Here is a 57671-nt window from a genome sequence, read left to right as displayed (position 1 = left end):
TTATGAGGATCCCATATCAAAATGGTCCTTGAATCTTTTGACTTATTTCGGTCCGGAGCGGAACCATGAGTTTCGCAGATTCAAAAAAGCGATGCTCATTCATGCCAAAGTCAAATACTATAGCGCTCCTTATATTTCAACTAGCTCAAGCTATTCTAGATCCATTTCGCTTCCCCGTTTTGGTCCGTATATAGTTGTCAATTCTCTTTGCGGATTGGAATTGATCGAATTGTACGAAGCGGTTGAATTGGAATCTCTTTCCCCGGCCCCGGATCGGGAATTGGAACCGTTTAACGAAAGTTTTGTGCCTGCGATTCCGTTGACAAGGGTGCCGGAATCGTTTCGAGCTTCGATAACGGAACTTATCGATGACTATGAGAAATTGAACGTTGAAATCAATCAGGAAGCAGCCAGACCTTTCGAACGGAAGTGAAAAAACTACCCCTCCGTTTTTACTATTTTTGTGTTGACTTAGCATTTATTCACTACTAAGTTGTTTAGTATGAAAGACCTGACAGACAAGCAACAGGCTGTTCTCACATTCATTACTGCCATCATCAAAGAGCGCGGCTTTCCGCCGACGATTCGGGAAATCGGAGACGAGTTCGGAATTACTGCAAAGGGCGCCTATGATCACCTCAAGGCGATCGAAAAAAAAGGTTATCTCAAAACCGCGAAAAACCAATCCAGAGCGATCGAACTCATTCGTCAGAGTCCTATGGAATCTCTTCCCGTTCAGGCTACGAGTATTCCCGTGATTGGACGGGTGGCGGCCGGTCTTCCGATCTTTGCGGAAGAAAATATCGAATCCTACATTCCCGTCCCGGACGAAATGGTGGGGTCCAATGTTCCGACTTACGCGCTCCGGGTTCAGGGAGATTCTATGATCGATGCTGGGATCAACGACGGGGATATCGCGATCATAGAAAAAAGAGACATTGCTCGAAACGGAGAAATTATCGTCGCCCTGATCGAAGACGAAGCCACTCTAAAAGTATATTATAAAGAGCAGGATCAGATTCGTCTTGAAGCGAGAAACTCGAAATACAAACCGATCCGCACCAAGAAGGCCGTGGTGATGGGAAAGCTTGTCGGACTCTATAGAATTTACTGATTGACAGAGGAAGAAACTCGACTGAAACTTCGGACAGAGTGTTTCAAAGAAATTTCTTCCTCTCCGTCCTCCTTTTCCTCGCCCTCCAATGCAGTTCTCCAAAGACAACAATCACCGATGGTGATGTAAAACGGGTTCTGGAAAGAGTCAGCATCGCCAGAATCAACGCGAATCTCAAAGCGACAGCGGGAAAATCGGCTCCGACCGATCTGACTTTTTTTCTCGAAGCCTGTTCAGTCTATCGACTTGATCCCGATAAAGTATTGGAGCGCTTAAAAGAAAAAAGCCCCGCGCTTCACGAGGCCTTAAAAAAAGAATATGAAAAATAAAGAAAGAATGATCTGGATCGGAGTTGTCTCCTTTCTCAGCTTCGCACTCATTCTCCCAACGGGAACCGTAAAAGGGATTTCTAAAAATGGAGAATCCTATCTTCAGATTTTCCACGAAGTTTTATCAACCATTCAAACCGATTATGTAGAATCCGTAGACGAAGAAAAACTCTACGTAGGAGCCATCCGAGGATTGATTTCCTCTCTCGGAGATCCGCACTCGCGTTTTATGGATAGGGAGGATTTTTCCCAACTCCAAGAAGAAACGAGAGGAAGTTTTGGCGGACTCGGGATGGAAGTCTCTTTTGCGGACGGGGCGATCGTGGTCATTTCTCCGATTGAAGACACACCGGCGATGAAAGCCGGAATTCTACCTCAGGATCGAATCGTAGAAATCGACGGAAAAAAAACCAACGACCTTTCTCTTTCCGATTCCATCAAATTGATGCGGGGGAAAGTCGGGACTTCCGTAAATATCAAATTAGAAAGAAAGAATCAGAAAGAACCTCTCAATCTCACTTTAGTCAGAGAGATGATCAAAATTCGTTACGTAAGATCTTCTTATTTGGAAAAGGAAAAACTCGGATATATCAAACTCAATCAGTTTATGGGAAAGGACAGCACACTTTCCGAATTTAAAAAAGAACTGAATTCTCTCAAAGAAAAGGGAGCCGAAGGATTGATCGTGGATCTCAGGATGAATCCCGGCGGACTTCTGGATCTCGCGATCTCATTGTCCGATCTATTTTTAAAACCGGATATGGATATCGTTTCCGTAAGGGGAAGGGGTGGAGAACTCGTCCGGGTTTTCCGTTCCACGGTTGCGAACGATAAGTTTACGAATCTTCCGCTTGTGGTTCTTATCAACGAAGGATCGGCGAGCGCCTCCGAAATTTTTGCCGGAGCGATGCAGGATCACGGAAGAGGAAAAATTCTCGGGACCGTTTCCTTCGGAAAGGGTTCCGTCCAAAACATCTATCCACTTTCGCATAACACGGGTATTGCGCTTACGATTCAAAAGTATTATACCCCCAGCGGGAAATCGATTCATGGAAAGGGAATCCAACCGGACGTAGTCGTAAAATCGGTGGAACCAACCGAGGACGATCGATTTTATATTCGTAAGATGGCCGAGAAAAAAATGCTCGAAACCTTTCTTGTAAAAAACCCGAATTATTCCGAAGCGAACTTTCTTCTTTTTGAAAAGTTTCTCGCAGAGAAAGGAATCAAACTTTCCACGGAGGTCGCAAAATTCTTATACAAAACCAGAAGCACTCAAGAAGGAAAGAACGGGATTCTGGATTTGGAATTGGATCCTCAAATGAGAAAGGCGATCGAAATTCTTACGGCTCCCAAAGAGGGAGAAAAAAAAGCCTGAACCGATGATCGGAATTTCCTTACCCGAAAATTAAAAGAGATAGGGGAAACGATCTCGATCGGAATCCTTGTCGGAGTTCCGACAAAGGCGGACTTTGTGCTTGTAAAAATTATGATTTTATGATAGAGAAAAGTCTCCCGAGTTTTCCCGCCACCGCACCCCTCCACCCAAGATCAGGGTGGGGGGCGCGACTTTCACTGAGGTTTGTCGTTGTTACGACAGTTCTTCTAAGATTCAATTCTTTCCTGGGTAGGGGGCTCCAATGATCGGAATGGGGATTGAAACCAGTTGCGACGAGACCTCGATCGGGATCGTCCGCGACGGGAAAGAATTGCTCAGCCTCCGGATTTTTAGCCAGATCGATCTGCACAAACCCTACGGAGGAATCGTCCCGGAGATTGCGTCCCGCGCTCACCTGGAAAAAATCAATCTTCTCTTGGAAGAGGCGATGGAGGAAGCTAAGATCACCTTCGAAGATCTTTCCTATGTCGCAGTGACTTCTTCTCCGGGTTTGACCGGATCTCTCATGGTCGGAGCTCAGATGGCCCGTTGTATTCAGATGGTCTATGGAACTCCGATCTTACCGGTCTGCCATCTTCAGTCTCACTTTGCCGTTCTCCATTTAGAGGGAGTTCCTGCAGAATTCCCGGTCCTCGGTCTTCTCCTGTCCGGTGGAAATTCCGCAATTTACAATCTGAAAGAATTTGGAAGAATGGAACTCGTGGGAGATACGATGGACGACGCCCTCGGAGAAGCCTTTGACAAGGTGGCCGGGCTTTTGGATCTTCCCTATCCCGGCGGTCCCTACATAGAAGCAAAGGCCTCGGAATACAAACCGGAGCCCGATGAAAAACCGGTTCTTCCCCCTCTTTTACGAAATCTTCCCCAGGATCAGATATCTTTTTCTTTCAGCGGACTCAAGACCGCCGTGATGGTCCTCCTCGAAAAACAAAAGGACATTTCCAAAGAACAGATCTGTTGGAACTTTCAGAATTCCGCCTTTGACCTTGTGGAGAGAAACCTCAAACGAGCCGTTTTAAAAACGGGAATTCGAAGGGTTTTTGCCGGAGGGGGGGTGCTCGCCAATTCCACTCTCCAGAAACGATTGCAGTCTTGGGCGGAAAAGAATTCTGTGGAACTTTTTAGCCCGAAGAAAAAAATTTATTGTACGGACAACGGGGCAATGGTAGCTACACTAGGGTACTATTTGTTCCGGAAAGGTTACAAAAGAGATATCGATTTTACAGTAAGCCCCTCTAGACAGGAGATCTTTTCATGAAACTCAAACTTGGTTGGGTTCCCAATACAATTACTCTTGGAAATCTCACGATGGGATTCAGTGCGATGCTCGTAGCATCCGAAGCCGGATCAAGAGGTGGAAGCGAGTTACAGGCGTATACACTTGCAGGATTCTTTATATTGCTCGCAGCGCTTTTTGACGGATTGGACGGAATGGTCGCACGCGCCTTGAACGCAACCTCGGAATTAGGAGCGGATCTGGACAGTCTCGCCGATCTCACCGCATTCGGGATAGCTCCGGGATATCTTATGTATCAGATGGTTCTTTCCGAATACAAGATCGACGTCTTTGGAAAAGAAGATCTTTTCCCGATCGGGATGCTTATCGCGGCGATCTTTCCCATTTGTGCGGCGTATCGACTCGCGAGATTCAACGTGGCTCACGATCCGAAATCCTTTACCGGACTTCCTTCACCGGTGGCCGGCGTTACAGTCGGATTTTTTCCCATCTTTCTAAACGTAAATTCCGCTCCTCATTGGCTTACGATCATCGGATTTGTTTTGATCGCGATCCTGATGGTATCCAACATACGTTATTCGAAACCGCAAGCAGCGATCCGTTCCAAGCTGAATCCGACGAGAGTGTTTTTGTTGATCGGAGGAGTTACACTTCTTCTTGTATCGATAGGACTCAACCGTTGGCCTTGGCTTATCTACGGACTGATTTTCTTTTACATTTTTTCGGGGATCATGACCTTTCTCATCCATCTCATTCAAGAATTTAGAGTGAAACTCGATTAGAAGGATCGATAACCTCCGCTTCGATTTTCAATATTAGAATTCGGCGATTCACAAAAGGTTTTCTTTCTGCAAAGAAGGAAAACCTACGTTTTTCCGAAAAGGATTTCACCGAAAAAAGTCTGCAACGGATTTAAAGTCCGAAAAAAATGATCAGAGACATTCTTCCTTTTTGAGCATCACCTTATCCATAAGTCGAAAGCCATTTAGAATCCACACGATTCCACTGTGAATTTTTGTCGGAGTTCCTACCAAGAACTCTGAGAGAGAATTCTACTTTCAAAAAGTATAATTTTGTGATAGAGCAAAGTGACCGCGAGTTTTCCCAAAAGCCCGCCCCTCTACCCAAAAAACTCAATGCGTCGCTCTCTAAGGATCGCTTGAACTCAATGCGTCGCTCTCTAAGGATCGCGCCGCAGGGCGGGACGCGTGCCCTTTTCACGGAGGTTTGTCGTTGTTACGACAGACTTTTCTAAAGGTTCAAACAATTTGCGGGTAAGGTTATCCGTTTTGAGCGGTTTATTCTTAAAAAATTGTAAACATCACATACGATATCCGGTAAACTCGTCGTGGGAAAACGAAGGAGTTCCCACAAATTCGTCGTTTTCGCGGTTTATGAATTTTTTTCTCCAGACTGATTCCGTCAAAGAACCATCCCAAAATCTAAAAATGTGGGAACTCTCACATCCTATTCTGGACGATAAAACTGCGGTCAGAGAAGCCGCAAAAATTCGATACGCCGTAATTTATGGAAATTCAAAGAGATAGATTAGAATTTTACAAAATGGAATTCTTTCATTTTTCGAGGTATTGGGATAGGAGTTCCTACTTTTTTTGTGAAACTCAGTACCTTGTTTCTGTCGGCTCGACAGATTTTCCGGCAAGTTCTAAAAAGGAAATTGCACCTGAAGATTGATCCAGATCCCGTCGTTTTTGATATCCTTTTTTCGCGAATGACTGACCGTAAAAGCGACGTAAGGCGAAAGAAGCCTCAGACGAAACGAAGAATTTCGATCCGTAAAGATCAGACTGGTTTCGTCTCTCGCGGTCCTCGCCTCGAAAAGAGAATCCATCCGATTATCTTCCTTCTGAAATAAAAATGCCCCTTCCAAGTTCCAGGATTCGTCCAGACGAAAAGACCATTTTCCTTCGGAGATCGAATCTCCGTTGGTTCTCCATTCTTGACCGGCCTCGATCGAAAAGTTCTTTTTCTGAAAGGAGTAGTAAAGACCTCTTCCCAAAGTTTCCGAAGGGCCTTGAGAATAATTTCGAAGAGAAAAAAGAATTCCTCCTGCATCCCCGAAATAAAGCGGAGCCTTTCCGCTTACGTTCTGCCAACGTTGAGAATCCGTAGAAGCCGGCTGCTCCGCGGAATTCAAGGAGGTAAAGGGAGAATTTTCTTCGGAAGAAAGATTTTTTTTCCAGGCGCGGATCCATTCCAAGGAAAAGTAAGAATGAGAAGTGATTCCAAAACGCGCCAGAGACGCCTTCCCGTCCAGTTCCGTACGATCGGGGTCGATCGCAAAAAGATCCCGGCCTTTACCGCGATAACCCGTAATTCTAAATTCCGCATCGAGACGTTCCGAAAAAACCGAAGAATAAAAAGTTCCGTCCCATTCTTTTTTGATTCCGAAAGTTTGAATCCGAGAAACGATCTTAGGACCGGGAAGACGAAAGTTCTTCGATTTAAAATCGAAGGACGCGTAGTGAGTTCCCAATTCCGGAGCATAAGCAAATTCGAATATTCTTCCGGGGGAAATAAAAAAATAACCACCCCGTTTCCGAGCCTCTATTTCGGAATAAAAAGAACCGAAGGCCCAGTCCGCAAATTTCAAATGGAAGAATCCGGAACGGTGGATCGGCTGTTCAATTTCGGGAAGGGCCGTGTAAAAGTCGTTGTCTCTCAAAAAATAAAAATTCTCCAGAGGACGAAAACGATGGCCAAAACTCGCTCTCACAAACTTGTTCTCCCATTTACCGGAAAAAAACGGACGTCCGTTCCTGGTTTCCAAAAAACCGAACCAACAAAAAGGAAATTCCTTGCTCGGGTTTTTGAGTTTAAGCGGACAATTGGAGGTTTTGAAAAACCAATTCTCCTTCTCGTTTCGAAGATAACGGGAATTGTAAGTTTCGAAAGTAGCCCCGATCCTGGATTCTTCCGAAAAAAGAGGGGAAAAAAAGAGGGAACAAAAAACGATCGTCGCTAGGAAAATTTTCAAATAAAGTAGAATTGAAGAATATTCAAAAAGAATAATAATCTCAAGAAATGAGACCCGGCGAGTCCGAAAGGAAAACATCAAAATTTTTCCTTTTTCAAACTCGGATTCTTTTTTCTCAAAAGGACGAGGATTTTGATTTTTTCCTTTTCCGAAAGAGAATCGATCCATTCAAAAAATTCTTCTCTCGAACCGGAACTTTTTCCGGAAATCCGCAAGGAAGAATCGAGTGAAAATCCCGCCGACAAAAGTTCCTGAACCGAAAAGGAAAACCGAACAAACGGAGCATATTTTTTCCGAGGAAGAAACTTTTTCGGAGAAAGATCGGGCTTTTTTGAAACCGCGGTCGAGCCTGGAATATTCTGAAACTCAAATATTCCAGAAAAAGAATGTTCATTCTCTTCTTCCCGGATTCCGGAAACGGAAGCCTGAAAAGAATCCCAGGAAAAACCGATTCCTAAAAAGAACCGGTCTTCAACGATCGTTCCGCTCCAAGTCCGGGAAGCCCCTAAAAAAAGTCCGAGTTCCTTTTTCAAAGGGGAATGGAGTAAAATCGAAACGTTCTCGAAATTTCCTCCGCGTTTTCCGAAAATCTGAATTCCTTGTTTTTCGGAAATTTCCAAACGTGTCCCGAAAACAAAAAGATCGATCTCTCCTCTTTCCCAACCCGCAAACCAAGAAAGAGAAAATCGATTCTCATGAGGGAGATAAGAATATTCCAATCCGGAAAACGTCCTATGAAACGAGCGATTTTCCCGTTCCGGAATTCTTTCGTTTTGATAGAGGAGATTTCCCTTCCAGAGATGTCTCGGATTCTCCTTAAGAATGGGAACTGAAAGTTTGAGTCCGTAAGAAGGAAGGTTTTCTTTTTTTGCTTCCGCAAGAATTCCCAACGCAAAGGAAGAATCGGGTCTTGCGGAAAAGAAAAACGGGTTCAGAGACTCGGGAGAATGTTCCGTCGATTTTGTCTCCGATCGGTTTGCGAAGGACAAAAACAAAAAAAGGATAAAAATTAGGAACCGATCAGGACTCTTTCCCTTTCCCAGGGATATGTTTTGCATTTTCTCCACATCGAAAACGGTTCTCGGGTCCGATTCTTCGGGGCGAAAATTTGAAAAAAAAGGAAAGTTCCTCTAAAAAAAAATCCAAATGCAACCGTTTTGTCCGGGGGGAAAGTTAAGATAAAGAACAGAAACGGAGGAAAACCGCAGGTTTTATTACTCAAGATCGCTCTGGATTCTAAAATCGAAGGATTTTAAAAAATTGAGCGTTTTTAGTTGACATTTACTAATGTTTTGAGTAGTATATACATATCCGTTAAGTGGAATTATTTGTGGTTTTATCGGTTTATGTCGTCTAATTTAATAAGAATGGAGAGAAGACTATGATCATTCGATCTCTGCAAGAATCAGCTAATTATCAGAGAAAACGCGGTGGTCTCGCAGGAGCTGGCCCTAATTGGAGGGAAAGAACTCGTGCGGGAGAGTCCAATCTGAAATCCTTCGCGGATTATCTGGAAGAAGCATTTGAAGGGGAAGTAGTTCAACAGGGAACCTGGTTTGCAGATTCTCTGTCTGAGCTGAGTAAAAACAACCTGAAGCGGATTTGAAGTCTGGCGGAAAACTCTCGGAAAGGTTGAGCCCTTTCCCGGATCCCAGAGCGCGCATAGCGTATGAAGCCGAGTCCCTTCAAGATTGGGAACTTCTGGCGGTACTTCTGGGAAGGGGAAATCGGGCTCAACCGATCGACGAACTCAGTCGGAACATTCTGCATCACAGCAGAGGTTTGGGCGGACTTCTCCAAAAGAAGGTTTCGGATCTCGTTCAAATTCCTGGAATCGGTCATGCAAAGGCCACCACCTTACTCGCGGCTGTTGAATTTGCAAGGCGTCTCAAATGGGAAGCTCTCAAGGGGAAACGTTATTCTCCCGAGCATCTCATCAATTATCTTTCCACCAGTTTGATTCCGAAAAACAGAGAATGTTTTGTTCTCATTACACTTTCTCCGGAAGGGGCGGTTTTACGAGCCGAGATCGTGGCCGTCGGAAGTTTGGAAGAAGTGGGAGTGCAGAGCCGGGATCTTTTGAAGATCATTTTAAACGACGCGGCCTCTTCCGTGATCATCGCTCACAATCATCCCGAGTCGAGCTCCAAACCGAGTAAAGACGATCTCTGGATCTATAAGAATTTCAAAAAACTTCTGGAATCGCTCGGATTGGAACTTGTAGATCAATGGATTTTTGGAATTGACGGGATCTATTCCTGTAAGGAAGGTAAGGTTCTTCAGGCTCAAACGAAGTGTTGAAAAATTTACCGATTCTTTGGATTTTAGTAAGGAGAGATTACGCCTTACAATTTGCCGGAAGCGCTCTCGGAATCTCCTGGATGCTTGTCCAGAACCTCAGCATCATTCTCATCTACACGATCGTATTTTTATTCTTACATCTCAAAGGGAATCCCGAATCCGCCGTTGACTTTATAGGCTACGCGTTTAGCGGTCTTCTTTTCTGGGTTCCTCTTCAGGAATATATGATCCGTGGAACTTCCATTCTTACCGAAAATCGGCAGTTGATCAAAAGATCCCCTCTGGGTCCGGAGATTTTTCTCTGGATTCCATTCGTTCAGATGCTCGTTCATTTTTTGGTGACTGCGGTACCGGTGCTGATCGTTCTGATTGTATTCGGAAAATTGAATGTATTTTTATTCCCTCTTTCGATTTTTGTGATGTTTACGGTAGGTTATCTTTTGTCTTTTGTGCAGGGTTATTTGGCGAGGGCCAATGTGATCCTTCGGGACATCACTCCTTTGATCCGGCTGATTTCCCAATTCTTCTTTTGGTCTTTGCCGATTCTCTATTTGTCTTCCGGTTTTTTACATTCGATCAACGTTTGGAATCCGCTCAACTTTCCTCTGGAAATTTTTCGTTTCGTTTTGTTAAACGACTTCGTTCCAGTTTTTCACTGGAAGGAATTTCTTCCGTATTTGATTCTATTTCCTTCGATCGGAATTCTCTGCCGTTCTAAATTTCATTCCGTGATCTTGGACCATCTTTGAGCCTAAAAGTAGAAAATCTCCATAAGGTCTATAACGGTTTTAGCGGACCTTCCAAAAGAATTCTCAACGTTCTTACCCTCGGTTTTTTTGGGAACGACATACGTTACAACGCGCTCAAGGATATCAGCTTTCGGGTGGAGCCGGGCGAAATCGTAGGTCTGATCGGAAGGAACGGAGCCGGAAAATCCACGCTTTTGAAGGTTCTGACCGGTGTTTCGTCTTACGCATCCGGAAAAATCACAAAAAACGGTTCTTTGCGTTCCATCCTCGAATTGGGAGTCGGATTTAACCCCGAACTTTCGGGAAAAGAAAACCTCTACTACAACGGCCTTGTCTGGGGGCTAAGTCCGAAAGAAATCACTTCTTCGATGGACGAAATTTTCGAGTTCTCGGGTTTAAAAGAATTTCAGAATATTCCAATTAAACAATATTCTTCCGGAATGGTGATGCGTCTCGGTTTTGCTTTGGCGACTTTTTCAAGACCCGATATTCTCATCGTGGACGAGGCGCTCGCGGTCGGAGACGCGAGTTTTCAGCAGAAATGTCTGCACCGTTTTCGTTCCTTTCAAGAACGTGGAACGATGACCTTGATCGTAAGCCACGATCTGGAACTTCTGAAGTCGGTTTGTTCCAGAGTTTTGATTTTGGAAAAAGGCAAACTCGTTTTTGACGGGGATCCCGTCGAAGGTTTTCGGGAATATATGCAGATCATTGCGGATTCCGGATTCGGAGAAGAATCCATTCTTCCCTTACAAAAGGATTCTCCCTTGGAAAATCTTTCTCTGAGTTTGAAATATAAGGGTCAGACAAATCCGAAAATTCTTCCCGTAGGGGCCGAGATCGAAATCGAAGTCGGAGTAAAATTTACAAAAGACATTCCGGATTTGACCGTTGGTTTTCATATCGACGACGCGAGAGGAATCCGGGCCTTCGGGACCAATACGTTTCATCTCGGAAATTCTTTAAAAAATATTCTCGCGGGAGAATCGGTTACGGCGAACTTCCGACTTCCTCTGAACTTTTCCGCGGGAAAATATTCTCTCGGTCTCGCCTTGCACGAAGGCGACAACCACGTAGGAAACAGTTATCTATGGAAGGACGGGATTCTTTCTTTCGAATTGGAACGTTTGGATCTTCCTAAATTCGAAGGCGCGGCTTGGTTGCCGGTGAAGAGCAGTCTCAAAAAAGAAGTTTGATCTCGATTTATTTTTCTTTCTAAGTCCGGAAAGTCCGGAATCCTGGTTCTCAATATGAAAGTTTGTGTGATTGGAAGCGGTTATGTCGGCCTCGTTGCGGGCGCTTGTTTTGCGGAATACGGAAATCAGGTGATCTGCGTCGATAAAGACGAAACAAAGATCTCAAATCTCAAAAAAGGAATCATTCCTATCTATGAACCCGGTCTTTCCGAGTTGGTTTTGAACAACGCCAAGGAAAAGAGACTGGAGTTTACCACTTCTTTAAAAGAGGGAGTGGAAAAAACCGATCTCATTTTTATTGCCGTCGGAACTCCCACGCTTCCCGACGGTTCTTCCGACCTTTCGGCGGTTTTTGCTGTCGCGAGAGAAATCGGAAAATCGATCAACGGTTACAAGGTGATCGTTGACAAGTCCACGGTTCCGGTCGGAACTGCGGCGCAGGTCAAGGCGATCATTGCAAACGAGACAAAAGAAGAATTCGACGTCGTTTCCAATCCTGAATTCTTAAAAGAAGGCGCGGCGATCGACGACTTTATGCGTCCTGAAAGAGTCGTGATCGGTTCCGACACGCAGAGAGCGGGGGACTTGGTCGCGCAACTCTACGCTCCCTTTGTATTAAACGGAAATCCGATTTTAAGAATGGGAGTTGTTTCCGCGGAACTTACGAAATACGCGTGTAACGCGTTTCTCGCGACAAAGATCTCTTTTTCAAACGAGATTGCCAACCTCTGCGAAGTCGTAGGAGCCAACTATGAAGACGTTCGCAAAGGAATGGGAACCGACTCGAGAATCGGAAGACAATTTCTCTACGCGGGAATCGGTTACGGAGGTTCTTGTTTTCCAAAGGACGTTCGGGCGCTGATCAAAACTTCCGAAGACGAAGGCGCTCCTCTACAGATCATCCGCAAAGTGGAAGAAGTCAACGAAGCCCAAAAACTAAGACTCTATGAGAAAATCGTAAAGTTCTATGGAGAATCGAATCTTTCGGGTAAAACCTTCGCGGTCTGGGGTCTTTCTTTCAAACCAGGAACTGACGACATGAGAGAAGCTCCTTCGATTCCTCTTCTTTTACAACTCCATGATAAAAACGTTAAGTTACAGGTTTACGATCCCGTTTCCAAGGAAACTTCTTCGGTTTACTTTCAGGGAAAAGTAGAATATTCCGCCGACGCTTATTCCGCACTCAAAGACGCGGACGCGCTTCTTCTTCTCACCGAATGGAGAGAATTTCGAGAACCCGACTTCGGAAAGATCAAAACATTATTAAAATCGAATGTGATCTTTGACGGTAGAAATCAATATTCTCCCGAGCTGATGAAAAAAGAAGGCTTTCAGTATTTTTCCATCGGTAAACCGAACGTCTGATTTTCGAGTTTTCTTCTCATTGTCGTCGTAGTTCCGACACTGGCTCTGTTGTCAAAGGCCGTTGCGTTTATACGAAGTTCGTCTAAGCGCAAGGGGAACGTGCTTTCAGGTTCTGTTTCCATTTTGGAAACGATTGTCTGGAATTGCTCTCATTGTCATCGGAGTTCCGACACTGGCTCTGTTGTGAAAGGTCGTTGCGTTTATACGAAGTTCGCCTAAGCGCAAGTAGAAATGTTCTTTGAAGTTCGTTTCTATTTTAGATAAGATTGTCTGGATCGGTCTCATTGTCGTCGTAGTTCCGACACTGGCTCTGTTGTGAAAGGTCGTTGCGTTTATACGAAGTTCGCCTAAGCGCAAGGGGAACGTGCTTTCAGGTTCTGTTTCCATTTTAGAAACGATTGTCTGGAATTGCTCTCATTGTCGTCGGAGTTCCGACACTGGCTCTGTTGTCAAAGGCCGTGGGTTTATACGAAGTTCGCCTAAGCGCAAGGGGAACGTCTTTCAGGTTCTGTTTCCATTTTAGAAACGATTGTCTGGAATCGCTCTCATTGTCGTCGGAGTTCCGACACGGCAACGTTGTCAAAGGTCGTGGGTTTATACGAAGTTCGCCTAAGCGCAAGTAGAAATGTTCCTTGAAGTCCGTTCGTTTTAGGATTTTTACTTTGGAAAAATGCAAACTCGTTTTTTGTCGAGAGTCATTTTTTGGCGGAATGCTCGGAGAACCGACCTTCGAACCTTCGAAAGAAAAACCGACTTCACTTTGAACTGCGATCCTCCACAAACGGATTTATAATCCTTACCCATACAAGTGCCTGAATCTTTAAAGGAATTTGTCGTAACAACGAAAATTTCCATTAAACGAAAACCCCTCGCTGCGATGCGATCCTTAAGGAGCGGTGTATTTGAGTGCAAGCGACCCATCGGGAGCGATGCGTTGAGTTTTTTGGGCGCTGGAAGGTCCGGGTTTGCTCTATCAGAAAATTAATTTTTTGCAAGTAAAAAGTCTCAAATGTAGGAACTCCTATTCGAAGTTTTACTTTTCTGAGATTTTTTTTGAAAAAAGACAGTTCGTGTTGGAGGTAACTTTTTGGGCCTGTCCTAAAACCTGCCCGGCGCCAACGGAAACGAGACGCTGAGTTCACAAAAACGTAGGAACTCCAATCGAAATTGAACTACGGTCCTTTTGTTGGAAAGCTCATAAGCCGTGAAAGGACCGAAATCTGTAGAAACTCCAGCCTTCTGTTGAAGGCTTCCTTAGAGTGTTGCAAGCGGTTTTACGTTTGCAAGCCAAATTTAGGATGATCAATATTAGAAATTATGAATTCAATTTTCCATTCTTACGTTATAATTTATTTCGTATGTCGGAAGATTTTTATAAAGAATGGACGCTCGATTGTAATCGTTTTGAAGGGCGGATTTTTAACTTCAACGTATGGGCTAATCTTGCTCGAACGAACCTTAACGAAAAAGAAACGAAACGTTCGACTCGAACATATCGATTTGATCAAAGGCGACCGAATTTCCAAAAGAAAGACCGTTAGCATAAGTCAGCGTGGCCGTAGCGGTTCCACCTGAACTCAGATTCTGATTACCCGGACCGATCATGGGAGAGTTCTTAAAAAAATGGACCTTTCCTTTTCCGATTTGAGCGGCCCCCGTCGCGATGGGATCCGGTGCGGAGAGGAGGATATCGGACAAACCGTCTCCGTTTATATCCTGGAGGATCGCGAAAAATCCGAAATCCAAACCGGCGGATTCTCCGCCAAACACTACATTTGCGGAACCTCCGGAACCTAAGTCTACACCCGCGATGCCGGTCGTACCGTCGCTTTGAAATAGATAGGCGTTCCCAAAATTGGCGGAGCTTCGAGTGGCGCTTACGAGCAGATCTGCAAAACCGTCTCCATTGGCGTCTCCGGCCGACATCGAAGCGCCGAAACTACAGTTGTTTCCCGCGCTGCACGTTGAAAGCGCCGGCCCGAACAAAGTCGTATTCGGAGTATTCGAATACGGATTTGTGGAACCACAGTTAGAATGATAAACGAATACGAGTCCTCTGTTCGTCGCATAGCCTGAAGCCGTCACCGCGAGATCAGCACAAGAATCTCCGTTAAAGTCCGCGAGTTGAATTATGGATCCTGAGTAATTACATCCGCCGCCCGGTGGACATTGTGCGTTAGGCGAAATCAAATATTGAGGCGTAAGAGGAAGAGTTCCCGCGTTTGAAATATAAATATAAATTCTACCTTGGTTTGTATTAAAAACGGGGGCGCCTATAACGAGATCCATATATCCGTCCCCGTTGATATCTCCCACGCTGGACGTCGAACCGAAGTTATCGGCCGCACCTAAGTATTTGATGTCGGCTAACGCACCGGCGCCTAAGTTTTTAGAAAGAATTCCGGAAGATCCCCGGCTGTAAAAAATATATCCTAAACCGTTTGCCCAGGGAGAGGTGAGAATTGCGTCGTCATAACCGTCGTTGTTTACATCTCCACCTAACACCATGGAGCCGAGTCTTTCGCCTCCATTCTGTCCTTGGATGAGAGTGTCGTACGAACCGCCGGATTGTAGATCTCGACTTAGAATCCCGTCTTGACCGGAGCTGTGGAAAATAAATGCGGCTCCGATCGTCCCGAAGGCGGGAGAGGCCTGTGCGCCGATGAGCATATCCGCATAACCGTCTCCGTTAAAATCACCTGCACTGATTCGATCTCCGAAATACGTGCCTCCCGCAACTCCGTCTGTAAGAATCGAGTCCGGTGTGGTAGAGGGCATTCCCGTATCTCCATGACCTAAGAAAATAAGACCGTAGCCGACGACCGCATTGCTCGGAGAGACCGAAAGAATCACGTCCGAATAACCGTCTCCGTTTGTATCTCGATTGTTTCCTTTGATCACATTTACGATTTTTTCTCCGAAAATGTTTCCGAAAGCATCGACAGCCTTTACTGAAATTTTGTGCTTTGTTCCTAATTTCCAAAACGTTCCCGTTACAGCCGGCGCCGGAAGTTGATATCTCCAATTGGAAAGCCCATCAACTGGAACCACGGCTCCGGGAGCGTCGTCTAAGGAAACGTAAACCGCCGGAGTTTGAGCCTTACCCACTAAAAATCCGGACTGAAGAATAGAATAATTTACTAAATTAGAAACTGTGACTGCGTTTTCGGCGTATAAGAATCCGGCAAAAATGCCGGCTAAGATCAAGCCGAAGGAGTTCTCTTTTGGACAAAGCGTATTGTTTATATTTCCAACACATTCTACCGGAGGTTTGAAAAAGGCGTTCGACCAGCAATTCAATATGAACAAATTCAAAAGAATTGGAAGTATAAAAAGAACAAACAGTCTGCGGGTGTGTGACTTGAAAGGTTTATAAAGATCCATTTCGTTTATTCCTAAGTTACAAGTGCTATCCGTTTTGAAAACCGAGGAAAGAAAAAAAGAAGAACTCTTATAAAAAAGTAATAAACATCGAAGATAGGAATTCTATTTAGAAAGCAAGTTCGTATTAAAAAAACAAAGATCGTTCAATTTTTAAGCAGAATGAGATCGCCAAACAGGTTACAGACGCTTTGGATTGAAATTTTATTCCCAACCGGCAAAGGCGGATTCCGGATTTGGCCCCGAATAATTCCAGTGCCCCATCTTTCTTCCCTTTCTTGCTTCGGTTTTCCCATAAAGATGAAGATGGAAATGAGGATTCCCTAACGTTGTTGTCCAGAGTTTTGATCCGGGTTTATAATCTTCACCTAGGATGTTCTTCATCGTTATAGGCCTTACCGGAATTTCTTTCGGGGCAGGAAGGTTGCAGAGGGTTCTCAGTTGAAGGGAAAATTGCGAGAGAGAACCGCTATCCTGACTAAAATGTCCGGAGTTATGTGGTCTTGGAGCGAATTCGTTACAGAGGATTTCTTCATCTTTGATAAAAAATTCGATTCCGAATACTCCGATGTAATCTATCTCCTCGGCCAATTTTTTTGCATAATCAACGAGATTCTTTTCCACACTCGGAGAAAAATTACCGGGATGAAATGTAAGATCCAAAATATGATCTTTATGAATGTTTAAAGAAGGACGGAAATAGGAAATTGCCCCGTCTTGAAATCTTGCGAAGATCACGGACGCTTCCGAAGTGAAAGGAAAAAATTCCTCTACGATATGATTGAGCTCCTTTAGATTGGAAAGGGCGGAAATCAATTCCTCTTTCGACTTACACTTAACCTGTCCTTTTCCGTCATAACCCATCGTATTCGTTTTTAGAATACAAGGATATTGGACTTTGGAAGGGGTTTCTTCCCGATCCTGGTTCGTAAAAACCGGATAAAAATTCACCGTCGGAATCGCCGCTTTTCGAAAGGAGGATTTTTCCTTCCATCGGTTTTGCGCAATCCGAACACAGTTTGGGGAAGGGTGAACTAACAGATCGGAAGCGTTTTGGAATTCCTCAATGGTAGAAAGTGCAATTTCTGGAATATTCTCAAATTCGAATGTAAGAGCGTCTATGGATTTTAAAAAAGATAAGAGGGCTTCTTTGTTTTCATACTCGAAAACGAATTCTTTGGCGCCGACTCCGCTTGCGGGAGAGTGTAATTCCGGAGAATAGACAGAAACTTCGTATCCGCTCGGAATCGCCTCAAGTGCGAACATTCTCGCGAGTTGTCCGGATCCCATCACTCCGAGTTTGGCGCCTGGAAGAAGTATTTTCTTTTGTGTCACAGAAGATCCTTATTCTTAGAAAGCGCGTCTTCCCGAATTTGCTCCCGATATTTAGAAAGTTTTTCGGAAAGTTTGAAATCCTGAAGCGAAAGAATTCTGACGGCAAGTAGCCCCGCGTTTTTTGCCCCAGCAGCGCCGATGGCCAAAGTTCCTACAGGAACTCCTCCAGGCATCTGAACGATGGAAAGGAGACTGTCTAAACCGTTCAACGCCTTAGTCTGAATCGGAACCCCCAAAACGGGAAGTGTAGTCATTGAAGCAACCATACCCGGAAGATGGGCAGCTCCTCCGGCGCCTGCGATGATAACGGAAAAGCCCGCGTCCTTTGCCGATTTAGAAAATTCTAACATAAGTTCAGGAGATCTGTGCGCGGAAATAATTTCTTTATGAACGGAAACGCCGAAATCTTTTAGAATGAGTTCGGCTTCTTTCATCGTTTCCCAATCGGAATGACTTCCCATAATGATTGCAACTTTTGCGCTCAAGTTTGTTTCTCCTGCGTAAGATAATTTGTTTCGATCGGCGGTTTGCAAGTACTAAACGGAAAGACCTTCGACGAAACGTTCCAGTTGAATTCCTCTCGACGCTTTTGCTAAAACGACCGACGACTCGGGAACTTTTTCGACAAACGTATTTAAGAGTTCTCTAAGACCGTCCGCAGTTCCGGGAAAATGATAAGAGAATTTGGACGAGTCAGTAAGTTTTTTAAATTCTTCTTGGATCCATTTGGAATCCTGTCCGAAAGTAAAGAGACCTTTTAAGTTTTTAAAATCGGCGCAGCGTTTTCCCAATTTTTTATGAAAGGTGAAGGAATGTTTTCCCAGTTCTTTCATGTCGCCTAAAACCGCGAAAAAATCTTTTCCATCGGCAAGTTGATCCGCGACTTCGAGAGAGGATATCATGGATTCATAATTTGCGTTGTAAGTATCGTTGATGATGGAATACTTTCCAGTTTGCAGATCGAGACGTTTGTTGCCGGATCGAAAGCCGGAAATACCTTCTAAGATCCATTCTTCCGGAGTTCCAATCGTCTCGAGGCAGGCGACTGAGAGGGCGAGATTCCCTAAGAGTTTTTCGCCGGGAAGATTCCAGTCTATTTTTCTACCTTTGTATTCGAGAGCGAATCCCTGGGGTTTTCTTTCAAGAATTTTGAAAGTTTCCTCAGGTTTTGTTAAGATTAGCTTTCCGCCGTATTTTCGAAGTTTCTTTTTTAGAATTTTAGAATACTCTCCCGAGTTTGGGAAAAAAAGTTTTCCACCTTTCGAAAATCCTTCTACTACTTCCGCCTTTGCTTTGGCTATGTTCTTTTGGCTTCCTAAGAATTCGATATGCGCGGTTCCAATCGTGGTAATAATTCCAAAGTCGGGTTTTGCGATCATTGAAAGTCGAGAGATTTCGCCTTTATGATTCATTCCCATTTCACAGACTACAACTCGAGTTTGATCGCTGATTCGAAAAAGAGTAAAAGGAAGCCCGATCTCATTGTTATAATTCTTTTCCGTTACGACTAACGCGGTATCACCTAAGTTCCGTAGACAAGTTCCGAGGAGTTCTTTCGTAGTAGTTTTACCGCTCGATCCCGTGACCGCGATGAGAATCGGACGAAAGCGTGAACGATGAAATGCTGCCAGACTTCCAAGCGCGAGTAACGTATCCCGCACCGGAATCGCTTTTTGTTCTTCTTCTTTGGAAAGACTTTTTCGAAGGGGATGATCCGTTTCGATTAAAAAATAGGAAGCGCCTCTATAAAGTGCGTCTCGAATGAATTGGTGTCCGTCTCGATTGCCTCGTAGCGGTACAAAAATGGAACCTGGTTCGGCTTCGTTGGACGCAGTCGTAATATTGGTAATTTGAGAATCCTTTTTGAACCAAGTGTTGCTCGTTGATCCTAAAACTCTGCGGATCGTTTCCGGATCATAAAAGAAGTCTGCCTTCATGAGTCCAGGATGTAGGAGGAGAATGATTTGAAAATTCTATTTTTTTTTTCAAAAGAAAGCTCCATTTTCTTTCTAACTCTTTCCTAACGTTTCTCCGTAAAGGGTCGTTTTTTTTTGCGGCTTGGATCCGGTTCCAAGGTCTTTGAGTCGGGGTTACCCTTAGGAAAGGATTCCCGAGAGGCACGTCAAAGCTTCCCTGAAAGTGACAAGTTTTTTTCAAAGTTTGTTTTGTCGGAACTCCGACAAAACAAACCGTTAGGAGTTTTCCGGGAGAAGTTTAGGAGCTTTCTATTAAAGAAGGTCGCAATTTGTTCGATTACCTCCATTCTAAGAATCGAAACGATTTCGTTTTGCGCCTTTGCTTGGAGAGTCCTATTTGCCGGAATTCCGACCGAAGTCAAGTCGTCAAAAGTTTTGCGATTATGCGAAGTTCGCCTAAACGCGAAAGAAATAAAAGGAAGGTCATTCTTTTTTACCGTTTCAGCTACGATATGCTATCAACGGCAGCCCGGAGTTCCGACCGAAGTCATGTCGTCAAAAGTTTTGCGTTTATACGAAGTTCGCCTAAGCGCGTAAAGGAGAAGGCGATTCTATTTACTGCCTTAGCTACGACGTATCGTTAACGGCAGGCCGGAGTTCCGACCGAAGTCTTGTCGTCAAAAGTTTCGCGTTTATGCGAAGTTCGCCTAAACGCGAGAAAATTTATCACACAACTTCGTATCCAAGACAGAAAGCAATTTTTGATTTAACAAAGCATTTCTTACTTCTCGACTGAATTCTAAAATTGGAGTTTCGTGTTTATACGAAGTTCCCCTAAGATAACCCGTCCAAAAATATAAAATGGTTCTTTCCAAATCGAATCCTCAGGCTTTACGACTCGATTTTTTTTCCTCTTCTTTTTCGATCGAATGATTGAGTGAAACTCGTAGTTCTTCAAAACGGGAGTGTAAATTTTTTGCATCTCCGTAATCGATAAAATAAGGATATCGTTTGTGGACGATTAGATTCTTGCGAGCGTGTTTGATGGGACACCAATACTGCTCGGTTCGAGCGCCGATTTCAGTGACGTAGGCAAACAACCCGTTCGCATAACTGCAGTAATCGCAATTGATTTTTTCCAGAAGATTCAGATAGTTTAAACGATGTCTATCAAGCGTGATATAATCGGATCTTTTTACGGCCGGAATCCCGTATAATCGAAAACAGATCATTTGATAGATTGTCATAGATACATCAAGAAAAATTAATGGAATGACGATCATATAAATGATCGGTGCAGAAACGACGTTTTGAGGGCGGCTTGTTCGGATCCAAGAAAGGATGCCCATTCTCATACGTCTGTGTGCTTCCCTTATTTTCTTTTCAAAAAGCACTTTCCCTCCTTTTAGTTCATAAAGCGCATGCCGTTCCTGTTCTCTCAATTCGTCTTTTAGTTCTTCTTCGAGCGCAGAAATCCGGTCTAAGATATTCTTTACTTTTGTGTTCATTAAAAAACCTTCCTCAATTTTTAATGAAGGTCAAACATTATCGATCCCTTTTCAATTTTTAGATCCGGTCGTCTGACTGCGAAGGCGACCGTCTATGTAACTCAAACGATGGGAGGATCAATAGTGATAGTACATAAGAGTTTCGTCCTTCCAAGAAATGAATGTAGAAAAAGTGTAAGATCATACATTCATAGTAATCTAAATAAAGGAAATGACCATATTGTCGCATGGTAGGCTTTGATTTTACTTTGGCTAGGTTTTACACGGATAGCAAGGTTCGAAAAAATCCTTATCGATCAAGAATTTATTTCCATTTCCGGAGGTTTATTTCTTTCTTCCGGAAAACGATTTCATACGGATGGTTGGCTTAGAGTCCCTATCTTTGCCGATTTTCGATTTCGATCGGTGTTCCTACTTTTGATACAAATCGTTCTTTTCGATGTACTGACGCAGATTTTCGGGAACTTTCGCAGTCTCCATCGAAGATCTAAGCTCTCGGCGTAATTCCGTAGAGCTAACGGGAAGAAGGGGATTGTTTAAGAAAGTGAATTTTTCCGAAAACTCTTGCAAGTTTGGATTTACTGGAATTTTTTCGGAGACTCTCCGAAAGACGCAGACATTCTTAATATTCTCAAGAATTTTTTTCCAATCTTTCCATTTATGAAAGTTATCGTAGTTATCCTCGCCGATTAAAAGAGCGAATTCTCGTTCCGGATAAACGCGCTTAAGTTCTTCGACGGTAAAAACCGTATAACTGGGACCAAGCCGTCTTAATTCCAAATCCAAAATCGAGATGTGTTCCTTGAAATCGGATACAAATAGATTCAGCATTTCTAATATATCTTCGGGCGGGGTCGCTTTTTCTGCTTTGAGAGGATTTTGACGGTTCGGAATGATGAAGACGTCTCTACAATTCGGGACTTCCTTAAAGAAGGACTTTAAAATTTCTGAATGTCCTTCGTGAGGAGGATCAAAACTTCCTCCGAAAATTCCGGTGAGGATCTTATTTTCCTCGGACATTTTATCCTCGAATTTGTCCGTTTCCGGTGACGTAAGTGGTCGTGGTAGTCAAGTGGACCAAACCCATCGGGCCCCTTACGTGTAGTTTTCCGGTGGAGATTCCGACTTCCGCACCAAGACCGAATTCTCCTCCGTCATGAAAACGTGTGGAACAGTTGATAAAAAGAGCTGCGGAATCCAAAGAGTTGGTGAATTGTTTCGCCGTGCTCAAGTCTTCGGTAACGATCGCCTCCGTATGACCGGAAGATGTTCTTTCAATGAAAGCTAACGCCTCCTCCAAAGAGGAAACCGTTTTTACCGAAAGTCTTAGGTCTAGAAATTCTTCCAGATAATCCTCTTCCTTTACGGGTTTTCCATTCGGATACAAAGAAAGAGAAGACGGATCGAGTAAAAGTTCCACTCCTTCTTTTGCAAGAGTTTCTAAAAGTTCTTTGCGGAACGGATATCCGGTATGAAGAATCAAATTCTCCGTCGCATTACAAACTCCCGGTCTCTGCACCTTCGAATTGATTACGATCGGAATGACTTTTTCAGGATCCGCGTCTTGATCGATATAAAGATTACATACGCCCTTGTCGTGTTTTACGACCGGAATCTTAGAATGTTCTGAAACAAACTTGATCAGTCCTTCTCCGCCTCTTGGAACCACGATATCGATCGTCGAAGTTTGTTGAAAGAAGGGAAGCATGAATGTACGATCGGTCTTATCCACAAACGTAACGGCGCCGACGTCGATTCCTTCTTTTTGTAAAACCTCGTGAAAAATTTTTACCAAAGCCGCATTCGAGTGAAACGCTTCACTTCCTCCGCGAAGAATACACGCGTTTCCCGATTTAAAAGAAAGAGCTCCGACGTCGATCGTAACGTTCGGGCGGGATTCGTAGATAACCATCACAACTCCCAAGGGAACTCTTCTTGTGACGAGTTCGAGGCCGTTTGGAAGAGTCAAACCTCTCGTAACTTCGCCGACCGGATCCGGAAGAGCCGCGATTTCGCGAAGGGCGGACGCCATTCCGGAAATTCGTTTTTCGTTGAGAAGAAGACGATCCATAAGAGAAGAAGAAAGATTTTTTTCCTTCCCGTCTTTTAGATCGAGTTCGTTTGCGGATAGAATCGCAGTATTCCGTTTTTCTAATGTATTTGCTAGATCGAGAAGGACTTTGTTCTTGAGCGAAGACGGAATGGATTTTAGAGTTCGAGAAGCCTTTTTGGCGCGAGCGCAGAGATCTTCCGCATATTCCATTTCTTTCATAGATGATTCCCTCCGTTTCCATTTCCGTTCCGATTTTTACGAATGATTTCTTTTACGTCCTCTTCCGAAAATACACGATTTCCGGAAGGAGCGACTAACGTTCCAATTGAGTTTTGTTCCAGAAATTCCCGAATGACGTGCATTTTTTTACCGTTCAAAATTGCGGTCGGAACTCCGGCTTCCGAAAGTAAACCGGCGGATTTGAGTTTTGTAAACATTCCCCCGGTTCCGGGGCCGCTCGGCCCGCCTGCAAGATCCAAGTCTTCTTTTTCGATTTTTTCTAAGAATGGAACGACTTTCTCCTCTTTTAAAAAGCCGTCCACTCCCGTAAGAATGATCAGGAGATCCGCGCCCACGATCAAACTTACCAACGCGGAAAGCATATCGTTGTCCCCGAACCTCACCTCTTCGGTCGCAACCGAATCGTTTTCGTTCACTACGGGAAGAATTCCCCATTCTAAAAGTTGAGTGAACGTGTTTTTGAGATTCTTGTATCCTTCTTTAGACTCCAAATCCAAGACTCCGAAAAGAATCTGCGCGATGCTTAGATTCACCTTGGAAAAAAAACTGTCATAAAGATTTACGAGTCGGTTTTGACCCATCGCCGCCAGGGCCTGTTTTTCGGAGAGGGAATCCCCGGACAAAATAGAAGAGGGGAGTTCGCTTAACAAAAGTCTTCCTCTCGCGATCGCTCCGGACGAAACAAGGATCACTTTTTTACCGAGATTCCTGAGGTGGCGGATATCGCTTACCAATGGAAAAAGAAAGTCGTTCACTTCCGACTCGGGACCGGAAAGTCTCGCAGATCCCACTTTGATTACGATCATTTCCGAAGAGCGGATTTTTTCAGAGAGAGAAGAACGTTCCATGTTCGAAGATCCTATTCCGTTTCATCCAAGACGCTTTCCTGAGGAAGCGAAGTATCATTTTCAAGAGAAGAATTCGTTTTTGATTCTTTCGGATTTAAGACCTTATCGATCTCATCCTTGAAGAATGTTTCATCCATCGTTTCGAGAAGTTCTTCCAAGTTTGTTTCTTGGTCTGCGGAGATCGCGACGACCTTTCCCAGATGAGAGACCTTCGAGATCAGATCCTTTGTAAACTCCGGATCGTCCCAGATGTCGATTTTATTGAGGACGATAAGATAAGGGCGTTTGAGAAGTTCGGAATTGTAAGTCGAAAGTTCGTTTCGAAGCATCTTCAAATCCTCTTCGATATCCAAGGAAGAAGAATCAAAAAGATAAAGAATTCCTTTTACACGTTCGATGTGACGAAGAAAAGAAAGGCCGAGTCCGATTCCCATACTCGCGCCTTCGATGATTCCAGGGATGTCCGCGATCGTAAAACGAAAGATATCTCCTCTTCGCTTAACAACGCCCAAGTTAGGTGAAAGAGTCGTAAACGCATAACCCGCGATCTTCGGATGTGCATCGGTGATCTTCGAGATCAAGGTCGATTTGCCCGCGTTCGGAAGACCGACGATTCCCACATCGGCCAGAAGTTTGAGGGAAAGTCGAAGAAACTTATATTCTCCGTCTTCACCAGGTTGTGCAAAACGAGGAGTTTGATTGGTGGAGGATTTAAAATGAGTATTACCTTTGCCGCCGCGTCCGCCCCGAACTACGACGTATTCTTGCGTATCGGAAACAAAATCGAAGAGGAGGTCGCCCGTTTCTTCGTCGTAGATTTGTGTTCCGAGAGGAACAAAAAGAATCAGGTCTTCGCCCTTTTTTCCGGAACAGTTGTCTCCAACTCCGGGAAAGCCGGCTTCCGCTTTGAACTTTCTTTTGGAAAGATATTTGTCCAGGGTGTACATGGAAAGATTCGGACGAATGATGACGTTTCCGCCGATTCCACCGTCGCCTCCGTCCGGACCGCCGAACTCAACATACTTTTCTCTTCGAAAATGTACAGAACCGGGCCCGCCGTGTCCGGCGTAAACTTCAATGGCGACTTCGTCTACAAAGGATTCCATGTTATTTGAATATTCTAAAATTCTTAAATGAGTCTAAAAAACAAAAAACCGCAGAGTCCGGACCCAGAAACGGGCAGGAGACTGCGGTTCATCCGGTTTGAGTTTGAATATGAGGGGTTATTCCGGGTAAACGGAAACCTGCATTTTCAACTTGGAAACCATCTCGAACTTTACTTTTCCGTGAACGAGAGCAAAGAGGGTATGATCTTTACCAAGTCCTACGTTATTGCCAGGACGGAACTTTGTTCCTCTTTGGCGAACGAGAATATTTCCGGCGAGAACGGATTCTCCGCCAAAACGTTTTACTCCGAGTCTCTGGGAATTCGAATCCCGGCCGTTCTTTGAGGATCCACCACCTTTTTTATGTGCCATCTTCTGGTACTCCTATCAGTTCCATTTCTTTCGGGTATTGATTCTTCAGATTTTTAAGTCCGGAGAGAACCAATTCAAAACTATTATGAATTAAAACAATATCTTTGGGGAGAACTTCGAACCGAAGATATCCATCACGGATCTCAGCGGGTTTTGCGTTTTCCGTCCGGAGAAGGTGCAGATAAAGAGTCTGAACCAAGACCGAGACGGCAGAGCAGAGAAGATTCTCACCCTTTTTTCCTAAGGAAGCTGGGGAATGTCCCTCACTTTCTAAGGAAGAATACAACTCTTCTTTGCGAGTGATCCGAATCCGGATCAAACCGCAGAGAGAGAAACTACCTTTACTTTTTGAAGCTGTTGTCTGTGACCCCAAGCTTTTTGATAGTTCTTACGTCTTTTGTAAACGTAGGCGTGAATTTTTTCACCCTTTACGTCTTCCAAAACTTTCAGGGAAACACGAGCCGTTTTGAGCTCGGGCTGTCCGATATGAACTTTATTGCTGGATTCTGCGAAGAGAAGAACTTTCGCGTCAAAGGATTCGCCCGCGTTTTTACCGGTTTTTTCGGTCAGGAATTCCTGATCTTGGGTTACTTTGAATTGTCTGTTTCCAACTGAAATAATAGCGTACATATCGATCCGGCCTGTTTTAAGTCGTTTTCAACCAATCTGGTCGACGTTGCCCTCCGGTCAAGGGGAAAACTGAAAAACGCTTGTACGCCAAGAGCGTGGTTCCGACTTCGGTCAAAAAGACGGGGAAAATCGACGAAAAACGGTCCGCGTTTTAAGGGCAATTTTAGGAGAATTTCTGTTTTTGAAAGGAGGATTTTCCGTGAGCTTGGGAGAAGTAGGAACTCACACTTTTCTTGCATACCAGGCTTTTTTAGGAATTCTCCTTTGGTCGGAACTCCGCACAAACTCCGGTTTCAAGGGAGAAGTGTAGAATCTCGAACCCTTATCCTTTGCTTTTCACCCAAAAAGTAGGAACTCACACACTCAAAAGGATCTTTGGAAGAACTTTTGATCCGCTTTTTCTAGTTTTTCCAAACTTCGATCCATGGATCCGTGAAAATCCTAAAAGTAGGAACTCCTCATTGGATATCCAGTTGTGCAGACTACTCTTTCAATCAGGGCTTAAGAGTTATATCCACTTGTCAAAGATCTGAGTTTTTCGGAATCGACTCAAGAAAAGTAGGAACTCCCTCTTTCCAAACAAAGCTCGTGAAGACGAAGTTTTTTATACATAGAAAATAATCTTTTCATTCTATAGAACTGAATTCAAAAAAGTTAAAATAAAAAGGAAAAGAAAAAAAGCTTTTGAGGATACGCTTTTCGAAGAACAAAAAATCGCCACACGAAAGATGATCTAATAACTGTAAAGTCAAGTGACAGCATTAGATATTTCGAATTATATAATATATGTTAACTTATAAATTAGCTTTCTCTGAAATTTCCGATTGAGAACAAAATTGGATCGATTCTGAACATTCTCAAGAACCAAAAGAAAAAGATCCGCAGAGTTCGCAGCGATCGACAAACAAATGTTATTCGCATTTTCTTATAAAAGAGGAAGCAAAAACCAAAAAGGATGCAAAAAAGAACCCCTTAAACCGTTATGGATCTTGAGAGATCCAACACACTTTTTGTTCTTAAGAGAAGGAGGTTGGATCGAATTCAAAAAAAATAGGAGATACTAAATGGTATCAGGAATTACACTCATCGTGCTCAGCATCCTTGCTGTGCCATCTTTGCTTCTGGCAAAAAAACCGGATGCGAAAGAATTGCTCGCTAAGATTTCACCTTATCAAGGATGGATCGGTCTGGTTTTTTGTTTCTGGGGAATTTATGGAATCGTTTTTCAAGGACTTCTCGGACTCGGATGGCTTCCAACTTGGCCGATCTATTGGGTAACCGCTCTTGCAGGAAACATCGTACAGGCAGTTCTTGGGTTCATTCTTGGATTCGGAACGATCTCTACTTATGTTCTCTCTAAGAACGAAGAAGCCAAAAAGAAAGGAGCTGAACTCCTTGCAAAATTGGCTCCCATCCAAGGTAAGTTGGGAATTTTTGGAATTGCAGTAGGAATTTGGACCATCGTAGCGTCTTTTCTTTTCTACGGAGTTTAATTCCATTTTTCCGGGTGACACACGTTCACCCGGAACCTTTCTCTCCTGATTAAAGATTGCCTTCTTTTGAAAAAACGACGTTGATAGTCGTTTTAGAATGCAAATCCACACAACGACTCAAACGATCTCAGAACTCAAAAAAAGCCGATTTCCGGAGATTCTCCACTTTCCAAAACACTTTCTGGGAGATCGATCTCAGGTTGAAATTCAAAACTCTTATACGATTCAAAAAGAATTTTCAGTAAAAGGAGTTTCCACCCTGGAGAATCGACCTTCTACGATCCGCGTAAAACCGGCGTCCGGGTCTTTTTCCAAGTTCTCCTATTCTCAAAAAACTCTCGAACTCAAACCTGAATTTTGCATCAAAGGAAATCATAATATTCAATTGGGGGATGTCAAGATCGTCGAACATCCGATCGCACTTCAGTCGGCCTTCGGTCTTTATCTTGATTTTGAACTTGAGAACTCGAGTTTTCCAACGTTCGATTTTTGCGATCAAGTTTATTTGGATGGAATTGAAAACAATCTTCAAAAAATCGGAGAAGTTCCGTCGATTACGGTCGCAAAACCTTTTGTCATGAGTTGGGACAAGGGATATTGTATCTTAGAATCGGACTCGGGTGAACAAAAATTGATTCTCGATCATCAGGTGAGTTATCCGGGATCGACCGTAGGTAATTCCAGGATCGTTACCGAGATGACTCCTGAAATTTTTTCTTATATCGCATCGGCGAGAACTACCGCGTTTAGACCCGGAGAAGAAGCCAATAAATTTTATCAGATCGGTTTGGCCGGCGGTCTGAAGGACTACCCGTTTACGTTAGAAAACGTGATTTTGTTAAACGAAGAGAAAATTTTCAATCCGAGAGATAAGTTCGTTCACCAGGGGAAAAATTACGAATTTATCGCGCACGAACTGATCGACATCCTTGCTTGGATTCGATTTGTTGAAGAAGAATACAAAGGAAGATTTGTCGGAAAGATGACTACCTTTCTTTTTGATCATCATAAACAGATCGATATCGCTCAGTTCGTCTGCAATCGAAAAGAATTCTCGGAAATCGGAATCATAACCTTATAAATTACATTCCGATTTTTGAATTTAGAATCCGATCATCATTCCTCCGTCCACACGAAGTGTCGCCCCGGTGATCCAATCCGCTTCTTCCGAAGCAAAAAAATGAATCGCAGAGGAGATGGATTCTTCCGGATTTCTTCCTATTTTGAGAGGAATCGTTTTTAAGATGCCTTGTTTTACTTCTTCCGGGAGGTTCGGTGCGAAATCGTTGGCGATAAAACCGGACGCGATGCAGTTTACCGTAACGTTTCTCGACGCGAGTTCTCTTGCCGAAGATTTTGTCAAAGCCATGAGTCCGGCTTTCGCCGAGGAATAATTCGACTGACCTCCGTTTCCATAAAAACCGGAAACGGAACCGATGTTGATGATTCGTCCCCATTCTTTTTTGATCATATACTTTGCGGCTGCCTGTGTTCCTAAAAAAGCCCCTTTTAGGTTTACGTCAAAAACCTGATCCCATTTTTCTTCGCTCATTCTCAAAAGTAGATCGTCTTTGATGATTCCGGCGTTGTTCACCCAGATATCCAGACTTCCGGTTTCCTGAAACGCAAAGTCCGCGAGTTCTTTGATCTGGCTTTTTTCTTTTACATCGCAGACTTTACCTAAAACCTTTCCGAGTTTTAAGGACTTCATTTCATCGATCGTTTTTTCAAGAAGAATCGAATCGACGTCGGAAACGACGACGGTTCCATTCTTTGATAGAAAATTCTTTGCTGCTACTTTTCCGATTCCTCTCGCGGAACCGGTGATCACGATTGTTTTTCCTGAGAACATAAACTCCTCCGTTTATTTATTTCGATATCGAAATAAATGTTTTAAAAAAATCAGTCTTACGTTTCAAAATTAGAATACATCCTTTCCAGAAGACCAACAAAGGTTTCCTTTTCTTCGGGAAGAAATCCCTTGTATAATTTTTGAGTCGTTTTCTGCGAAGCTCGAATCACCGCTTCTCTTGTAGTTTTTCCCTTTGCGGTCAATACGGCGGTAAACACTCGTTCGTCTTCGTTGGATTGAATTCTTTTGATATATTTCAATTCTTCCATCTTATCCAAAAGCGCCGTGATCGTAGAATTGGTTCGATCCAAGACCTTGGCGAGTTCGCTCATCGTCATTTCTCCCGAAATTCCGAGCGCGTATAAAACTCCTCCGTGGGCCGGAACAAGGTCTTTGATCCCTTCCTTTTCGAATTCTTTGGTTAAGAATTTTTGGATTCGATCCCGAGTTCTCGATAGCAGATGAATCGCAAATTCGTGTTTCATTTATTTCGATATCGAAATAAATGAGATTTTTTGTCAAGTCGAAAAATTCTGATTTAAAAATTACCATCGGCTCAAAATTTTTATTCTCGTAATCGGATTGGGATCGTTTTTCGGATCGATAGTCGTGTTTTGTTCCGCTTCGATCGGAGTTCCTTCCTGGTCGATACAAAGGTCGATCTTATTATCGTTATCCTCTATTTGAAACGGAAAAACGATTCGAGTTTTCTTTTCGTTTAACAATGTGATTTTAAAACGGCTAATTCCCGGTCTCCGAGTTCTTTTCCGTCCAAGGCCCTTACGCATCCGCACAAACGATTCTTACATCCGAAACGGTTTTGGATTTGGGACAATCGGCCCCGCGTCCAGATTCGTTGTATGGATAATCCGAATCTATTTTGAAGTGTTCCGCATAACTTAGGAGCGGGCCTTCCGCCAACGAAGTTACGTTCACCTTCTGGCCTGTCCGTCCCGGCTTTTTAACTCGTCTACAATTCTGATTTTGACCGGCTCGTTCTCGGGGGAATTTCCGAATTCTCCGATTAAAAGAATCGTTCTGAGTTCGAATTCTTCCAATGAGGGACGGAAGGTTGCAATGGAACCGAAATCAGATCTCCTTTTTTTGTTACGATTTGGAAATCGGAAACATCCAGGGTTGTTGGATCGATCTCATGAGAGAATACGACGGGCATTCCGTCTTTTCCAGGAGCGTCTTTTCATAAATAAATCGATCGTAACGGCAAGGTATTGTCCAATCCGAAAAACCCGGATATTATGTTCGCTTTTTTAGAGTGATTAATCGGCGGATTTTTTTTTGAGAGTTTAATGCCGGGCGCCGAAATGCAACTTCCGAAAACCAATGCTAAAAGTAAAATTCGCCTAACGCGATCAAGCATATTGAATTTCTCTCATTGTAGTGTGGATTGTTCTTTTTTTTATAATCCGAGCGTAGAAGAGAGAATCCCCGCTAAATAAGGCCAACGTCTTTCGTGGTCAACAAAATGAATCCTTGCGAATACCGTCTTGACAACCTCCATTCTAAGATTTTTGATTCCATTAAAGATGAAGTGATATGAGTTCTATAAAATCCAAAAAGAAATCCACAATTCCAACGAACAAATGGTGGCAAAAGACCACGATTTATCAGATCTATCCCCGTTCCTTTGCGGATACGAATGAAGATGGGATCGGCGATATCGCCGGAATCATTTCTAAATTAGATTATCTAAAGGATATGGGTTTTGAAACCCTCTGGATTTCGCCGCTTTACAAAAGTCCTCAGAGAGATCACGGATACGACGTTAGCGACTATTACTCGATTTCTCCCGAGTATGGAACTCTCAAAGACGCCGAAAGGTTGATCAAAGAAGTTCATAAAAGAGGAATGAAGATCGTCTTTGATATGGTGATGAATCATACCTCGGACGAACACGAATGGTTCAAAGAATCGCGTTCCAGCAAGGACAATCCGAAACGGGATTGGTATATTTGGAAGGACGGAAAAAGTAAGGGTAAACCGCCTAACAACTGGAGTTCCTTTGTCACTCCGAACGCCTGGCAATATGATAAAAAAACCGATCAGTGGTATTGCGCGAGTTTTTTGGATTTCCAACCGGATCTAAACTACTACAATCCCGAAGTCAAAAAGGCGATGTTCGACGTTCTTCGTTTTTGGCTTAAAAAGGGGGTCGACGGTTTTCGTTTGGATATCTTTCACGCAATCTATAAAGACAGACATTTCCGGGACAATCCGTTTCGTTTTAAATATCTTGTCACCGAAAACGATCACGACGGTTATTTTCAGAGAAGACTTTATACAGTAAATCATCCGAATAACTTCGAGTTTGCCAAAGAACTCAGAGCGGTTCTGGAAGAATTTGAAGGAGATCGTTTTTCGGTCGGCGAAGTCGCGGGCGACGATCACACCATCAAACGTTACTTAGGTGAAAAAAGGGACGGCCTCAATCTGATCTTTCTTTTTGAAACCCTGATGTTAAAATTCAAAACGAGTTTTTTCAAAGGGATCGTCAAAAAGATGGAAGAGATCTATCCTGCTCCTTATACTCCCACTTACGTTTTTGGGAATCACGATCAAAGACGTTATATGCGTAAGATCAACAACAACCTGGAAAAAGGAAAACTGGTCGCGTTGTTTCAGTTCACAGCCAGGGGAGTTCCCGTCACTTATTACGGCGAAGAGATCGGAATGACGAATGAAACGATCAGACTTACGGAAGCTCAGGATCCGCTCGCGAGAATCTATCGCTGGTTAGGCGATACACTTTCCGAGTTTTTGGGTTTGGCCGATATCATTATCCGAGATAGGGCCAGATCTCCGATGCAATGGGACGATTCCCCGAACGCGGGTTTTACGACTAAAAAAGCAAAACCTTGGATTCGTGTTCACGGAAATTATAAGGTTCGAAACGTAAGCTCCGAATCCGAAGACAAGGATTCTCTTTTGAGCGTGTATCGAAAAGTCATTCATCTCCGAAACGAGAGTAAGGCTTTACGGGAAGGCAGCCTGACTTTGATAGAGGAAGGTGTTCCCAAGGACATGCTAGTTTATATCCGGGAAGCCGATAAAGAACGGAAGATGGTGATTTTCAACTTCGGAAAAAAAGAACGTCTTTTTAACAATACTACCGATTGCAGAAAGTATCGTTTTTCGACTCACGTATACGATCACAATGAATTTGATCTTTTTAAGGTTCCGCCTTGTTCCGGATTGATCTTGGAGAACGACCATTCTCCAAAGGTCGATCAGAAGCCGAAAGCTAAGAATAAAAAATGATCCTTTAACGAAGACGTCCGTTGTTCCAACGGGCCCGCTTTCTTTCAAATGACAATAACTGAGGGGAAGTGGCTTCGCACATTCGATTTCATTTTCGACTTTGGAATAGTAAGCTGAAAGTAAATTCTATCCAAGATCGACGGTTCGTCCTCGTGTTTTGGATCGCCTGTGTAATACGATGAGTTTGCCGGTAATATTTTTCGCGTTTCCGTATTAGGAATTTATAATCTCCGTTGAAAACCCGCCGAATCTTCGATCTTCGCGTCGCCTCGATAGCGACGATCCTTCCGAAATAAAACCGATCGCCGCAATATTCCGCGCGTCCAGGTTGGCAATATCTTTCGTACAATCGTATTTTCGAAATTTTTCAGGAGATCGAAAGAGTTAAGAATTAAAAATAAGACGGGTTAGAATGAAGAAAATTATTTCCACTCTTAGTAAACGGTTGAATGAAAATGAATTCCTGATTATTTCGTCATTTCCCATTTTGAAAATATAAAAGTAGGATCAAAGACGAGGTCGAAATGTTAAAACGAAAAGAATCATTTTTTCTGAGAGTCTGTTTCGCGTTTTGGATTTTAACTTTCAACTTCTGCGGGCCTTCCGGAAATTCCAAAATTCCTCCTCGCGCCGACAAAGGAGTTTTGGATCTGAGGGATTGGGACTTTAATTCGGACGGTATCGTCAAACTGGACGGAGAATGGTCCTTTGTATGGAAACAACTCTCTCTTTCTAAACCGAATACGATCGTTTCCGATACAAAAACTTATTTTGTATCGGTGCCCGACAATTGGAATTCTTACAAAGAGATCGAAGAGATCGATTCAACGGCCGCTTACGGATACGGAACTTTTACTCTCAAGGTTTTGTTAAACGACAATCAAAATCCTCTCGGACTCCGTTTTCAGGACGTCGGTACTGCTGCGGCGATTTGGGTGGACGGAAAAAAATTAATCCGAAGCGGGGTTGTGGGAACCGATGAAAACACTTCCAGGCCGCAATATCTTCCCCGTTATATCGATTTTCAATCCTCCGGAAACGAAGTCCTTATCCAAGTGGAAGTTTCGAACTTTCATCACTTCAAAGGCGGGATTTGGGAAACGATTCGTATCGGCAGTAAAAAGAACATTCAGGATGATAAGGAGAATCGTTCCGCAACCGAGATGTTTCTTTTTGGAAGTATCGCGATTATGGCGCTCTATCACTTCGGTCTTTTTTCTCTTCGTAGAAAAGACAATTCGAGTTTATTCTTCGGTTTATTTTGTTTTGTCATCGTAGTTCGTCTTTTGACGACCGGAGAAAGATTTTTTCTTCAGAAATTTCCGGGAATACCTTGGGAATTGGGAAGTAAACTGGAATATCTTTCCTTTTATTTAGCGTGGCCGATCTTTCATAAATACATGGACAGCATTTTTCCGGGAGATATGCCTCCGCTTGTTGCAAAGATCGCAACCGCGATCGTAGGTTTCTTTTCGCTTATCATTTTGTTCTTTCCCACCAAAATTTTCGCCCTGACCTTGATTCCTTACCAAGGAGTTCTTCTTCTCTACATACCTTTCTTTTTCTTTTGGTTGGGGAGATTTATCTATAGAAAACGAGACGGGGCGATCATCGCGGGAATCGGAGTTTTGGCGTTGATCGCGTCCGCGATCAACGATATTCTACAAAGTCAAACTATCGTCAGTAACGGATATTATCTTCCGATCGGACTCTTTTCATTTATTTTTGCTCAGTCTTATATGCTTTCTTTGAAGTTTTCCGCGGCATTCGTCTCGATTGAAAACTTATCGGCAGATCTTACGAGAACTAACCAATCCTACAGTCGTTTTGTCCCTTTGGAATTTTTGAAATTTCTCGGGAAAAAGAATATTACGGAAATTGAATTGGGTGATCAGACACAAAAGGAAATGACGATTCTTTTTTCGGATATCCGATCCTTCACTCAGTTGTCCGAGAAGATGACACCTAAAGATAATTTCGATTTCCTAAATTCTTATATGGGAAGAATGGGGCCTATCATTCGAAAACACGGCGGTTTTGTGGATAAGTATCTGGGAGACGGAATTATGGCCTTGTTTCCCGATTCGCCGGACGACGCGCTCGAAGCTGCGAAAGAAATGCAATCGGAATTGGAAGAACACAACCAGAGCCGTTTGGAAAGAAATTATGATCCGATTCGGATTGGAATCGGAATTCACACGGGGGTTTTGATGCTGGGAACGATCGGAGAGAAAGAGAGGATGGATGGGACCGTAATCTCAGACGCGGTCAATCTCGCTTCTCGAATAGAAGGTCTTACCAAGGAATACGGAGTGGATATTCTTTTATCGGATGAAAGTTATCATAAGATTCGAAATCGAAAAAAATACACGTTTCAAGAATTGGGAAAAGTTTCAGTAAAAGGAAAGGAGAACTTGATCGGGGTTTACGAAGTCAAATAGGATTTCAGAATATTCTCCGCGGAAGCGGTGATCGCCTCCTTTAGTTCCTTAGGTTCTAATACGATCGCAGAATTTCCGAGACCTAGAATATGCTGTAAGGCCCATTCCTTCGTTTCAAAGTTCACTTTTGCCTCGATCCAATTGTCGTCTATTGTAGGATATTCTAATATACAATTGTAAGTAAACGATTTGAGCCGATCCAGAACTTCGGATTTGATTTTGATGGAAACCGAATAAGTTGGAATTTTTGAAAAAAAGGCCTGTGTGCTTTCCTGCCAATATTTTTCCAGATCGAACTTTTTCGGTCTTTCAAAGGGTTCTCCGAGTTGGGCTTCGAGAATCCTTGAAATTCGAAAGGTCCTAAATTCTTTTCCATATTTTGCGATGAGATACCAGACCTTTCCTTTTGCGACAAGACCTAAAGGAAGTACGATTCTTTTTTTGGAGACTTCGTCCGATTTGTAACGAAGAATCACTTTTCGATTCTGCCAGACCGCTTCCTGCAACAAAGGGAGAAACGGAAATTCTTCCTTCCAATTTCCCCATCCCGCTCCGTCGATATGAATTCTTTGGCGAATCATCTCGGCTTCTTCTTGATAGGCCGGAGGAAGAGAGGCCATAAATTTCATAAAGGCGGAATCGAATTCTTTTTTTCTTCCAAGATCGGAGGCGATACGCGTCGAGCTCGTAAGAATCATCGAAAAAATTTCCTCTTTTTTCATTCCGGTGAGATTGGTCCGATAACCTTCCGATAATTCCCAACCGCCTTTGGATCCTCGTTCCGCAAAAACGGGAACACCCGAAGCGCCCAGAGCCTCCATGTCTCTGTGAATGGTTCTTTCCGAAACTTCGAGTTTGCGCGCCAAGTCCTTGGAGGAAATTCTTCCCTTGGCTTGGAGTTGAAGTAGAATGGAGAGCAATCGATCCGCACGCATACTCCGATTCTAATACATTATACATGACATATTCTGTCATGTATTTCTTTTTATAATGACCTGAGATCGAAAAAAAAATCGGATTTTAACAAATCGATTCGGAGATATATGACAGGAATTGTCATCATCCTTGGGTTAAGATGGAACTATGAAAGATAGAATTTTAGAAGGTAAGATTGCCTTGGTCGCGGGAGGAACAAGAGGGGCCGGACGCGGCATAGCGATTGCGTTAGGCGAGGCAGGAGCGTGCGTTTATGTCACCGGAAGGAGTACGAGAGAATCTCCCTCGGAAATGAATCGGAAGGAAACCATCGAAGAAACTGCGGAGATTATCAACGCCAACGGAGGGAAGGGAATCGCGGTTAAAACCGACCATACGAAGGCGGACGAGGTTCGGGAGCTCGCTCTTCGAATCGATAAAGAACAAGGAAGGTTGGATATCCTAGTCAACGACATTTGGGGAGGAGATCCATATATTCGCTGGGATGTAAAATTTTGGGAACACTCTTTGGAAAACGGAATCAAGGTTCAAAGAACCTGTTTGGAGTCTCATCTGAACACTAACTATTTTGCAGCGCCTCTGATGATCCGAAACCGGTCAGGTCTTATTTTGGAGATCACCGATGGAATCGATTATCGTTATCGTGGAAATCTATATTATACTTTGGTAAAGTCTTCGATCATCAATCTTTCTCGTTGTCTTTCGGAAGAATTAAAATCCTTCGGGATAACCGCCTTATCCTTAACTCCGGGTTTTTTAAGATCGGAGGCGATGTTGGATCATTTTGGGGTTCGTGAAGAGAATTGGAAGGATGCAACAAAAAAAGAGCCTCACTTTATCGTTTCCGAAACGCCCGCTTATATCGGTCGTGCCGTCGTTTCTCTTGCGGGAGATAAGAATATTTTTGCAAAAACCGGAATCTCCACGAGCACGTGGAAGTTATCGGAAGAATACGACTTTACCGATTTGGACGGGAGCCGTCCGCACTGGGGGAATTACTTTAAGGAAAAATTCGGAGAAGAATTATGAAAACTGAATGTTCTCGCTTTGACTCAGAAATGGAACCCGAAGAGTTACGGGTTTCGACCGGAACTTTGAGTATGGTCTCAAGACTTCTTTTTCCGGGTTCGCTTTTGACCTCGTATCAGGCCCATCGTTCGGAGTTATCGGCTCGTTCCGAAAAACGATCCGATTACAAGGTTTTGAAAAAAACAGAATAGAATAAAGATTGAATGTAAACACTGCGGAAATAAAGTCTTAAATTCCGAAATTCGATTTTACGTCCATCAAATGGATGATAGGAGAAAAAAATGAAACAGTATTTGGTTAGAATTTTGAGCTACGGCTTTTTGGTCTGGTTGATTCCTTTCGCGGTTGCGATTCCGTTCTATACGAGGGACGGAAAGTTGCAGACTGATATTTTTTTATTTAAGACCGTTATGATTCTTGTCGGCAGTCTTACGGGGAGTTTGTTGCTTGCTTCACTCGCAATCAGAATTTCGGGAAAAACTTTGTCTACACTTTTGGTTACAGCTTTAATCTGGCTGATTATCAATTGGGGTTTGGACTTTTTAATTTTGCTTCCGATGTCTAAGATGAGCGTTCCCGACTATTTTATCCAGATCGGATTCGGTTATCTTACTATGTCGATCATCGCGTTTTCGATCGGAAGAGCCGTGGATCAAAGATCCGCTTGATTGAATCCGGATCGGCATCGATTTACTTTGAAGAAGTTCTCTTTTTGTAAAACGTGTTGCTGACGACGAGTGCGGTGGGAAAAAAAATCTGGATTCTAACATGCGGTTCTTGGAAAGGGATTTTAAAAAATCCCTTTTTTACATTGAAGAGATCCTTTAGGACGATTCCGTTTTTCCCGATCAATTGAACGTGCATCGCATTTTCCCCGAATTCAAAATATACTCTGTCTTTATCGTCGACTCCCAGGTCGACGAGCCGCGGATCCTTTAAAACTCGATCGTATTTTTTTACACATACGTAGTTTCCCGATTTGAGGGAATCGAGCACGTTTCGGATTTCTAAATTTTCCGTATTCAAGAGCACATAACGTGTCAAAGATTGGCCTTCCGGTTGATATAAAAGCGAAACGGCGTCTCTCATCGTAAAATACGAATTCGCTTTTGCGTTTTCGTATTCGTCCTTGGGGAGATAATGAAGATCGTCCGATGCCATACAAAACGGATATTTTTTTTCGCTTAATATTTTATCCCAAAGTTCGAGATGATCTCCAAAAGGACTGAAAATTTCGAGTGCATCGTAACGATTGAGGTCTTTTAGCATCTCGTCCGAAAAACTAAAGTTGAGCTTCGGATGATTGATCGTAACAAAAGAACCCTCGTCGGAAAAACGATCTATGATCCACTGAATATTTGAAATCGAAGCGTAGAAAGGAAAAGGGTCGGATTCAGCCTTTTTAGGTCCGAGCACCAGAAGATGTCTTTTTCTAAGATTTGTTCCCCATTCGAATCCCGGAAGAAGGGCGATCTTCGGGTTTTTTGGAAGCGTGATTCTTTCGTAATCGGAGAAGCTAAGAATTTTATATCCGTGTTTAACATAGGCGTTTTGAATTTCTTCCACGCTATTTCTTCCCGGGGTATACCACACTTCGTTCGTGTGATTGTGAAAGGAGGCTTTTAACCATTTGAGCGGTAACTTGTTTTTATAAGGGTCTTCAAAAGTCCGCCCGCCCGGACGTACGATCGAATTCCGTTTTTTTGAATCGGATCTGAATGAGAAAGAAGTGTATACGTTGAAACAGACGGCCAAACACACTAAAAGCAAAGATATATAGAGAATTTTTCCCGATACTTTTTTCATCGATTGGCATTCGACGGGTACTTCCGATTTTTGATAGGCCATTTTTTATTCTTATGTTTCCTTTTGGTTACGGAAAATTAGGCAATTGTAATTTACAGTTTAGGAAAATGAATTGTTGGCTTCTGTCCATTCTTTCTTTTTGAGTTTGAACGCTTTCCACGTTCGAATCGAAATTATTACAAACGAAGTAAGAATATGCCAATTCAAAACAAAGTTGCAATTTTGTTACCAGCGTATAACGAAGAGATTACCATTCGAGATACAATTCTTTCCTTTTACAAGGAACTTCCCCATGCAGAGATTATAGTGATCGACAATAATTCGAAGGATAACACCAAAATCATCGCAGAAGAAACATTCAAAAAACATAAAATTCAAGGAAGGATTCTTTTCGAGTCCAGACAGGGAAAGGCGAATGCGATTCGTAAGGGATTCTCTCAGGTGTATGCCGATTCTTACGTGATGGTGGACGCGGATATGACGTATCCTGCGGAGGAAATTCACAAGTTGTTAAAAGCTCGGGAAGACGGCGACTTTGATATGATCGTCGGCGATCGTTTGAGCGACGGAATTTACGAACTGGAAAACAAAAGAAGATTTCATTCGTTCGGCAATTATCTTGTCATTCGACTGATCAATTTTCTTTTCGCGGTGCATCTCAAAGATGCGATGAGCGGTTATCGGGTTTTTTCGGACCGTTTTGTCCGCCACTATCCGATTTTATCGAAAGGATTCGAGTTGGAAATAGAAATGACCTTGCACGCGCTCGATAAACGACTTTCCATTTCCGAAGTCCCGGTTCGATATGTGGACCGTCCCGCTGGGAGCGTTTCCAAGTTGAATACGATTCGCGACGGTTATTCCGTTGTGAAGAACATTCTCTGGATTTTTAAAGATTACAAGCCGATGCACTTTTTCGGATTTTTATCCCTTGTTTCTTTTACCGCTTCGATTGTTTTCGGTCTTCCGTCCATCCTCGACTATATAAAATTTAGATACGTTTATCACGTACCATTGGCGATTCTTGCTACGGGTTTGATGATCGTGTCGCTGATCAATCTTTCGATCGGTTTGATTCTGCATACGGTTTCAAAGATCCAAAGATTCAATTTCGAACTACAAATTCTAAAATGGAAAGGATCGAATCAAAGATAGATAACTTTGAGCAGGACTAGGTTCCCTTCACTCGCCACCACTTCAACTTTGATTTTCGGATAGAGATAACTCAATTCCAATACGCTGTTTCTATTTGTCAGAAGAAACGTTTTTTGAGTTCTTGAATTCGTTAATAAGAATTCGTCGTCTCGGAACTTATAACTCCCGATGACGAAAATCGGCTTATCGCGGTAGAAGAACGGATAAAAGGAAAGATATTTGTAAAATACAAGATCTCCTTCCTGTTTCCAGGCGACGTCCGCTAATCGAAGAATTCTTCCTTGAAGAATGTCTATCACTTTCGGAGCGATGAGCATCGACAGTGAAACTCCGAGACCGAGCATCGCGAACCAAAGAGGAATTATAAAAGAACCGAACTTTGACTTAAATGTGGTATGATTGAGTCTATAAACGCTTCCGATAAAACCCAGGGCGAAGATAAAACCCGGTAAAAAAGATAGGACGCCGATCTCGAAAGAATATCCGCCTCCGAAAGTTTGAATGAAATCGTAACTCTTTACCGCGAAGTTTAGAATCCAAGGAAGCGAAACTAACAAGACAAAGAATACAAAACCGAACAAATAGAAAAGAATTCTCGCAGAGTTTATAAAAACCTTTCCCGAAACCGGAACAGGTTCTTGCGGCTCGGCATTTTCGATAAAAGGAGTTAAGGTTTTTGGATCCGATGTAAATCCATTTTGATTGAAGATCAGATAAGCCGCGAAAAAGGAAAGTGGAAAGTAAATCGAAGATGAGTAATGCGGAAGTTTCGTTTGAACGATCGAAAAAATAACGAGTACAAAAATCGTCCAGGCGAGGAAGTTGTAAAAAAGACCTTTGAGTTTATTACTTTCGATTAGAGCGCGGTTTGCCTTAAGAGAATACCCGATCAGCAGAGGCGTCCATGGGAAGAAGCCGACTAACGCAACTATAAAATGATAAAACCAAGGACCAGTATGGGATTCCAAGGATTTGGTTAGAAGTTTTTTTTGAAATTCTAAAAATCCGCCGATAAATTCGTCTCCGTGCAATATATAATCGGTAATATAATAGATGCCGATCGTAAGAATGCAGATAAATCCTGCGGTCGCAGTTTCCAAGATCGATATCGAAAATTTTCTTTGGAAAATTCTCATTGCGACAAAGGAAAGTATCGGAATCCCGATTCCCAACGGTCCTTTTGTAAGCGTCGCAATTCCCATAGAAAGCGCGGCTAACGTAAGATACAAGAACCGGTTTCGGCTTCTTAGTTCCGCTTCGACGTCGTAGAGATAAATGGAGACGATCGAAATGAAAATAAAGGTGTTAAAAAGATGATCGATATAAGCCGTTCTGGATAAGAGTAAAGGTAACAAGGAAGAGGAATAAATCATCGCCCAAACGAGTCCGAATTTTTCGGAAACAATTTTTTTACCGAAAAAATAGATCGCCGAGAAGGAAAGGATTCCGCTCAAGACGGAAGGCAGGCGTGTCGCGAATTCACCGACTCCAAAAATGACGTAGAAAAACGAGGTCAGCCAGAAATAGAGGGGCGGTTTTTCCGAAAACGACTGTTGATTGACTTTGATTCTAAAATAGTCTCCAGATAAAAACATATTTTTGGACGCAGATCCGTAGATGTTTTCGTCCCAATCGATTAGCGGGAACGATCCGAGACCGAATATTAAAAAAATAGAATATATGAATAAATAAAACCAAAATTTTCCGTTTTGTAATCGCATCTGAGTCTTTTAATCCGTTTTCACGCTTGTTTTGATAAGAATCGGGCTCGAAATTCTTTAGGACGGAGTCCGGATACGACGGAACCTCTTTCGGGATTCTGTCTAATCGGTCTTCGAGATTTTTTTCAATGTCCTAAATAAATACCGTATGCTAAGCTTTATCGGTTTGATTTATATTACATTCCGGCGACAATTTGATGAGAATAGACAAAGGATAAAAGAGGAAACTTTTTACTTCGTTTAACATTTTGAAACTGCGAGGTTGTAAGTCGCGACCGTTCTAGGATGAATCCTTTTGTTGGTCGAAATCAAATCCAACATCGTATTCTTCGCTTTGCAAAGAACTCCCATGTAAAGATTCTTACGGGCCTGTTCTCTCCATTCCGGATACAACGGGTTCTTTTCTGCGTAATCGGATCCTAAAAAATCCGCAGCGTAGAGAATTAAATCCAAGGGCCCTGGGGTTTCAGCCCCCAAAGTGTGATTTCGAACCGCCGAAAGTACGGATTCGTTTTTTAGATTGTATTGCGATTTGAGATAGATGGACGCCGAATAGGCGTGCCAAGCGGCGGAAGGAAGTTGTTCCAATTCGGCCCGTCCGGATTCTTTGAATAACGTTAGGTGAAACTCCGGAGTCTTCTGTTTGGTGATGTCGTGAACGATTCCGGCAAGATAAGCGAGGTCCGTTTCGTCTTTTGAATGAATGATAGCCAACTCTTTGGCGATTTCCGCCACCTTGAGAGAATGTTCCCAACGAGTGATCGTAATTTCAGCGGGGACGATCTTCTTAAATTCTTGTATCTTAGCTTCCAACTCGAGGGAAGTCATTGAATTCTCCTATTCATATTCGATCGTCAACGAAGCGGCGTTAAAGTCCAGTTCGATTTGAGAATCTAATTCTTCTTTGATTTAAGAAACGTTTCGATTCTTTCCGGAAGATTATTCCGGATATTCTGATAAAAAATTCCGTAATCCAATATGTGATAGTTTTCACCGAACCAACGGGAAAAACCGGACGCGTTCGGTTTTGAAATTCGAACGACGCCGTCGCTACAACGGGCGCTGCAAAGTTTGGGTTCGATCGTTTTGAATTTTCCGTTTACTCCTCCCGGATGTAAGTCCGCGCTCGCGGGGAGTTCGTCCGCGTTCCAGCTGATAGGATTGACGCACATATAAGGCCCTTTTAGATCGTGAGGAAGTTTGGAAACCTCCGCCTTCTCTCCGAAAGTTCTCCAGCTGATCACACAACCCGTCTGAGTTGCGCTCGAACAAATCGGAATTTTCTTATAGGAACCGATCGGAACCGCGCCTCCGAGCAAATACGCCGCGACGAGTTGATCGGTTAGGGGAGAATTATCGATCTTTTCCCGGAGAAGTCGGATCGCAAGATGAGTTCCCTGACTGTGAGATGCGACGATAAAAGGTCTTCCTCCGTTCCATTCTCTGAGATACGTCTCAAAAGACTTGAGTACATCTTGATATGCTAATTCTAAAGCGAGTTTTCCGTTTTCTGCGTCCAAAAAAGAATAAAGAGTGGCCTGTCTATAACGAGGCGCGTAGATTTTTGCACAACAGTTAAAAACGCTGGCTTGTTGCCGAATCGTGGATTCGTCCGTTCTTTCGTTTACCCTTTTGTCATCTAAAGAAGCGTTCCATTCTCTTCCGTAAAACGTAGTAGGATGGATAAAGAAGACGTCGACGAGGGCCCGGTTTTGATTGTCTTGAAGAGAAGATTCGGAAGGAACCTTGTCGGCGTCGTCTTTGGTTTGCGGAAGGGCCGACCAAGAGTTTAAAAGAAGATAATCCGGTTCTTTTGGTCTTTCGTATTCGGAATAATTTCCGGAAGGACGAATGATCCAAAGACAGGAAATGGAAAAAAATGAAGAAACAAAAAGGGAAAGAATTAAGAAAAACCGATTTCGCATAACAATCCTCAGGCGTAAAAATTTTTAACGAAGAATACGAATCATTTCGAGATTCTTCTGATTATTTTTCCCGGAATCGAAGTTGTCAATTCGCTTTATCCGTTTTTGGGAACTTTCCGAAAAGATGAAGAGCGATCGGACAACGGATAAAATTGGAAGAATATTCCGAAGAAACCGACTTGCTCGAAAGCGTTTCCGCGACGTACCGTTCTACTTCCGATTACGATTCAAAAAAACAATCTCGAAGAGTAAGATCCTTTTTTACGAAACAGAATCTTAGAATTTTCGATTGAGATGAAAATCGTATCAAAGCTCCGTTTGTTTCGATGAGAAGTTGACAAAGACGTTTCCGTTTTTAAGATCGACCTCATGAAAATTACGGACGAAGTTTTTAAGAATGCGCTTTCTCATTTTCCTTCCGGTGTCACCGTCATTACGTATTCTCATCTTGGGAAACAGAGCGGTCTTACCGTAAGCAGTTTTAGTTCTCTTTCCCTCAATCCTCCTTTGGTTCTTTTTTGTTTGCAGAAAAATATCGCAAGTCACGATCCGATTCGAAACGAAGGAAAATTCGTGATCAACATTTTGGCTAAGGACCAAGATTCGATCTCCAATCAATTTGCGTCCGGTAAGACCGACAAACACGCGCTTATCGAAGAACTCGAATGCAAAAAGGGAGAATTAGGGATTCCGATTCTTCCCGATATTCTTTCTTATATAGAATGCGAAGTGGACCAGTTTGTGGACGGGGGCGATCATTCGATCGTGATCGGAAGGGTTATCTCCGCCGGCTCCGACGATTCTTTGCGTCCCTTACTCTATTATCGAAGAAACTACTATTCGATTTGATAAGAATGGGATTCGTCTTTGGTTGATTTTTATTTTGTAATTCTAAAACGCCGCTGAAGAGAGACGTGAAAAGTTCCGCTTTATCCTGACGGAAATTTTTCATGTGTAGAAGATATTGAATTCTTATCTTGATCCCATATCGATATTGGAATTTATACGATAACTTCCTTTTTCTATTTTCTGAAATCGGAATCTTTCCAAAAACCTTAAAACGGCACTCCGTGAGATTGGTATCGGAAACGCGGGAGCTCTCCCGGATTACACTACACACGAACGGTCCTATTGTTAATGGACGATTGGAGTTCCTACATTTTTGTGAAACTCGGCGTTCAGCTTTCGTTGGCGCAGTAACTCAATTTTACTTTATCCGAAAGAGCAAGCTGCAACGTTCTGTTGCGGTTTTTGGACGGGTTCTTATTTCCCAAAAATGAAAAATATTCATTTGAAGAAGAGGGATCCATTTTCTCAAAAATGCGAACAAGGACGAATTTTGGGAAAAGACTAAAAATCCCGAATATTCGATGATTTTTAAGACGATTTGGAAAAAAACTTCGGCGGAAAAATTTTGAGTTTTCGTATTACTTTATACGACTTAACTTTCCGAGGTAAAACGAAAACGTAAAATGAAAAGATTATACATAGTGTTTGGATTGTTTTTTATATTTTATTCCGTTTATTTTTTCGGGTGGATTTTCTATTCCCCTCAAACGCCTTTTCATTTTTGGAAATTTATTTTTAGATCCGTCCAGAGCGAAAATTCCGGAGAAGAGCCGATCTGTGATCTGTCAATTTTGGAATTGGGAGATGGAGGTTGGATGAGAAAGAATTCTTCCGGCGAACCCCGACCGATTTTGATCGAATACATTCTGACTCATTGTCAAAAATAAGTCTTCGAAAATTCGTTTCCGAAATTTTCCAAAACAAAAAAATATGAGAGAAGTGTTGATTCTTACGTTTCCATCGTAACGATGTCGAAATTACGGAGTCGCTTATGGAATATTCTTATGTATTGAACGTGGAACGTCAGAAGAAGAATTATTTATTCGGTTATTACAACCGACCCATTCTCTGGTTTCAAAGAAGATTTTTACCATTTCTTCTTTTGATCCTTTCCGTTTTGGAATTTTTTCTTTTTGAGAATACGGACCGTTATGTGATCCCTTTGTTTTTCGGAATTTTCGGTCTGTATTATATCGCGAGGCCTTTTATTTTTTTAAAAAGAATTCGGTTTCAAGACACGAGTGGAAAAATTTCCATTTCGGAGAATGAGCTGAAAATTTCCGACGAAAAAGGGGAACTCAAAATTCTTCCCGAGGAATTGCTAAAGGTAGTTCCTAAAAAGCATTATTTGTTTTTAAAAGTGAGGATGCACGTGGTTCAATACTTTCTCGTCGATCTAGACGCCATTCAGGGAAATTCAAAAGAGTTTGTGAGAGAGTTGGAAGTTTTTTCCCTTCGAAAAGAACGATAATTCTTTTTCTTTTTTTTAGTAGATCCTCTTCAAAATGGAACTACCTTGTAATTTTTTATTTGCCGTATACATCAGGTGAGAACCCGTCTCTCAATGGTTTGATTTTATCGAATCGTTGCGATTTTTCGCGATTGTTTTAAGTTTTGAAATCAGATCTAAAGCTTTTGGATCATCCTCTAAAAAAGGGATCTCCCCAAAAAAGTCCTCTCATTTTTTATTCTATAACGTCGCTCTTAGCTCCGATTTCTTCGGCGATTCTTTCCTTTCGATCGTCTGTCGAATTTTCTTCCGCGCGGATTCATTTTATGTGAAAGCCAATTTTAATATTTTAATGAATTCTAATGTACTATTTTCGGATCCAGAAGAACGACTCTTTCGGTTTCATTTTGAAGAAATTTAAATTCAAGTTATAACGAGCGATTATTGAAATCAAATGTATGATATCCTGATCCGTAGCTTGGGTTTGCATTGTTTGCGAACTTTGCTCAGATAAGATCACGGAAACATAAAGAAGATGATTTTCTATTTCAATGTCCAATACGTAATCACCCTCCATTTTCCCCAAAAAGAAAAAATAAAAAACGATTCCGCTCTCGGAATCAAATCTTTCTTCGTTCGAACTTCTTAAACAATAGAACGAGCGGAGAAAATCGCAAAGGTTCTTTCGGCGCGAAGGCGCGGGATCTACGTTAGTTGTGATTTAAAGATTAAGCCTGACTATTTTATCCAAAATAAGTCTACGGAATCCTTCGTTTTGAAACACTTGAGACGGATAGGATTCTAAATTAAATATTATAAAATGCTGGAGTAGCTTTAATGAGTGAATTTAGGGAAAAAAATATGGATGAAGTTTTTTGCGGTTCTTGCGGATCCGCGATCAAACGAGAAGCCGAAATTTGTCCGAAGTGCGGAGTCCGTCAAAAAGGGAGCACCGAAGGAGTTTCAGAAAACTGGATGACCACATTCTTACTTTGTTTTTTTCTTGGGGTTTTAGGCGCACATCGCTTTTATACGGGTAAAACCGGAACTGCCGTTTTGATGCTTTTTACCGGAGGAGGTTGTGGACTTTGGGCGTTGATCGATTTGATCACAATTCTTACCGGAAGTTTCAAAGATTCGAAAGGAAACAAAATTACAAGGAATTAGTTTTTTCCCATGCCGGTTGTATCCAAACTCATATACAAAGGGCATGGGATTTTTGTCCGGATCCGAAGTTTTGAAAAAAGTTTTCGTTTTCTTTTCGTGGTCGCGGGAGCCGCGATCTTTTTTTGGATTCCGGAAGAATTCATTTACGATCCTTATCCCCTCTGCTTATTTCGCTTTCTCTTGGATTGGGAATGTTGGGGGTGCGGCACTACAAGAGGTTTTTGGTGCATTCTGCATTTTCGTTTTGAAGAGGCTTCTCGTTACAATCCTGGGATTTGGTTTTCCTTTCCTCTTTTTGTTTTTTGTTTGTTGCATTGGGTCTTTGCCCCTAAATTTTTTTCTCTGAGAAGAATCGGGTTTTACCGAGCCAACCTGAGATCGAAGTGAAGATGGAAAGTGTGAGTTCCTACTTTTGGAAGAGGCCGGAGAAACGCTTGAATCCCAAGTTTGTTTTGGAGAATTTTCCTGTGATTTTTTAGGAACCGAAGGTCGGATCTCTTTCATGGAGAGGAAAAATCCCGGACCACAAATGGATCTTTGTAAGAATTCAGATTCCCTTTCGCGAAAGTAGGAACTCCTAAAACCAAAAGGCTGATCGTTACCACCCAGGACCTCGTGGGAATTCGGATCCGCTTTTCTTTTGTGTGGGAACTCTCACAAAGTCTCGATTTCAGCAAAGGCCTCGGATTCCTTCCCTTGAAAAAGTCTTTCCATCCAATCCATGTTGGAACTGCTCAGATGATTTTATCGGAATATTTGATTTTCAGAGGGCGACTCGGAAAAAATACTGGCAATCGATGGAAAAAGACGCCGTCTCCTTACAAGACGCCCTGGAACACGGGCTTACCGCAGAAGAATTTCAAAAAATCCAGGACATCCTCGGAAGGATCCCGAACTCCACAGAACTCGGAATTTTTTCCGCCATGTGGTCGGAACACTGTTCTTATAAAAACTCGATTCTCAAATTGAAAACGCTCCCGACCTCTTCGGATAAACTCCTCGCGAAAGCGGGAGAAGAGAACGCGGGAGCCATGGACATCGGCGACGGACTTGCCGTGGTCTTTAAGATCGAAAGTCACAATCACCCGACGGCCGTGGAGCCTTACCAAGGCGCCGCGACCGGTGTCGGTGGAATCATGAGAGATATTTTTACGATGGGAGCTCGCCCTATCGTTTCTCTCAATTCCCTTCGTTTTGGAAATCCCGACGAACCTCGAAACAAATATCTTCTCTCTCGCGCCGTCAAAGGAATCGGAGACTACGGAAATTCTCTCGGGATCGCCGTTTCCGGCGGAGAACTTTTTATCGATGAATGTTTTTCCAAAAATCCTCTCGTAAACGCGATGACGGTCGGAATTGTTCGTCACGATCAGATGGCGAGCGCGACCACCGGCGGACAAATCGGAAACGCGGTTTATATCGTCGGAGCTACGACGGGAAGAGATGGAATCCACGGGGCTTCTTTTGCTTCCAAAGATCTTTCGAAAGAATCCGAATCCAAACGTTCTGCAGTTCAGGTCGGAGATCCCTTTATGGAAAAACTTCTTATGGAAGCGAGCCTCGAAGCGATTCAAAAAGGACTTTTGATCGGAATTCAGGACATGGGCGCGGCGGGAATTTCCTGTGCTACTTCCGAGATGAGTGCGAAGGGAAAAACCGGGATGAAGATCAACTTGGATCTTGTTCCCTTTCGAGAAACCGGAATGAACGCCTACGAAGCGATGCTTTCGGAATCCCAAGAAAGAATGTTGGTAGTTCCTAAAAAAGGAAAAGAAGCCGAACTCGTATCTATATTCGAAAAATGGAATTTGAATGCGGTTCAGATCGGAGAGATCACGGACGACGGATATATCGAAATTCTTATGGGTGGAATCCGCAAAGCTCATATTCCCGCCGAATGTCTCGTGTTAGGCGGAGGAGCGCCCCGTTACGAACGGGAAATCAAACGTCCTTCTTATCTGGACGCGGTAAAATCTTGGAAACCGGATTCTCTTCCCGACGTCGTTTCGGGGAAGAACGCGACGGACGTTCTCATCCAGATTCTTTCTTCTTGGAACGTCTGTTCCCGAAGACCGATCACGGAACAATACGACAGCGAAGTGGGACTCGTAAAACTCATAGGCCCCGGACTCGACGGCGGGCTTTCTTCGATTCCCGATACGAACAAGGCTCTCGCGACCGCGACCGATTGTAATTCCAGATATACTTATCTTGATCCCTATAAGGGCGCCGAGTTTGCGGTTTGCGAATCCGCTCGGAACGTCTACGTTACCGGAGCTCGTCCCCTCGGAGTGACTAACAATCTTAATTTCGCAAATCCTTATATTCCGGAAAACTACTATATGTTTTCGGAATGTATTCGAGGAATGGGAGACGCCTGTCGTTTTCTCGGACTTCCGGTGACCGGAGGAAACGTTTCCTTTTACAACGAGTCTCCGGAAGGCCCGATCTTCCCGACGCCGACGATCGGAATGGTGGGAATTCTCCAAGACAAAACAAAACTTCTTTCCAATTTCCCAAAGGAAGCGGACATCGAACTCGCGATCCTCGGAAACTTTCGTCCTTCTCTCGGAGGAAGCGAATATCTAAAAAAAGTTCACGGACAAGTCAACGGCGCGATTCCCGAACTCGATATCAAAGAAGAATCGGCTCTCTGCGACCTGATTCTTACCTTAAACGAGAAGGGAATTTTGAAATCGGCGAGAGATCTTTCGCTCGGAGGAATCGCGATCGCACTTTCCAAGACGGTTCTTTTCTCCGGACTCGGAATTTCCGCAGACTTGACTTCCCTAAAACAAGATCGTCTCGATCTGACTCTTTTTGGAGAAACCTCCACTTGTGTTCTCGTGGGTTTTGGTTCTTCTCAAAAAGAAGAAATCGAAAAACAAACCAAGACGGCCGGGCTCAAATTTTATCCGGTTGGAAAGACGGATGCAAGTCGAGTATTAGAATTTCAAAAAGAAGGAATCCGTCTTTCCTTTGAACAACTGAATGAGCCGTATGAAAACGGTTTAGAAGCCGTATTCGCACTCTAAAAAGGAAAAAAGAAAGAATGAAATCTCTCTTCTTAAAAAAACAAACCCTGATTCTTATTTTCGCCTCGGCGATGGTTTTTTTTGCAACTTGTAAGAAGAATGTGGAAGAAATATTAAACGAAGCAAATGCAAAGGCGGATTCCGTAACGATTCTCGATTTGGGAATGCAAAAGTTGACTTCAATTCCGGACGGAGTTTGTAAGTTCCCGAATCTGAAACGTCTCGACCTTCGTTTAAACAGTTTGGCTTCTCTTCCCGATTTTATCGGAGAATGTAAAAGTGTGGAACAACTCAACGTTTTCGGAAACGACCTCACAACCTTTCCTTCCGCGCTTTCTAAATTGAAGAATCTGAAAGTTTTTCTCGCGGGAAACAACGATCTTACCAATCTCCCTTCCGAACTTCTTTTTTTACCCGAAATCAAAACGATCTATATGGATCAGAACAAACTGACTCTCACGGAAACCGACGTGGACATTCTCGCGAGCCTTTCCAACTTGGAAGAATTGGATCTGAACCTCAACTCGGGAATCAAATCTCTCCCATCCAATTACACGAAGCTAAAGAATCTGACTCGTTTAAAAAGATTGAATATTAAAAAAACCTCACTCAAGGGAGAAGACGCGGAAAAACTGCAGGCGATTCTTCCCAAAACAAAAATCGACTATTGATATTTATATGAGCGAAACACAAAAAGAAAATCCGTATTCTTCCACAGTATTACTTCCCAAGACCGACTTCCCTATGAAAGCGGATCTTGCAAAAAAAGAACCCGCACAGATTCAAACCTGGAAGTCAGAACAGATCTTTCACAGGATGAGGGAACAAAGAAAGGGAAAAAAAGAATTCATTCTTCACGACGGTCCTCCCTACGCGAACGGAAACTTTCATTTGGGTCACGCGCTCAACAAGATCTTAAAAGATACGATCGTAAAATCGAAAGCCCTCGCCGGTTTTTATACGGACATGATTCCGGGATGGGATTGTCACGGACTTCCGATCGAGGTTCAGGTTTTGAAAAATCTCGGCAAAAAGGCCCGTGAGACCGGACCCGAAGAACTGAGACAACTTTGTAGAAACTACGCCGAAGAATTTGTGGGAAAACAGAGCGAGGACTTGAGCCGGTTTCTTTGTTTTTGGGAAGAAGGAAGAATTTACAAAACGATGTCTCCCGATTTCGAAGCGAGAATCGTGGAAGTATTCGGAGATCTTTTTCAAAAGGGTTATGTCTATCGAGGAAAAAAACCGGTCTATTGGTCCATCGATTTGGCGACGGCGCACGCGGAAGCCGAGATAGAATATTATCCTCACGTTTCTCCTTCGATCTATGTGAAATTTCCCGTGATCGGAGAATCGAATCGTTTCTGTCTCATCTGGACGACAACTCCTTGGACTCTTCCGGCCAATCTTGCGATCTGCTTTAACAGAAAAATTGAATATTCTATTTTTAAAATGGAGTCCGGAGAGGAATTGATTCTCGCGGAAGGACTTTCCGAGAACGTCACGAGTGCGACCGGAGTCGCGTTGACAAAAGTAAAACCGATCACGACCGACGAACTCGCGGTTCTTAAATTTCAACATCCTTTTATCGATCGGGTTTCCATTCCTCTTTTTGGGGATCACGTAACTCTGGAAGCGGGAACGGGTTGTGTGCACACGGCTCCGGGACACGGACAAGACGACTATAAGGTAGGACTGGCCGCCGGACTCGAACCATTCTCACCCGTGGATGATTACGGAAAATACACCGATGAATTTCCGCTCATGGAAGGAACCAAGGTCTTTGACGCAAATCCTCTCATCATACAACTCTTGAAGGACAAGGGATTTCTTCTTCATCACAGCGAGTTTGAACATTCTTATCCTCATAGTTGGAGAAGTAAAAAACCTCTGATCTTCCGCGCGACTCCTCAGTGGTTTTTCAAAATGGACTTCAACGAACTTCGGGAAAAATCTCTCGCTGCGATAGACGGCGTTCAGTGGATTCCAAACTGGGGAATCACAAGAATTCGTTCGATGGTGGAGACAAGACCGGATTGGTGTTTGTCTCGTCAGAGAAACTGGGGAGTTCCGATTCCGGCGTTTAGCTGCGAAGCCTGCGGGGAAACCCATATCAACGCGGAATCGATTCAATTTTTTACGAAAAAGGTTCGGGAAAAAGGGATCGAGATCTGGTATACGGAAAAGGCGAGCGAACTTTTACCTTTGGGCGTTACTTGCGGAAAATGCGGAAAGGATTCCTTCAAAAAGGGAAACGATATTCTGGACGTTTGGTTTGATTCCGGTGTTTCCAACTTTGCAGTGTTAGACGAGAGAAAAGGAGAACCGCCTGCCGATCTTTATCTGGAAGGATCCGATCAGCACAGGGGTTGGTTTCAATCTTCTCTCTGGCCTTCGATGGCCCTCCGAGGAATTCCTCCCTACAAAGCGGTTTTGACGCATGGATACGTATTGGACGAGAAAGGGCACGCAATGTCCAAATCTCTCGGAAACGGAATCGATCCTACCGCAGATATCATCAACGTGTACGGCGCCGATATTCTTAGACTTTGGGTGAGTTCTCTGGATTTTAGAGACGATATCAAAGTCGGAAAGGAATCCGTGAAGATCGTATCCGAACAATATCGGAAAATTCGAAACACGTTCCGTTATCTTTTAGGAAATTTAGAAGGACATCGTTCCGAAGAAAATCTTCCCTTTGAAGAACTGGAAGAACTAGATCGATTCTATCTTTCCAAACTCTCACAGTTTGTGGAGGACGCGAGTGCGAGTTATGAAACGTATCAGTTTCATCAGATCTATCAGAAACTCATTTTATTCTGCACCGTGACGTTGTCTCAGGATTATTTTGATATGATTCGGGATCGGATGTACTGCGACGCAAGAGATTCCAAAACAAGAAGATCCTCCGCGACCGCGCTGCAACACATTCTGGAAACGTTATGTATTTTGACCGCGCCTATTTTGAGTTTTACCGCCGAAGAAGTCTGGGCTTCCGGCGGAAAAAAAGAATCCGTATTCTTACAAACGTTTCCGGATCTGAAAGTTTGGAAGAATTCCGCGCTTGAAGAGAAATTCGAATCCGTGTTGCAGGCAAGAGAAGCCGTTCAGAAAGCCCTCGAACTCGCGAGACAAGAAGGGAAGCTCGGGAAGTCGCTCGAAGCCGGACTTGAGATCGTATCGAAAAACGGATCCAAACTCACAACATTCGTACCGAAAGAAACGTTGGAGCTCCTGTTTGTCGTATCGCAAGTGCACGAGGCAAATCCGAAATTGGAAGTTTTGTCTTCTCACGAGAACGAAAAATTTTCCGTGAAGATTTTGAAACCCTCTCAAGGAGAATGCCCTCGTTGTTGGAGACATACCGAAGACATCGAGAAAGAAGGAGACCTCTGCGGTCGTTGTAAGTCCGTCGTAGGTTGATAAATCAGGAGGGGGAAGTTTCCCCCTCGCTACAAACGCATTCGCGTTTTTCGCTACCCCCTCTCCGGGAAATGGACCCTGATGGAGCCCGGACCGATCTTGCGCTGTGAGATCGGGCTTTTGACTCGCTTGCACACGGGAGGAGTTCCCGCAGTTTCCTAACACGGCTTTGGCAGAAAACAAAACGTCAATCTTCTAATAAAACCGAACGTCCGAAGCCTTGCGGAGAAGATTTCAAAAAGTAGGAACTCTCACACTTTTTCACCGGAAACATCGGATTCGGAGAAAGCTGTCGGAATCAATTCTAAAAAAACGATCCTGAAGATTTCGCAGAGGATCGAACGTAGGAACTCCTGCGATTCTTCGATAAACGGGATCTCGGGTTTCTCATTGAAAGTAGGAACTCTCACACTTTTTCACCGGAAACATCGGATACGGAGAAAGCTGTCGGAATAAATTCTAAAAAAACGATCCTGAAGATTTCGCAGAGGATCGAACGTAGGAACTCCTGCGGTTCTCAAAGCTCGTTTGATTTTCCGATAAAAGAAGTGTGGGAACTCCTGCGATTCTTCGATAAACCGGATCTCGGGTTTCTCATTGAAAGTAGGAACTCTCACACTTTTTCTGCCGAAAGCAGACGAGGGAGCGATTGTTCGATTTCCCAGGATGTCTTTCTCGCGAGAAATCAAAAAGTAGGAACTCCCGCAGTTTTCAAAGCTCGTTTGATTTTCCGATAAAAGAAGTGTGGGAACTCCTGCGATTCTTCGATAAACGGGATCTCGGGTTTCTCATTGAAAAAGTAGGAACTCTCACACTTTTTTCTACCGAAAGCAGACGAGGGAGCGATTGTTCGATTTCCCAGGATGTCTTTCCCGCGAGAAATCAAAACGTAGGAACTCCCGCATTCTCAAAGCTCGTTTGATTTTCCGATAAAAGAAGTGTAGGAACTCCTGCGTTTCCTAAAAGTTTTCATTGGAGCTGAGATCGGGTTCCAAAAAAGTAGGAACTCTCACCTTTCCAAAAAAAAATTCCTCCGACAAAATTACCGCCTCCAAAGAAAAAAAAAGCGGTCTCAAAAAGTGAAAAGCCGGAAACTCAACCACCGCCGGGACGATCGTTTTCGTCGGTCAGTCTGCGGATCTCGTTTCTCTTTCGAGGTTTGAATTTATACTGATCCATCTGATCCAGATTGAAAACCACCCATTTTCGATTGGGAACATTCTTTACGGTTTGAAATGGAACGACTCCGTTATCCGAAATCTCGGTTCCATCCGAAACGTTCGTGAGATAGATTTGTCTGATATCCGTCCAAAGGGCAAAATCCAAACCGACGTTCTTATCGATGATTTCTCTTTTGATCTTTCCGAAAACGACGTTTAATTTCCCTTTCTCGCCCCAGATGAGCGCCGTGGTCAATTCTTCCGTCGAAATCACGGATTGAATGTCATCGTATTTCGTAATCAAAACGAGGATTTTATTTTCAGGAAGAGATTTCATTACATGAGGAAGATCCCTTGCGATGATCTCCAATTCTCCATCGGAAAAGACATGGTCCGTAAAAAAACCGAGAGAGGATTTTTTTACATACTTTAGATTTCCCAAAAGATCCTTCCACTGTTCCGGTTTGAGATCTGCCGGATGCGAAAAAGGCCCGGGAGGAACAAAATCGTCAAACTGGTCGACTTTGGACGGAGAAATTTTGAAATAGGCGACTTCCTCTGAGTTATAAATGAGGTTTTGACTCTTGGACCAGAAGAAGATCCCTCTTTCGTGGACCCAGGAACATTGAACAAGGAGAAGAATGAAAAGAAGAGAGAAAAATTTGAATATTAGTTTCATTTAGAATTTTGATCCACAAACTCCTGAAAAATCGGATACTTGTTTAGAAACTCGTCGTTCGTATAAAGGTTCACAATTTTATCCAAGCCCGAGAGTCGAAATACGGAGTTTAGAGATTTATTGAGGCCGAATATGTTCACAGTTCCGTTTTTTTCGCGGATTTGATTCCGTACTTTGATGATGATTCCGATTCCGGAAGAATCGATGAATTTGACCTTCCCCAGAAAAAAACTGATGATTTCAGGACTTCCGCTTTTTACCGATTCTTCGAATTCGTAGTAGAAATCCCTTGAATTATCCATCAGAATATCTTCAAGAACGCTAAGAACGATATGGTTCTCTCGAATCTCGCTGCGGATGATCATCAGATCGAAAAAACACCCGGAAGAAAGGTCTGTCAAGAAGTAAAATGAATCAGTATCTTTCTTGATTTATTTCTCAGAACTGCAAATTTGAACTGAGACGCGGGATTGCAAGGGTTGCATTATGGCTGAGTTTGATAAAACAAAACGCTCCATCGGAGTGAACAATCTGGATGATAAGGCCAGAAAAGAAATGTTCGATAAATTCCAGTCTGCCGGCGGCAAGGTCGTCAATGACAAGGATAAAAAGAAAGAAGAAGCAGCCCGTAAAACCAGCCAGCCCAACATTCGCCAAGGCCAGAGAAGTCAGGCCGGAGGAAGAGATTCTTCTTCTCGCCCCGGTGGTGGTTCCGGAGGTCGTTCTGGATCTTCCGGTGTTTCCGGAGGAAAAGGCGCCCCCGTTTCCCGAGGACCGGCTCCGAGAGACCGCAAAGCTCTCGAAGACGAGATGGGAAACTTTATCAATCGATTCTCCGTTCGCGTCAAGTGTTGGTTAGGAAGAGTCACCGGTTTTTCATCTTCGGAACTTCTGCCCTCTTTTTTATCCGAGTTCAATCTTTCCGGAAAAAAATCCATCTTAGAATTGAACTTTGTGGGGAATGATATTCTCGGAAACCCGGCCTATGCGGGAAAGATCGCAAAGGAACTCGACGCACAAAACCCGATCTATATAGAACTTTTGGGAAGAATGCATAAACTCTATGACAATAACGAAGTCAATCAGGTCATAGAACCGCATAACGCAGCTCCCGATCTACCGGTAAGTATTTCCAGGGTCAGAGATCCTATCTATTCGATCTTTAGAAAATTATACTATGTTTATCCGTTTCAAGGAAGTTACGTAAAAGCGGTGAACTTGGGTTATGCGGCTCTTGAAAAACTGGAAGGAAAACCTTCGAGCATCTACAATACGAAGAAAAAAAGGGCGCTTCAGGAGTTCGATTATCTTTACGGAACTCTTTTTGAAAAATTCTATCTTGTGATTCTTCGAAACGAGAATAAGAATATTCCTCTCTTAAGCAATACGATGGAAGCCGTGATCGGAATCGTTCCGGAGGAGAAACCCGGGCAAAGACAACAGGGAGAAGAATTGGATGAAATCTCCGGAGGAGCGGCCCCCGAAGAAGAAGTCGTAGAAGAGGAGAAAAAGGAAGAAGTCAATCCGGAAGATTCCTTGAGTAAGGAATTAAAATACGGCCTAAAATTGATGCGTATGCTTCCTCTCGATCAACTTCGCAAAAAACACGACCCTAAGGGAGAACACGAACTCATTCCGTCCGCGGACAAAGCCTTTCTCACTTGGTTATTCTTTAAGGAGTTCGACGCGGAGTATTCTTTCGTAATGACTACGAAGAAGATAGAACTCAAACCTACGATCGTTAACGGCGCTAAGGTGGATTATCGCGAAAAGATGGTGGATCACTACGAAACTTCGAGAGCCTCCATCGAGCAGTTCCGGATCTACGATCAATATTATAAAGAACTCAAAAATCATCTCAAAAACCCGGGCGCCAATTATATCGAAGCTTCGAAAAAGACGACAGCTCTTGAAACAAAAAGAAGTCAACAATCCAGAAACGTTCGGGTGACGGTAAAAGAGTTTGTGGAAAAGACCGGAGAAATTTTGGAAAAACTGATCGCCGACATGAAATCGAAAAAAGAGGTCGTCACAAATATGGACGAACTTATGACTTTCGATCTTATGGAGTCCAAAAGAAGACTCAACAAAAAGCCGATCAAACAATGTATTATGGAATCCTATTGTTATGCGATTGCTCTTGCGGGAAGGCTCGAAAACGGAGATCTTTTCGGAGGAGTCACCGAACTTTCTGCGG

Annotated in this window: 54 protein-coding genes (2 of these 54 only partly in view); 28 read left to right on the top strand and 26 right to left on the bottom strand. The window is 43.2% G+C overall.

The genetic code is table 11. From position 1 onward, the window contains the following. The 7 genes from JWG44_RS19935 to JWG44_RS19905 form a co-directional block, all read left to right on the top strand. Nucleotides 1-433: the 3' portion of a hypothetical protein gene (locus tag JWG44_RS19935; protein ID WP_205276809.1), read on the top strand. 263 nt of this gene lie to the left of the window's left edge; 433 of the gene's 696 nt are visible here — the last part of the coding sequence; the start codon falls outside the window, past its left edge; the stop codon is at nt 431-433. Between the two features lie 69 nt (nt 434-502). Further along, nucleotides 503-1114, top strand: coding sequence for a transcriptional repressor LexA (gene lexA, locus JWG44_RS19930; RefSeq protein ID WP_205276808.1), 612 nt, complete (start codon nt 503-505; stop codon nt 1112-1114). A 38-nt stretch (nt 1115-1152) separates the two neighbouring features. Beyond that, on the top strand, nt 1153-1443 hold the full coding sequence (locus tag JWG44_RS19925; protein WP_205276807.1) for an LA_1448 family UV-C exposure upregulated protein: 291 nt from the start codon (nt 1153-1155) through the stop codon (nt 1441-1443). After that, nucleotides 1433-2821: a S41 family peptidase gene (locus tag JWG44_RS19920; RefSeq protein ID WP_205276806.1), complete on the top strand. Its 1389-nt coding sequence runs from the start codon at nt 1433-1435 to the stop codon at nt 2819-2821. The genes JWG44_RS19925 and JWG44_RS19920 overlap by 11 nt, the downstream gene beginning before the upstream one ends. Before the next feature lie 262 nt (nt 2822-3083). Further along, nucleotides 3084-4100, top strand: a complete 1017-nt coding sequence (tsaD, locus tag JWG44_RS19915) for a tRNA (adenosine(37)-N6)-threonylcarbamoyltransferase complex transferase subunit TsaD (protein ID WP_205276805.1) — start codon at nt 3084-3086, stop codon at nt 4098-4100. Further along, the gene (gene pssA, locus JWG44_RS19910; protein WP_205276804.1) at nt 4097-4861 is read left to right on the top strand and encodes a CDP-diacylglycerol--serine O-phosphatidyltransferase; all 765 of its coding nucleotides are present in this window, start codon (nt 4097-4099) and stop codon (nt 4859-4861) included. Before tsaD ends, pssA begins: the two co-directional genes overlap by 4 nt. Nucleotides 4862-5473: 612 nt before the next feature. Further along, the gene (locus tag JWG44_RS19905) at nt 5474-5626 is read left to right on the top strand and encodes a hypothetical protein (RefSeq protein WP_205276803.1); all 153 of its coding nucleotides are present in this window, start codon (nt 5474-5476) and stop codon (nt 5624-5626) included. Between the two features lie 119 nt (nt 5627-5745). Here the strand turns inward: JWG44_RS19905 and JWG44_RS19900 are convergent, their stop codons facing one another. After that, entirely contained in the window at nt 5746-7245 is a 1500-nt protein-coding gene (locus JWG44_RS19900; RefSeq protein WP_408612023.1) for a hypothetical protein, read from the bottom strand. Then, nucleotides 7155-8135 (bottom strand): hypothetical protein, encoded by a 981-nt coding sequence (locus JWG44_RS19895; protein WP_205276801.1) that lies wholly within the window; start codon nt 8133-8135, stop codon nt 7155-7157. Before JWG44_RS19895 ends, JWG44_RS19900 begins: the two co-directional genes overlap by 91 nt. 323 nt (nt 8136-8458) lie before the next feature. Between JWG44_RS19895 and JWG44_RS19890 the strand changes: the two genes are divergently transcribed. The 5 genes from JWG44_RS19890 to JWG44_RS19870 are packed head-to-tail and all read left to right on the top strand — an operon-like array spanning nt 8459 to nt 12688. After that, nucleotides 8459-8683, top strand: a complete 225-nt coding sequence (locus tag JWG44_RS19890) for an LIC12298 family protein (RefSeq protein ID WP_118967863.1) — start codon at nt 8459-8461, stop codon at nt 8681-8683. Beyond that, nucleotides 8680-9378 carry a JAB domain-containing protein gene (locus JWG44_RS19885; RefSeq protein ID WP_205276800.1) on the top strand — a complete coding sequence of 233 codons (699 nt, stop codon included), beginning with the start codon at nt 8680-8682 and terminating at the stop codon, nt 9376-9378. Before JWG44_RS19890 ends, JWG44_RS19885 begins: the two co-directional genes overlap by 4 nt. Then, nucleotides 9372-10127 carry an ABC transporter permease gene (locus tag JWG44_RS19880; protein ID WP_205276799.1) on the top strand — a complete coding sequence of 252 codons (756 nt, stop codon included), beginning with the start codon at nt 9372-9374 and terminating at the stop codon, nt 10125-10127. Before JWG44_RS19885 ends, JWG44_RS19880 begins: the two co-directional genes overlap by 7 nt. Continuing rightward, nucleotides 10124-11323, top strand: coding sequence for an ABC transporter ATP-binding protein (locus JWG44_RS19875; RefSeq protein WP_205276798.1), 1200 nt, complete (start codon nt 10124-10126; stop codon nt 11321-11323). The genes JWG44_RS19880 and JWG44_RS19875 overlap by 4 nt, the downstream gene beginning before the upstream one ends. Before the next feature lie 54 nt (nt 11324-11377). Continuing rightward, entirely contained in the window at nt 11378-12688 is a 1311-nt protein-coding gene (locus tag JWG44_RS19870) for a UDP-glucose dehydrogenase family protein (protein WP_205276797.1), read from the top strand. A 1458-nt stretch (nt 12689-14146) separates the two neighbouring features. Here JWG44_RS19870 and JWG44_RS19865 read toward each other — a convergent pair. From JWG44_RS19865 to rplU, 12 genes are all read right to left on the bottom strand, one after another. Then, nucleotides 14147-16072, bottom strand: coding sequence for an FG-GAP-like repeat-containing protein (locus JWG44_RS19865; protein WP_205276796.1), 1926 nt, complete (start codon nt 16070-16072; stop codon nt 14147-14149). 201 nt (nt 16073-16273) lie between these two features. Continuing rightward, complete coding sequence (locus JWG44_RS19860) at nt 16274-17404, bottom strand: 5-(carboxyamino)imidazole ribonucleotide synthase (RefSeq protein WP_408612022.1); 1131 nt, start codon at nt 17402-17404, stop codon at nt 16274-16276. Then, nucleotides 17401-17889: a 5-(carboxyamino)imidazole ribonucleotide mutase gene (gene purE, locus JWG44_RS19855; protein WP_205276795.1), complete on the bottom strand. Its 489-nt coding sequence runs from the start codon at nt 17887-17889 to the stop codon at nt 17401-17403. The genes JWG44_RS19860 and purE overlap by 4 nt, the downstream gene beginning before the upstream one ends. A gap of 51 nt (nt 17890-17940) precedes the next feature. Further along, nucleotides 17941-19341, bottom strand: a complete 1401-nt coding sequence (locus JWG44_RS19850; protein WP_205276794.1) for a UDP-N-acetylmuramoyl-tripeptide--D-alanyl-D-alanine ligase — start codon at nt 19339-19341, stop codon at nt 17941-17943. A gap of 863 nt (nt 19342-20204) precedes the next feature. Next, nucleotides 20205-20828 carry a hypothetical protein gene (locus JWG44_RS19845; RefSeq protein ID WP_205276793.1) on the bottom strand — a complete coding sequence of 208 codons (624 nt, stop codon included), beginning with the start codon at nt 20826-20828 and terminating at the stop codon, nt 20205-20207. A 411-nt stretch (nt 20829-21239) separates the two neighbouring features. Continuing rightward, a complete protein-coding gene (gene nadD / locus JWG44_RS19840) occupies nt 21240-21848 on the bottom strand; it encodes a nicotinate (nicotinamide) nucleotide adenylyltransferase (protein ID WP_205276792.1) in 609 nt (202 codons plus the stop codon). A 1-nt stretch (nt 21849) separates the two neighbouring features. Continuing rightward, nucleotides 21850-23100 carry a glutamate-5-semialdehyde dehydrogenase gene (locus JWG44_RS19835; protein ID WP_205276791.1) on the bottom strand — a complete coding sequence of 417 codons (1251 nt, stop codon included), beginning with the start codon at nt 23098-23100 and terminating at the stop codon, nt 21850-21852. Beyond that, a complete protein-coding gene (proB, locus tag JWG44_RS19830) occupies nt 23097-23969 on the bottom strand; it encodes a glutamate 5-kinase (protein ID WP_205276790.1) in 873 nt (290 codons plus the stop codon). Before proB ends, JWG44_RS19835 begins: the two co-directional genes overlap by 4 nt. Before the next feature lie 11 nt (nt 23970-23980). Continuing rightward, complete coding sequence (obgE, locus tag JWG44_RS19825; RefSeq protein ID WP_205276789.1) at nt 23981-25075, bottom strand: GTPase ObgE; 1095 nt, start codon at nt 25073-25075, stop codon at nt 23981-23983. 117 nt (nt 25076-25192) lie between these two features. Further along, nucleotides 25193-25447 carry a 50S ribosomal protein L27 gene (gene rpmA, locus JWG44_RS19820; RefSeq protein ID WP_002629808.1) on the bottom strand — a complete coding sequence of 85 codons (255 nt, stop codon included), beginning with the start codon at nt 25445-25447 and terminating at the stop codon, nt 25193-25195. Next, nucleotides 25437-25766 carry a ribosomal-processing cysteine protease Prp gene (locus JWG44_RS19815; RefSeq protein ID WP_205276788.1) on the bottom strand — a complete coding sequence of 110 codons (330 nt, stop codon included), beginning with the start codon at nt 25764-25766 and terminating at the stop codon, nt 25437-25439. Before JWG44_RS19815 ends, rpmA begins: the two co-directional genes overlap by 11 nt. Continuing rightward, entirely contained in the window at nt 25763-26077 is a 315-nt protein-coding gene (gene rplU, locus JWG44_RS19810) for a 50S ribosomal protein L21 (RefSeq protein WP_069608149.1), read from the bottom strand. The genes JWG44_RS19815 and rplU overlap by 4 nt, the downstream gene beginning before the upstream one ends. 1064 nt (nt 26078-27141) lie before the next feature. Here rplU and JWG44_RS19805 point away from each other — a divergent pair. Together JWG44_RS19805 and JWG44_RS19800 are read left to right on the top strand one after the other, a co-directional pair. After that, nucleotides 27142-27570: a hypothetical protein gene (locus JWG44_RS19805; protein WP_069608148.1), complete on the top strand. Its 429-nt coding sequence runs from the start codon at nt 27142-27144 to the stop codon at nt 27568-27570. 97 nt (nt 27571-27667) lie between these two features. Continuing rightward, the gene (locus JWG44_RS19800) at nt 27668-28651 is read left to right on the top strand and encodes a UDP-3-O-acyl-N-acetylglucosamine deacetylase (RefSeq protein ID WP_205276787.1); all 984 of its coding nucleotides are present in this window, start codon (nt 27668-27670) and stop codon (nt 28649-28651) included. A 21-nt stretch (nt 28652-28672) separates the two neighbouring features. Here the strand turns inward: JWG44_RS19800 and fabG are convergent, their stop codons facing one another. The 5 genes from fabG to JWG44_RS22370 all read right to left on the bottom strand — a co-directional run bounded on the left by fabG (nt 28673) and on the right by JWG44_RS22370 (nt 30596). Continuing rightward, nucleotides 28673-29422 carry a 3-oxoacyl-ACP reductase FabG gene (fabG, locus tag JWG44_RS19795; RefSeq protein ID WP_205276786.1) on the bottom strand — a complete coding sequence of 250 codons (750 nt, stop codon included), beginning with the start codon at nt 29420-29422 and terminating at the stop codon, nt 28673-28675. A gap of 56 nt (nt 29423-29478) precedes the next feature. After that, complete coding sequence (locus JWG44_RS19790) at nt 29479-29907, bottom strand: MarR family winged helix-turn-helix transcriptional regulator (protein WP_205276785.1); 429 nt, start codon at nt 29905-29907, stop codon at nt 29479-29481. Nucleotides 29908-29967: 60 nt separating this feature from the next. Then, nucleotides 29968-30147 (bottom strand): hypothetical protein, encoded by a 180-nt coding sequence (locus JWG44_RS22380; RefSeq protein WP_232371760.1) that lies wholly within the window; start codon nt 30145-30147, stop codon nt 29968-29970. A 55-nt stretch (nt 30148-30202) separates the two neighbouring features. Next, nucleotides 30203-30358, bottom strand: coding sequence for a hypothetical protein (locus JWG44_RS22375; protein WP_232371759.1), 156 nt, complete (start codon nt 30356-30358; stop codon nt 30203-30205). A gap of 88 nt (nt 30359-30446) precedes the next feature. Continuing rightward, nucleotides 30447-30596 (bottom strand): DUF4505 family protein, encoded by a 150-nt coding sequence (locus JWG44_RS22370; RefSeq protein ID WP_232371758.1) that lies wholly within the window; start codon nt 30594-30596, stop codon nt 30447-30449. A 380-nt stretch (nt 30597-30976) separates the two neighbouring features. Here JWG44_RS22370 and JWG44_RS19780 point away from each other — a divergent pair, with 380 nt between their 5' ends. Then, a complete protein-coding gene (locus JWG44_RS19780) occupies nt 30977-32698 on the top strand; it encodes an alpha-glucosidase (RefSeq protein WP_205276784.1) in 1722 nt (573 codons plus the stop codon). A 524-nt stretch (nt 32699-33222) separates the two neighbouring features. After that, nucleotides 33223-35139, top strand: a complete 1917-nt coding sequence (locus JWG44_RS19775) for an adenylate/guanylate cyclase domain-containing protein (protein ID WP_205276783.1) — start codon at nt 33223-33225, stop codon at nt 35137-35139. Here JWG44_RS19775 and JWG44_RS19770 read toward each other — a convergent pair. Then, nucleotides 35124-36074, bottom strand: coding sequence for a helix-turn-helix transcriptional regulator (locus tag JWG44_RS19770; protein ID WP_205276782.1), 951 nt, complete (start codon nt 36072-36074; stop codon nt 35124-35126). The genes JWG44_RS19775 and JWG44_RS19770 overlap by 16 nt on opposite strands. 148 nt (nt 36075-36222) lie before the next feature. Between JWG44_RS19770 and JWG44_RS19765 the strand changes: the two genes are divergently transcribed. The 3 genes from JWG44_RS19765 (at nt 36223) to JWG44_RS19755 (ending at nt 37772) form a co-directional block, all read left to right on the top strand. Continuing rightward, entirely contained in the window at nt 36223-37104 is an 882-nt protein-coding gene (locus JWG44_RS19765) for an SDR family oxidoreductase (RefSeq protein ID WP_205276781.1), read from the top strand. After that, nucleotides 37101-37295 carry a hypothetical protein gene (locus JWG44_RS19760; protein WP_205276780.1) on the top strand — a complete coding sequence of 65 codons (195 nt, stop codon included), beginning with the start codon at nt 37101-37103 and terminating at the stop codon, nt 37293-37295. The genes JWG44_RS19765 and JWG44_RS19760 overlap by 4 nt, the downstream gene beginning before the upstream one ends. Before the next feature lie 90 nt (nt 37296-37385). Then, nucleotides 37386-37772 carry a hypothetical protein gene (locus tag JWG44_RS19755; protein ID WP_205276779.1) on the top strand — a complete coding sequence of 129 codons (387 nt, stop codon included), beginning with the start codon at nt 37386-37388 and terminating at the stop codon, nt 37770-37772. A 22-nt stretch (nt 37773-37794) separates the two neighbouring features. On the opposite strand, the gene JWG44_RS19750 is transcribed toward JWG44_RS19755, so the two are convergent. Continuing rightward, complete coding sequence (locus JWG44_RS19750) at nt 37795-38952, bottom strand: CehA/McbA family metallohydrolase domain-containing protein (protein WP_205276778.1); 1158 nt, start codon at nt 38950-38952, stop codon at nt 37795-37797. Nucleotides 38953-39105: 153 nt separating this feature from the next. Here JWG44_RS19750 and JWG44_RS19745 point away from each other — a divergent pair, with 153 nt between their 5' ends. After that, a complete protein-coding gene (locus JWG44_RS19745; RefSeq protein ID WP_205276777.1) occupies nt 39106-40065 on the top strand; it encodes a glycosyltransferase family 2 protein in 960 nt (319 codons plus the stop codon). Here JWG44_RS19745 and JWG44_RS19740 read toward each other — a convergent pair. The 3 genes from JWG44_RS19740 to JWG44_RS19730 all read right to left on the bottom strand — a co-directional run bounded on the left by JWG44_RS19740 (nt 40056) and on the right by JWG44_RS19730 (nt 43711). Beyond that, a complete protein-coding gene (locus tag JWG44_RS19740; RefSeq protein ID WP_232371757.1) occupies nt 40056-41660 on the bottom strand; it encodes an ArnT family glycosyltransferase in 1605 nt (534 codons plus the stop codon). The genes JWG44_RS19745 and JWG44_RS19740 overlap by 10 nt on opposite strands. 366 nt (nt 41661-42026) lie before the next feature. After that, complete coding sequence (gene yqeK, locus JWG44_RS19735) at nt 42027-42614, bottom strand: bis(5'-nucleosyl)-tetraphosphatase (symmetrical) YqeK (protein WP_205276775.1); 588 nt, start codon at nt 42612-42614, stop codon at nt 42027-42029. A 65-nt stretch (nt 42615-42679) separates the two neighbouring features. Beyond that, nucleotides 42680-43711, bottom strand: a complete 1032-nt coding sequence (locus JWG44_RS19730; RefSeq protein WP_205276774.1) for a DUF3089 domain-containing protein — start codon at nt 43709-43711, stop codon at nt 42680-42682. 369 nt (nt 43712-44080) lie between these two features. Between JWG44_RS19730 and JWG44_RS19725 the strand changes: the two genes are divergently transcribed. The 7 genes from JWG44_RS19725 (at nt 44081) to ileS (ending at nt 53635) form a co-directional block, all read left to right on the top strand. Further along, on the top strand, nt 44081-44560 hold the full coding sequence (locus JWG44_RS19725) for a flavin reductase family protein (RefSeq protein WP_205276773.1): 480 nt from the start codon (nt 44081-44083) through the stop codon (nt 44558-44560). A 991-nt stretch (nt 44561-45551) separates the two neighbouring features. Further along, nucleotides 45552-46031, top strand: coding sequence for a hypothetical protein (locus tag JWG44_RS19720; protein ID WP_205276772.1), 480 nt, complete (start codon nt 45552-45554; stop codon nt 46029-46031). Between the two features lie 816 nt (nt 46032-46847). Further along, nucleotides 46848-47177: a TM2 domain-containing protein gene (locus tag JWG44_RS19715; RefSeq protein WP_205276771.1), complete on the top strand. Its 330-nt coding sequence runs from the start codon at nt 46848-46850 to the stop codon at nt 47175-47177. 9 nt (nt 47178-47186) lie between these two features. Continuing rightward, nucleotides 47187-47564, top strand: a complete 378-nt coding sequence (locus tag JWG44_RS19710) for a DUF2752 domain-containing protein (protein ID WP_205276770.1) — start codon at nt 47187-47189, stop codon at nt 47562-47564. Between the two features lie 410 nt (nt 47565-47974). Further along, nucleotides 47975-50212 carry a phosphoribosylformylglycinamidine synthase subunit PurL gene (purL, locus tag JWG44_RS19705; RefSeq protein WP_205276769.1) on the top strand — a complete coding sequence of 746 codons (2238 nt, stop codon included), beginning with the start codon at nt 47975-47977 and terminating at the stop codon, nt 50210-50212. A gap of 17 nt (nt 50213-50229) precedes the next feature. Further along, nucleotides 50230-50883, top strand: a complete 654-nt coding sequence (locus JWG44_RS19700) for a leucine-rich repeat domain-containing protein (protein ID WP_205276768.1) — start codon at nt 50230-50232, stop codon at nt 50881-50883. Nucleotides 50884-50890: 7 nt separating this feature from the next. Continuing rightward, nucleotides 50891-53635 carry an isoleucine--tRNA ligase gene (gene ileS, locus JWG44_RS19695; RefSeq protein WP_205276767.1) on the top strand — a complete coding sequence of 915 codons (2745 nt, stop codon included), beginning with the start codon at nt 50891-50893 and terminating at the stop codon, nt 53633-53635. Between the two features lie 1095 nt (nt 53636-54730). Here ileS and JWG44_RS19690 read toward each other — a convergent pair. Together JWG44_RS19690 and JWG44_RS19685 are read right to left on the bottom strand one after the other, a co-directional pair. After that, nucleotides 54731-55474 (bottom strand): LA_1326/LA_4305 family lipoprotein, encoded by a 744-nt coding sequence (locus JWG44_RS19690; protein WP_205276766.1) that lies wholly within the window; start codon nt 55472-55474, stop codon nt 54731-54733. Next, entirely contained in the window at nt 55471-55839 is a 369-nt protein-coding gene (locus JWG44_RS19685) for an STAS domain-containing protein (protein WP_118970870.1), read from the bottom strand. Before JWG44_RS19685 ends, JWG44_RS19690 begins: the two co-directional genes overlap by 4 nt. Nucleotides 55840-55960: 121 nt before the next feature. Here JWG44_RS19685 and JWG44_RS19680 point away from each other — a divergent pair, with 121 nt between their 5' ends. Then, nucleotides 55961-57671: the 5' portion of a hypothetical protein gene (locus JWG44_RS19680; RefSeq protein WP_205276765.1), read on the top strand. 158 nt of this gene lie beyond the right edge of the window; only the first 1711 of its 1869 coding nucleotides appear in the window; its start codon is at nt 55961-55963; the stop codon falls past the right edge of the window.

Origin of the sequence: Leptospira ainazelensis, assembly GCF_016918785.1 — a bacterium.
GTDB classification, from domain to species: domain Bacteria; phylum Spirochaetota; class Leptospiria; order Leptospirales; family Leptospiraceae; genus Leptospira; species Leptospira ainazelensis.
Note: the sequence above shows the minus strand (reverse complement) of the source record. Positions and strands in the feature narration are given on the sequence as shown.

Coding starts and splice junctions, on each gene's coding strand:
- JWG44_RS19755 (WP_205276779.1), top strand. CDS start 37,386: ATGAAACAGTATTTGGTTAGAATTTTGAGCTACGGCTTTTTGGTCTGG.
- JWG44_RS19845 (WP_205276793.1), bottom strand. CDS start 20,828: ATGAACACAAAAGTAAAGAATATCTTAGACCGGATTTCTGCGCTCGAA.
- JWG44_RS19800 (WP_205276787.1), top strand. CDS start 27,668: ATGCAAATCCACACAACGACTCAAACGATCTCAGAACTCAAAAAAAGC.
- yqeK (WP_205276775.1), bottom strand. CDS start 42,614: ATGACTTCCCTCGAGTTGGAAGCTAAGATACAAGAATTTAAGAAGATC.
- obgE (WP_205276789.1), bottom strand. CDS start 25,075: ATGGAATCCTTTGTAGACGAAGTCGCCATTGAAGTTTACGCCGGACAC.
- purL (WP_205276769.1), top strand. CDS start 47,975: ATGGAAAAAGACGCCGTCTCCTTACAAGACGCCCTGGAACACGGGCTT.
- JWG44_RS19850 (WP_205276794.1), bottom strand. CDS start 19,341: ATGAAGGCAGACTTCTTTTATGATCCGGAAACGATCCGCAGAGTTTTA.
- JWG44_RS19890 (WP_118967863.1), top strand. CDS start 8,459: ATGATCATTCGATCTCTGCAAGAATCAGCTAATTATCAGAGAAAACGC.
- JWG44_RS19790 (WP_205276785.1), bottom strand. CDS start 29,907: ATGAAACACGAATTTGCGATTCATCTGCTATCGAGAACTCGGGATCGA.
- JWG44_RS19725 (WP_205276773.1), top strand. CDS start 44,081: ATGAAAATTACGGACGAAGTTTTTAAGAATGCGCTTTCTCATTTTCCT.
- JWG44_RS19865 (WP_205276796.1), bottom strand. CDS start 16,072: ATGGATCTTTATAAACCTTTCAAGTCACACACCCGCAGACTGTTTGTT.
- ileS (WP_205276767.1), top strand. CDS start 50,891: ATGAGCGAAACACAAAAAGAAAATCCGTATTCTTCCACAGTATTACTT.
- JWG44_RS19685 (WP_118970870.1), bottom strand. CDS start 55,839: ATGATCATCCGCAGCGAGATTCGAGAGAACCATATCGTTCTTAGCGTT.
- JWG44_RS19760 (WP_205276780.1), top strand. CDS start 37,101: ATGAAAACTGAATGTTCTCGCTTTGACTCAGAAATGGAACCCGAAGAG.
- rplU (WP_069608149.1), bottom strand. CDS start 26,077: ATGTACGCTATTATTTCAGTTGGAAACAGACAATTCAAAGTAACCCAA.
- JWG44_RS19895 (WP_205276801.1), bottom strand. CDS start 8,135: ATGCAAAACATATCCCTGGGAAAGGGAAAGAGTCCTGATCGGTTCCTA.
- JWG44_RS22370 (WP_232371758.1), bottom strand. CDS start 30,596: ATGCCCGTCGTATTCTCTCATGAGATCGATCCAACAACCCTGGATGTT.
- JWG44_RS19715 (WP_205276771.1), top strand. CDS start 46,848: ATGAGTGAATTTAGGGAAAAAAATATGGATGAAGTTTTTTGCGGTTCT.
- JWG44_RS19780 (WP_205276784.1), top strand. CDS start 30,977: ATGAGTTCTATAAAATCCAAAAAGAAATCCACAATTCCAACGAACAAA.
- JWG44_RS19740 (WP_232371757.1), bottom strand. CDS start 41,660: ATGTTTTTATCTGGAGACTATTTTAGAATCAAAGTCAATCAACAGTCG.
- JWG44_RS19905 (WP_205276803.1), top strand. CDS start 5,474: ATGAATTTTTTTCTCCAGACTGATTCCGTCAAAGAACCATCCCAAAAT.
- fabG (WP_205276786.1), bottom strand. CDS start 29,422: ATGTTCTCAGGAAAAACAATCGTGATCACCGGTTCCGCGAGAGGAATC.
- JWG44_RS19700 (WP_205276768.1), top strand. CDS start 50,230: ATGAAATCTCTCTTCTTAAAAAAACAAACCCTGATTCTTATTTTCGCC.
- JWG44_RS19765 (WP_205276781.1), top strand. CDS start 36,223: ATGAAAGATAGAATTTTAGAAGGTAAGATTGCCTTGGTCGCGGGAGGA.
- JWG44_RS19745 (WP_205276777.1), top strand. CDS start 39,106: ATGCCAATTCAAAACAAAGTTGCAATTTTGTTACCAGCGTATAACGAA.
- tsaD (WP_205276805.1), top strand. CDS start 3,084: ATGATCGGAATGGGGATTGAAACCAGTTGCGACGAGACCTCGATCGGG.
- JWG44_RS19900 (WP_408612023.1), bottom strand. CDS start 7,245: ATGGATCGATTCTCTTTCGGAAAAGGAAAAAATCAAAATCCTCGTCCT.
- JWG44_RS19805 (WP_069608148.1), top strand. CDS start 27,142: ATGGTATCAGGAATTACACTCATCGTGCTCAGCATCCTTGCTGTGCCA.
- lexA (WP_205276808.1), top strand. CDS start 503: ATGAAAGACCTGACAGACAAGCAACAGGCTGTTCTCACATTCATTACT.
- JWG44_RS19720 (WP_205276772.1), top strand. CDS start 45,552: ATGGAATATTCTTATGTATTGAACGTGGAACGTCAGAAGAAGAATTAT.
- JWG44_RS19710 (WP_205276770.1), top strand. CDS start 47,187: ATGCCGGTTGTATCCAAACTCATATACAAAGGGCATGGGATTTTTGTC.
- JWG44_RS19750 (WP_205276778.1), bottom strand. CDS start 38,952: ATGGCCTATCAAAAATCGGAAGTACCCGTCGAATGCCAATCGATGAAA.
- JWG44_RS19775 (WP_205276783.1), top strand. CDS start 33,223: ATGTTAAAACGAAAAGAATCATTTTTTCTGAGAGTCTGTTTCGCGTTT.
- pssA (WP_205276804.1), top strand. CDS start 4,097: ATGAAACTCAAACTTGGTTGGGTTCCCAATACAATTACTCTTGGAAAT.
- JWG44_RS19835 (WP_205276791.1), bottom strand. CDS start 23,100: ATGAAAGAAATGGAATATGCGGAAGATCTCTGCGCTCGCGCCAAAAAG.
- JWG44_RS19870 (WP_205276797.1), top strand. CDS start 11,378: ATGAAAGTTTGTGTGATTGGAAGCGGTTATGTCGGCCTCGTTGCGGGC.
- nadD (WP_205276792.1), bottom strand. CDS start 21,848: ATGTCCGAGGAAAATAAGATCCTCACCGGAATTTTCGGAGGAAGTTTT.
- JWG44_RS19770 (WP_205276782.1), bottom strand. CDS start 36,074: ATGCGTGCGGATCGATTGCTCTCCATTCTACTTCAACTCCAAGCCAAG.
- JWG44_RS19690 (WP_205276766.1), bottom strand. CDS start 55,474: ATGAAACTAATATTCAAATTTTTCTCTCTTCTTTTCATTCTTCTCCTT.
- JWG44_RS19730 (WP_205276774.1), bottom strand. CDS start 43,711: ATGCGAAATCGGTTTTTCTTAATTCTTTCCCTTTTTGTTTCTTCATTT.
- JWG44_RS19920 (WP_205276806.1), top strand. CDS start 1,433: ATGAAAAATAAAGAAAGAATGATCTGGATCGGAGTTGTCTCCTTTCTC.
- rpmA (WP_002629808.1), bottom strand. CDS start 25,447: ATGGCACATAAAAAAGGTGGTGGATCCTCAAAGAACGGCCGGGATTCG.
- proB (WP_205276790.1), bottom strand. CDS start 23,969: ATGGAACGTTCTTCTCTCTCTGAAAAAATCCGCTCTTCGGAAATGATC.